48 protein-coding genes and 11 tRNA genes (2 of these 59 cut by a window edge) are annotated in these 56,540 nt (G+C 62.1%); 10 read left to right on the top strand and 49 right to left on the bottom strand.

From position 1 onward, the window contains the following. Positions 1-950, top strand: the 3' portion of a protein-coding gene (locus tag ACSSU5_RS18170; RefSeq protein ID WP_492559432.1) for a nitrilase-related carbon-nitrogen hydrolase. It extends 169 nt beyond the left edge of the window; 950 of the gene's 1,119 nt are visible here — the last part of the coding sequence; its start codon lies beyond the left edge, outside the window; its stop codon occupies positions 948-950. A 4-nt stretch (positions 951-954) separates the two neighbouring features. Further along, positions 955-1,995, top strand: a complete 1,041-nt coding sequence (locus ACSSU5_RS18165; protein ID WP_264309673.1) for an AraC family transcriptional regulator — start codon at positions 955-957, stop codon at positions 1,993-1,995. A gap of 230 nt (positions 1,996-2,225) precedes the next feature. On the opposite strand, the gene ACSSU5_RS18160 is transcribed toward ACSSU5_RS18165, so the two are convergent. From ACSSU5_RS18160 to leuC, 21 genes are all read right to left on the bottom strand, one after another. After that, a complete protein-coding gene (locus tag ACSSU5_RS18160; RefSeq protein ID WP_492559431.1) occupies positions 2,226-3,056 on the bottom strand; it encodes a DUF2242 domain-containing protein in 831 nt (276 codons plus the stop codon). 188 nt (positions 3,057-3,244) lie between these two features. Beyond that, positions 3,245-3,321 (bottom strand) — tRNA-Asp (locus ACSSU5_RS18155). 141 nt (positions 3,322-3,462) lie between these two features. Further along, a tRNA-Asp gene (locus ACSSU5_RS18150) sits at positions 3,463-3,539 on the bottom strand. A 101-nt stretch (positions 3,540-3,640) separates the two neighbouring features. After that, a tRNA-Asp gene (locus ACSSU5_RS18145) sits at positions 3,641-3,717 on the bottom strand. A gap of 92 nt (positions 3,718-3,809) precedes the next feature. Continuing rightward, positions 3,810-3,885: transfer RNA gene (locus ACSSU5_RS18140), tRNA-Val, on the bottom strand. A gap of 226 nt (positions 3,886-4,111) precedes the next feature. Continuing rightward, complete coding sequence (locus ACSSU5_RS18135) at positions 4,112-4,885, bottom strand: SDR family oxidoreductase (RefSeq protein ID WP_264309675.1); 774 nt, start codon at positions 4,883-4,885, stop codon at positions 4,112-4,114. After that, the gene (locus ACSSU5_RS18130) at positions 4,882-6,093 is read right to left on the bottom strand and encodes an O-succinylhomoserine sulfhydrylase (RefSeq protein ID WP_264309676.1); all 1,212 of its coding nucleotides are present in this window, start codon (positions 6,091-6,093) and stop codon (positions 4,882-4,884) included. The genes ACSSU5_RS18135 and ACSSU5_RS18130 overlap by 4 nt, the downstream gene beginning before the upstream one ends. A gap of 15 nt (positions 6,094-6,108) precedes the next feature. Next, positions 6,109-7,614, bottom strand: coding sequence for an amidophosphoribosyltransferase (purF, locus tag ACSSU5_RS18125; protein ID WP_264309677.1), 1,506 nt, complete (start codon positions 7,612-7,614; stop codon positions 6,109-6,111). 42 nt (positions 7,615-7,656) lie between these two features. Further along, positions 7,657-8,214, bottom strand: coding sequence for a CvpA family protein (locus tag ACSSU5_RS18120; protein ID WP_264309678.1), 558 nt, complete (start codon positions 8,212-8,214; stop codon positions 7,657-7,659). 163 nt (positions 8,215-8,377) lie between these two features. Continuing rightward, positions 8,378-9,043 carry an SPOR domain-containing protein gene (locus ACSSU5_RS18115; RefSeq protein ID WP_492559430.1) on the bottom strand — a complete coding sequence of 222 codons (666 nt, stop codon included), beginning with the start codon at positions 9,041-9,043 and terminating at the stop codon, positions 8,378-8,380. 4 nt (positions 9,044-9,047) lie between these two features. Next, a complete protein-coding gene (gene folC, locus ACSSU5_RS18110) occupies positions 9,048-10,334 on the bottom strand; it encodes a bifunctional tetrahydrofolate synthase/dihydrofolate synthase (RefSeq protein WP_492559429.1) in 1,287 nt (428 codons plus the stop codon). Beyond that, on the bottom strand, positions 10,334-11,227 hold the full coding sequence (accD, locus tag ACSSU5_RS18105; protein WP_264309681.1) for an acetyl-CoA carboxylase, carboxyltransferase subunit beta: 894 nt from the start codon (positions 11,225-11,227) through the stop codon (positions 10,334-10,336). The genes folC and accD overlap by 1 nt, the downstream gene beginning before the upstream one ends. Before the next feature lie 218 nt (positions 11,228-11,445). Next, positions 11,446-12,066, bottom strand: a complete 621-nt coding sequence (locus tag ACSSU5_RS18100; RefSeq protein WP_264309682.1) for a phosphoribosylanthranilate isomerase — start codon at positions 12,064-12,066, stop codon at positions 11,446-11,448. Between the two features lie 60 nt (positions 12,067-12,126). Next, positions 12,127-12,984, bottom strand: a complete 858-nt coding sequence (gene truA, locus ACSSU5_RS18095; RefSeq protein WP_492559428.1) for a tRNA pseudouridine(38-40) synthase TruA — start codon at positions 12,982-12,984, stop codon at positions 12,127-12,129. A gap of 128 nt (positions 12,985-13,112) precedes the next feature. Then, positions 13,113-15,968, bottom strand: a complete 2,856-nt coding sequence (locus ACSSU5_RS18090; RefSeq protein ID WP_492559427.1) for a motility hub landmark protein FimV — start codon at positions 15,966-15,968, stop codon at positions 13,113-13,115. 70 nt (positions 15,969-16,038) lie between these two features. Continuing rightward, on the bottom strand, positions 16,039-17,043 hold the full coding sequence (locus ACSSU5_RS18085) for an aspartate-semialdehyde dehydrogenase (RefSeq protein WP_264309685.1): 1,005 nt from the start codon (positions 17,041-17,043) through the stop codon (positions 16,039-16,041). A gap of 187 nt (positions 17,044-17,230) precedes the next feature. After that, positions 17,231-18,343, bottom strand: coding sequence for an aspartate-semialdehyde dehydrogenase (gene asd, locus ACSSU5_RS18080; protein WP_264309686.1), 1,113 nt, complete (start codon positions 18,341-18,343; stop codon positions 17,231-17,233). Positions 18,344-18,406: 63 nt separating this feature from the next. Further along, complete coding sequence (gene leuB / locus ACSSU5_RS18075; protein WP_264309687.1) at positions 18,407-19,489, bottom strand: 3-isopropylmalate dehydrogenase; 1,083 nt, start codon at positions 19,487-19,489, stop codon at positions 18,407-18,409. 54 nt (positions 19,490-19,543) lie between these two features. Continuing rightward, positions 19,544-20,308 carry a class I SAM-dependent methyltransferase gene (locus tag ACSSU5_RS18070; RefSeq protein ID WP_264309688.1) on the bottom strand — a complete coding sequence of 255 codons (765 nt, stop codon included), beginning with the start codon at positions 20,306-20,308 and terminating at the stop codon, positions 19,544-19,546. 149 nt (positions 20,309-20,457) lie between these two features. Then, the gene (leuD, locus tag ACSSU5_RS18065; RefSeq protein WP_264309689.1) at positions 20,458-21,102 is read right to left on the bottom strand and encodes a 3-isopropylmalate dehydratase small subunit; all 645 of its coding nucleotides are present in this window, start codon (positions 21,100-21,102) and stop codon (positions 20,458-20,460) included. Then, positions 21,099-22,532: a 3-isopropylmalate dehydratase large subunit gene (gene leuC / locus ACSSU5_RS18060; protein WP_492559426.1), complete on the bottom strand. Its 1,434-nt coding sequence runs from the start codon at positions 22,530-22,532 to the stop codon at positions 21,099-21,101. The genes leuD and leuC overlap by 4 nt, the downstream gene beginning before the upstream one ends. A 130-nt stretch (positions 22,533-22,662) precedes the next feature. Here leuC and ACSSU5_RS18055 point away from each other — a divergent pair, with 130 nt between their 5' ends. Then, on the top strand, positions 22,663-23,541 hold the full coding sequence (locus ACSSU5_RS18055) for a LysR family transcriptional regulator (protein WP_264309691.1): 879 nt from the start codon (positions 22,663-22,665) through the stop codon (positions 23,539-23,541). Positions 23,542-23,602: 61 nt separating this feature from the next. Next, positions 23,603-26,899: a bifunctional diguanylate cyclase/phosphodiesterase gene (locus ACSSU5_RS18050; protein WP_264309692.1), complete on the top strand. Its 3,297-nt coding sequence runs from the start codon at positions 23,603-23,605 to the stop codon at positions 26,897-26,899. Between the two features lie 55 nt (positions 26,900-26,954). Here the strand turns inward: ACSSU5_RS18050 and ACSSU5_RS18045 are convergent, their stop codons facing one another. The 12 genes from ACSSU5_RS18045 to gltX form a co-directional block, all read right to left on the bottom strand. Then, positions 26,955-27,398 carry an Hsp20 family protein gene (locus tag ACSSU5_RS18045; protein WP_264309693.1) on the bottom strand — a complete coding sequence of 148 codons (444 nt, stop codon included), beginning with the start codon at positions 27,396-27,398 and terminating at the stop codon, positions 26,955-26,957. A gap of 183 nt (positions 27,399-27,581) precedes the next feature. After that, positions 27,582-28,553, bottom strand: coding sequence for a tRNA dihydrouridine synthase (locus ACSSU5_RS18040; protein ID WP_264309694.1), 972 nt, complete (start codon positions 28,551-28,553; stop codon positions 27,582-27,584). 51 nt (positions 28,554-28,604) lie between these two features. Beyond that, positions 28,605-29,039 carry an acyl-CoA thioesterase gene (locus ACSSU5_RS18035; RefSeq protein WP_264309695.1) on the bottom strand — a complete coding sequence of 145 codons (435 nt, stop codon included), beginning with the start codon at positions 29,037-29,039 and terminating at the stop codon, positions 28,605-28,607. Positions 29,040-29,165: 126 nt separating this feature from the next. Continuing rightward, positions 29,166-29,999 (bottom strand): alpha/beta fold hydrolase, encoded by an 834-nt coding sequence (locus tag ACSSU5_RS18030; RefSeq protein ID WP_492559425.1) that lies wholly within the window; start codon positions 29,997-29,999, stop codon positions 29,166-29,168. Positions 30,000-30,022: 23 nt separating this feature from the next. Then, positions 30,023-30,562 (bottom strand): TetR/AcrR family transcriptional regulator, encoded by a 540-nt coding sequence (locus ACSSU5_RS18025; RefSeq protein ID WP_264309697.1) that lies wholly within the window; start codon positions 30,560-30,562, stop codon positions 30,023-30,025. Positions 30,563-30,725: 163 nt separating this feature from the next. Next, positions 30,726-30,801 (bottom strand) — tRNA-Glu (locus ACSSU5_RS18020). A 42-nt stretch (positions 30,802-30,843) separates the two neighbouring features. Beyond that, positions 30,844-30,919: transfer RNA gene (locus tag ACSSU5_RS18015), tRNA-Ala, on the bottom strand. A gap of 65 nt (positions 30,920-30,984) precedes the next feature. Beyond that, positions 30,985-31,060, bottom strand: a tRNA-Glu gene (locus ACSSU5_RS18010). Between the two features lie 42 nt (positions 31,061-31,102). Beyond that, positions 31,103-31,178 (bottom strand) — tRNA-Ala (locus ACSSU5_RS18005). A gap of 53 nt (positions 31,179-31,231) precedes the next feature. Then, positions 31,232-31,307 (bottom strand) — tRNA-Glu (locus tag ACSSU5_RS18000). Between the two features lie 72 nt (positions 31,308-31,379). Next, a tRNA-Ala gene (locus ACSSU5_RS17995) sits at positions 31,380-31,455 on the bottom strand. 213 nt (positions 31,456-31,668) lie between these two features. Next, positions 31,669-33,150, bottom strand: a complete 1,482-nt coding sequence (gltX, locus tag ACSSU5_RS17990) for a glutamate--tRNA ligase (protein WP_264309698.1) — start codon at positions 33,148-33,150, stop codon at positions 31,669-31,671. Positions 33,151-33,293: 143 nt separating this feature from the next. On the opposite strand from gltX, the gene ACSSU5_RS17985 reads away from it, so the two are divergent. Then, positions 33,294-34,349, top strand: a complete 1,056-nt coding sequence (locus ACSSU5_RS17985; protein WP_264309699.1) for an HlyD family secretion protein — start codon at positions 33,294-33,296, stop codon at positions 34,347-34,349. Continuing rightward, positions 34,339-35,889, top strand: a complete 1,551-nt coding sequence (locus ACSSU5_RS17980; RefSeq protein ID WP_492559424.1) for an MDR family MFS transporter — start codon at positions 34,339-34,341, stop codon at positions 35,887-35,889. The genes ACSSU5_RS17985 and ACSSU5_RS17980 overlap by 11 nt, the downstream gene beginning before the upstream one ends. 136 nt (positions 35,890-36,025) lie before the next feature. Here the strand turns inward: ACSSU5_RS17980 and uvrB are convergent, their stop codons facing one another. Beyond that, on the bottom strand, positions 36,026-38,041 hold the full coding sequence (gene uvrB, locus ACSSU5_RS17975; protein WP_264309700.1) for an excinuclease ABC subunit UvrB: 2,016 nt from the start codon (positions 38,039-38,041) through the stop codon (positions 36,026-36,028). Between the two features lie 287 nt (positions 38,042-38,328). On the opposite strand from uvrB, the gene ACSSU5_RS17970 reads away from it, so the two are divergent. Beyond that, positions 38,329-39,525, top strand: a complete 1,197-nt coding sequence (locus tag ACSSU5_RS17970) for an amino acid aminotransferase (protein WP_264309701.1) — start codon at positions 38,329-38,331, stop codon at positions 39,523-39,525. Positions 39,526-39,598: 73 nt separating this feature from the next. Next, a tRNA-Asn gene (locus ACSSU5_RS17965) sits at positions 39,599-39,674 on the top strand. A gap of 100 nt (positions 39,675-39,774) precedes the next feature. Here the strand turns inward: ACSSU5_RS17965 and ACSSU5_RS17960 are convergent. From ACSSU5_RS17960 to gbcB, 7 genes are all read right to left on the bottom strand, one after another. Beyond that, positions 39,775-41,106: an OprD family porin gene (locus ACSSU5_RS17960; protein ID WP_492559423.1), complete on the bottom strand. Its 1,332-nt coding sequence runs from the start codon at positions 41,104-41,106 to the stop codon at positions 39,775-39,777. 125 nt (positions 41,107-41,231) lie between these two features. After that, entirely contained in the window at positions 41,232-42,188 is a 957-nt protein-coding gene (locus tag ACSSU5_RS17955) for a LysR substrate-binding domain-containing protein (protein WP_264309703.1), read from the bottom strand. A gap of 25 nt (positions 42,189-42,213) precedes the next feature. Beyond that, a complete protein-coding gene (locus ACSSU5_RS17950) occupies positions 42,214-43,545 on the bottom strand; it encodes an NAD(P)/FAD-dependent oxidoreductase (RefSeq protein WP_492559422.1) in 1,332 nt (443 codons plus the stop codon). Between the two features lie 6 nt (positions 43,546-43,551). Continuing rightward, entirely contained in the window at positions 43,552-43,893 is a 342-nt protein-coding gene (locus tag ACSSU5_RS17945) for a cupin domain-containing protein (protein WP_264309705.1), read from the bottom strand. Next, positions 43,890-45,203 carry a spinster family MFS transporter gene (locus tag ACSSU5_RS17940; protein ID WP_492559421.1) on the bottom strand — a complete coding sequence of 438 codons (1,314 nt, stop codon included), beginning with the start codon at positions 45,201-45,203 and terminating at the stop codon, positions 43,890-43,892. Before ACSSU5_RS17940 ends, ACSSU5_RS17945 begins: the two co-directional genes overlap by 4 nt. Positions 45,204-45,544: 341 nt before the next feature. Then, a complete protein-coding gene (locus ACSSU5_RS17935; protein WP_492559420.1) occupies positions 45,545-46,435 on the bottom strand; it encodes a LysR substrate-binding domain-containing protein in 891 nt (296 codons plus the stop codon). Positions 46,436-46,519: 84 nt separating this feature from the next. Next, entirely contained in the window at positions 46,520-47,590 is a 1,071-nt protein-coding gene (gene gbcB, locus ACSSU5_RS17930) for a glycine betaine monooxygenase reductase subunit (RefSeq protein WP_492561333.1), read from the bottom strand. 286 nt (positions 47,591-47,876) lie between these two features. On the opposite strand from gbcB, the gene ACSSU5_RS17925 reads away from it, so the two are divergent. Continuing rightward, a complete protein-coding gene (locus ACSSU5_RS17925) occupies positions 47,877-49,112 on the top strand; it encodes an aromatic ring-hydroxylating oxygenase subunit alpha (RefSeq protein WP_492559419.1) in 1,236 nt (411 codons plus the stop codon). 20 nt (positions 49,113-49,132) lie between these two features. Here the strand turns inward: ACSSU5_RS17925 and ACSSU5_RS17920 are convergent, their stop codons facing one another. The 4 genes from ACSSU5_RS17920 to ACSSU5_RS17905 form a co-directional block, all read right to left on the bottom strand. Further along, positions 49,133-49,693, bottom strand: a complete 561-nt coding sequence (locus tag ACSSU5_RS17920; protein ID WP_264309709.1) for a DUF1285 domain-containing protein — start codon at positions 49,691-49,693, stop codon at positions 49,133-49,135. A gap of 10 nt (positions 49,694-49,703) precedes the next feature. Next, positions 49,704-50,309: a DUF4823 domain-containing protein gene (locus ACSSU5_RS17915; protein ID WP_492559418.1), complete on the bottom strand. Its 606-nt coding sequence runs from the start codon at positions 50,307-50,309 to the stop codon at positions 49,704-49,706. A gap of 66 nt (positions 50,310-50,375) precedes the next feature. Beyond that, a complete protein-coding gene (locus ACSSU5_RS17910; RefSeq protein ID WP_492559417.1) occupies positions 50,376-51,344 on the bottom strand; it encodes a GTP 3',8-cyclase MoaA in 969 nt (322 codons plus the stop codon). Between the two features lie 117 nt (positions 51,345-51,461). Beyond that, entirely contained in the window at positions 51,462-52,097 is a 636-nt protein-coding gene (locus ACSSU5_RS17905) for a TetR/AcrR family transcriptional regulator (RefSeq protein ID WP_019473685.1), read from the bottom strand. Between the two features lie 72 nt (positions 52,098-52,169). Here ACSSU5_RS17905 and ACSSU5_RS17900 point away from each other — a divergent pair, with 72 nt between their 5' ends. Continuing rightward, on the top strand, positions 52,170-53,303 hold the full coding sequence (locus ACSSU5_RS17900; RefSeq protein ID WP_492559416.1) for an aminotransferase class V-fold PLP-dependent enzyme: 1,134 nt from the start codon (positions 52,170-52,172) through the stop codon (positions 53,301-53,303). Positions 53,304-53,548: 245 nt separating this feature from the next. Here ACSSU5_RS17900 and ACSSU5_RS17895 read toward each other — a convergent pair whose 3' ends face one another. The 4 genes in view from ACSSU5_RS17895 to mltG are tightly spaced (at most 32 nt apart) and all read right to left on the bottom strand, a layout consistent with a single transcriptional unit that may run on beyond the window. Then, entirely contained in the window at positions 53,549-54,331 is a 783-nt protein-coding gene (locus ACSSU5_RS17895; protein ID WP_492559415.1) for a TatD family hydrolase, read from the bottom strand. Positions 54,332-54,363: 32 nt separating this feature from the next. Next, the gene (locus tag ACSSU5_RS17890; RefSeq protein ID WP_492559414.1) at positions 54,364-55,350 is read right to left on the bottom strand and encodes a DNA polymerase III subunit delta'; all 987 of its coding nucleotides are present in this window, start codon (positions 55,348-55,350) and stop codon (positions 54,364-54,366) included. After that, on the bottom strand, positions 55,343-55,975 hold the full coding sequence (tmk, locus tag ACSSU5_RS17885; protein ID WP_492559413.1) for a dTMP kinase: 633 nt from the start codon (positions 55,973-55,975) through the stop codon (positions 55,343-55,345). The genes ACSSU5_RS17890 and tmk overlap by 8 nt, the downstream gene beginning before the upstream one ends. 9 nt (positions 55,976-55,984) lie before the next feature. Then, positions 55,985-56,540, bottom strand: the 3' end of a protein-coding gene (gene mltG / locus ACSSU5_RS17880; protein WP_492559412.1) for an endolytic transglycosylase MltG. Its footprint extends 623 nt past the window's final position; only the last 556 of its 1,179 coding nucleotides appear in the window; its start codon lies off the right edge, out of view — the gene reads right to left on this strand; it ends in the stop codon at positions 55,985-55,987.

The following is a 56,540-nucleotide window of genomic DNA, read 5'->3' as shown; positions in this document are numbered from 1 at the left end:
AACCCCTGCTCTACCCAAGTGACTACCAAAACCTTCAGCGCCTGCACCGCAAGCTCTCGGCCTATCTGCAGCAGGCTCGTGTGCAGGGGCTGGTTGGCCCGCGCACGGTGGTGGTGCTGCCCGAGCACATCGGCACCTGGCTGTGGGCACGTGGCGAAAAGAACGAGCTGTACCAGGTCACGCAGAGCCGCGAGGCCCTGCAATGGCTGGAGCTGAGCAACCCACTGCGCTATGGCCTGGCAATGCTGAGCGCCGATGCCGACGACTGGCGTGCCGACGCGCACCTGCGCATGAAGGCCGAGCAGATGGCCGCCGACTACCAGCAGCTGTTCGGTGGCTTGGCCAAGGAGTTTGGTGTCACCCTGGTGGCCGGCTCCATCGTGCTCCCGGCCCCTTATGTCAAACACGGCGTGCTGCACGCGGGCAGTGGCCCGCTGTACAACAGCAGCGTGGTGTTTGCCGGCGACGGCTCGCTGCTGGGCCAGCCCCAGCGTCAGCAATTTCCGGACAGCGAAATGCGCCGCTACATCCATGATGGCCGCGAGCACCCGCTCCAGGTACTGCAAACCCCTGCCGGACGCCTGGGCGTGCTGGTCGGCAGTGACAGCTGGTACCCGGAGAACCAACAGCAGCTGGCACAGCAGTCGGTACAGCTGATCGCCAACCCGGTGTTTCTCAGCGGCAAAGGCAGCTGGGAGGCGCCGTGGCGTGGCAATCGCCATCAGGATGCGGCGGCCGAGCTTGCCCTGCAGCGTGGCGAAGTCAGCGAACGAACCGCCTGGCAACGCCTGACCCAGACGGCCGGCGCGGGTGTCAGCAGCATGAGCGTGTTCATGCGCGGGCAGTTCTGGGAGCAAGCCAGCGACGGCCAGGGCTTCGCCCATCAGTCGGGTGAACTGCTGGCGGGCAACCCCAGCCATGGCGCCCGCCTGCTGAACCTGTGGTTGTGACCTGATGGCCCGCCCCCGCGTGCGCCTGGGTGATCTGTCGGTAGGTTTCGTCCAGCCACTGGCCGGGGCTTTGCGCGCGCTGGGCCACGACCCTGCGCCCCTGTTGCAGCGCTATGGCCTTGATGCGGCGCGCCTGGCCGAAGCGGGCGCACGCTTGTCGATCCCTCGCTACATGCACCTTGGGCATGCCGCCATCGCGCTGTCCGCCGAGCCGGCCCTGGGCCTGCACATGGGCCGCCTCAGCCGCCTGGCCCATGCAGGCCTTGCGGGTATCACGGCGGCCCAGGCGCCGACCCTGGGCGAAGCGGCGCGCACCTTGTTGCGCTTCGAGCCGCTGTACGCTGCCAACTACCGGGGCCACTCACGCTTTCAGGAAGATGCCCAAGGCGCCTGGCTGCGCTTCTACTCCATCAGCCCCTACAACACCTACAACCGCTTCGTGGTCGATTCACTGCTCGCCGGCTGGCTGGCACAACTGGGCGACCTGGCGGGTACTGTGCTGCAGGCAGAACGGCTGGAGATCGAATTTGCCGCACCCCCTTATGCCGCCCAGTATCAGGCACTGTGCAGCACGCCCGTGCAGTTCGCCGCCGAGGGCAATCAACTGCGCCTGAGCCGCGCCACGCTGCAAACGGCCAACCCGCAGCATTGCCCGAGCACCTGGCAACACCTGCTGCAACTGTGCGAAGCAGAGTTGCTCCAGCGCACGCGGGTGCGCAGCCTGGGTGAACGCATCACGCACCTGCTCGGCCCGCTGCTCAATGGTGGCCGCGAACCGGACCTGGACGAAGTGGCGCTGCGCCTGCAACTGCCGACCTGGACATTGCGGCGCAAGCTCGCTGAAGAAGGCACGCGTTTTCGCGATGTGTTGAACGAGACACGGCGCGACCTGGCCGAAACCTACATCCGTGACACGGAGCTGGCTTTCGGCGAGATCGCCTATTTGCTGGGGTTTGCTTCGGCAGAGGCTTTCCAGCGCGCATTCAAGCGCTGGACCGGCCTCACGCCGGGGGAATTTCGCCGCAGCCAGCGGCAGGCCGGCTAAAGCTCGGTAGCGTCATCGGCGGGTTCCGGTGGGTCCAGTTCGTATGCCTGGAATTCGAGCAGCTCTTCCTGATATTCATCCATTGCCCTGCGTCCTCTTTTCTCATATGTCTTCGTAGGTGTCGCCTTCAACCTAAGCAGGTTGGGTGAAGGAATGATGACAATTTCATGAGAAGTAAACGTAGCAGGTATCGAGCGCGTTATCGCCGCCCGTCTGTAACAGGGAATGTGTCAGAGCGCCGCAGGTACGGCCTCTGCAGGCTGCGCTTGCTGCTGCACCTGTATCGGCGCAGGCTCTGCAGGCGGTGCTACAGGCTGCGATCCGTGGCTGTCATTCACCACGGGCGCAGCCGGCACCTCGCTGGCAGGGGCAGCCACAGCAGGCGCTGGCGCAGTTTCGGCCACAGGGGCCAGAGGCGCCGCCACCGGGGCTACAGCCGTCTGCTCTGGCAGCCCCAGGTCAACCGCTGGCTTTTCAGGCTTGGGTGCAGCCACCTCGGGCTCGACCTTGGGCTTGGCCTTGCTGACCTTCTTGGGCTTCGGCAGATAGCTCTGCACCAGCGCGAAATAGCGGTCGTAGAACTGCGCCGCAGTCACCGTCTCGCTGGCGACTTTGACCATCGAGTCATCACTCGAGCCGATCGGCATCGACACCGACCCCAGCACGCCCACACCAAGGCTGGCGGAGGTGTTGGATTTCTTCAGGCTGTAGCGATCTTGTAGGGCGTTGGCGAACATGGTCGAACGCTGGTCGTCGCTCACGTCCGGTGCGCAGGTGACGTTGAAGCTGATCTGCAGGTGGTTTTCGCTGTTTTGCTGAAAGCTCTTGTTGCCCGTCACCTGGTTGGCGCCGCTGCTGGTGATGATGTAGCCCTGGCTGAGCAAGGCACGGCGAGCCGCCTCGCAGGAGCCGGCATCGGTCACCGGGAAGCTGCGCGAGAAGGTCCCCGAGTCATCGAAGTTCTCGTGTTCGTAGATGGCGGCTTTTTTCGAGGAACAACCGGTCACGCCCGCCAGCACCAGGGCCAGCCCGAGCGCGCCAAAGACGGATGATCGGGTCATTGCAAATTCCGGGTAAGTCGAGAGGTGTCTATTGTGCATCACTGCGCACGGGCACTGAAACCGTTCATCCGTGAAGAGTCTGTCAGCTTCGTGTAAATGTGGCCGCGGGGGGGGCGAAAACGAAAAAAGCGACCCTAAGGTCGCTTTCTACGTTGCTTCGAGGCGTTCAAGGGGCCTCGAGGCGAAGATGGCGCAGCGGACGGGACTCGAACCCGCGACCCCCGGCGTGACAGGCCGGTATTCTAACCGACTGAACTACCGCTGCGTATCGCTTGGGCTTGCGCCCGGTTGAAACCTTTTGCTCTACTTACCGGCCATGGGCACAGTTAAGAGAGGCACAAAAAAAGCGACACGTTGATCGCTCTTTTTGTTGCTTCGAGGCGTTCAAGGGGCCTCGAAACGAAGATGGCGCAGCGGACGGGACTCGAACCCGCGACCCCCGGCGTGACAGGCCGGTATTCTAACCGACTGAACTACCGCTGCGTATCGTTCAGGCTTGCGCCCGATTGAAACTGGGATCGACCTTAGGCATATTTGCCGTTTGGTCTCAGACCGGTGCTAGGCACCCATCTGTTACTAAAAAGTGGCGCAGCGGACGGGACTCGAACCCGCGACCCCCGGCGTGACAGGCCGGTATTCTAACCGACTGAACTACCGCTGCGCATAGTGACTTACGTCATGGCTTATCAGGCCTTGTCCCTCTCTGGCTATCCGCTTCTTTCGAAGCTTCCTGCACCAGGAACGCTCAGGAAGTGGTGGGTGATGACGGGATCGAACCGCCGACCCTCTGCTTGTAAGGCAGATGCTCTCCCGGCTGAGCTAATCACCCCCGCGATGTTGCTTGTTGCGTTTGCTTCGCTGAGGCCGCGAAATTTACGCAGGTACCGATGCTAAGTCAATACCCCCATTGAATTTTTTTTCAAAAAGGGCAAAAAAGAGGTTTGCCTGTACGAGGGCACTGGATCGATGCTGTTCCTACACTAAGCGGTCGCGTGACGAATAATCACCAGAAACAAGAAAGGGACCTTTCGGTCCCCTTCTTGGTATCTGACAGCTCAGGTGTAGATCATCTTGCGCGTCATGCCGCCATCGACCACAAACTCTTGGCCAGTGACAAACGCCGCTTGGCGCGACAGCAACCAGGCCACCATGGCCGCCACGTCCTCCACCGTCCCTACCCTGCCGGTCGGATGCTGGGCATGGTCGGCTTCGGTCAACGGTTCGGCACGGCGCTGGGAAGGGTCACGCGCATCGATCCAACCCGGGCTCACCGCATTGACGCGGATCTCCGGGCCCAGGCTCATGGCCAGGGCATGGGTCAATGCCACCAGGCCGCCTTTGCTTGCCGCATAGGCCTCGGTGTCCGGTTCGGACTGCCGTGCCCGGGTCGAGGTCAGGTTGACGATCGCCCCATTGTGCGCACGCAGGTACGGCGCGCAATGCTTGGCCAGTAACATCGGGCCATTGAGGTTGACCGCCAGCACCCGGTTCCATTGCGCCAGGCTCAGGCTTTCCAGCGTCTGGTTGTGCGGGTTGGCGATTGCCGCGTTGCACACCAGCGCGTCCAAGCGCCCGAACTGCCCCAGCACTTCGGAAACCCCAGCACTGACCTGGGCTTCGTCGGCCACATCCATGGTCACGAACCAGGCGTTGTCGCCCAGCGCTTTGGCTACCTTGGACCCGCGGGGGCGGTCAAGGTCGGTGAGCACCACCTGCCAGCCTTCGCAGATCAACCAGGCGGCGATACCTAGGCCGATGCCGCGCGCGGCACCGGTTACCAGGGCTACCCGGCCATTATGGCCTGGCTTACCGCCGCTGATTTCGATCACAGTGCCGCCAACCCACGTGCAAGGTCTGCCTGCAAGTCAGCCACGTCTTCCAGGCCCACGGCAACGCGAACCAGGCTGTCACGGATACCCGCAGCCTCGCGCTCCTGCGGCGACAAACGGCCGTGGGAGGTGGTGGCCGGGTGCGCGATGGTCGTCTTGCTGTCACCCAGGTTGGTGGTGATCGAGATGACCCGCGTGGCATCGATGAAGCGCCAAGCGCCTTCCTTGCCACCCTTGACCTCGAAGCTGACCACCGCACCAAAGCCGCTCATCTGGCGCTTGGCCAGTTCGTGCTGCGGGTGGCTTGGCAGGCCGGCGTAATGCACCTTCTCGATGCCGTCCTGCTGTTCCAGCCACTGCGCCAGTTGCTGGGCACTCTCGCAGTGCGCACGCATGCGCAGCTTGAGCGTTTCCAGGCCTTTGGTGAAGATCCAGGCATTGAACGGGCTGAGCGTCGGGCCTGCGGTACGCAGGAAGCCCACCACTTCTTTCATCTGCTCACTGCGCCCGGCCACCACGCCGCCCATGCAACGGCCCTGGCCGTCGATGAACTTGGTTGCCGAGTGGAACACGATGTCGGCACCCAGCTTGAGCGGCTGTTGCAGTGCCGGGGTGCTGAAGCAGTTGTCCACCACCAGCATGGCGCCACGCGCGTGAGCGACCTCGCTGAGGGCGGTGATATCCACCAACTCGGCCAGCGGGTTGGACGGCGACTCGACGATCAGCAGCTTGGTGTTGGCTTTGATGGCCTTTTCCCAACCCGACAGGTCGACGAGCGGCACATAGTCCACCTCGACGCCGAAGCGCTTGAAGTATTTCTCGAACAGGCTGATGGTCGAGCCGAACACGCTCTGCGACACCAGCACATGGTCACCGGCGCTGCACAGCGACATGACCACGGCGAGGATCGCCGCCATGCCAGTGGACGTCGCCACGGCCTGCTCGGCGCCCTCCATGGCCGCCAGGCGCTCCTCGAAGGCACGCACGGTCGGGTTGGTGTAGCGCGAGTAGACGTTGCCCGGGGTTTCACCGGCAAAGCGTGCGGCCGCATCGGCGGCCGTGCGGAAGACATAGCTGGAGGTCAGAAACAGCGCTTCGCTGTGCTCGGCCTCCGGTGTACGGTTTTGCCCGGCGCGCACCGCCAGGGTGTCGAAACCGACACCCTCGAGGTCACTGTCCAGTCGTCCGGCATCCCATTGATCCGTCATGCCGTCGCTCCCTAATCAGTTGTTGTAGAGGTCGATGATCGCGCTGACCGCCTGGGTCTTCACCTTCGCCAGGTCATTACGTGCCTGCTCGATACGCTCGAGGTAGGCTTCGTCGATGTCGCCGGTGACGTATTCACCATTGAACACCGCGCAATCGAAGTGCTCGATCTTGATCTTGCCGCCACCGACCGATTCGATCAGGTCCGGCAGGTCCTGGTAGATCAGCCAGTCGGCGCCGATCAACTCGGCCACCTGTTCGGTGGTACGGTTGTGGGCGATCAGTTCGTGAGCGCTCGGCATGTCGATGCCGTAGACGTTGGGGTAACGCACCGCAGGGGCCGCGGAGCAGAAGTAGACGTTTTTCGCGCCAGCTTCGCGGGCCATCTGGATGATTTGCTTGCAGGTGGTACCGCGCACGATCGAGTCGTCCACCAGCATCACGTTCTTGCCGCGGAATTCCAGCTCGATGGCGTTGAGCTTCTGGCGTACCGACTTCTTGCGTGCAGCCTGGCCGGGCATGATGAAGGTACGGCCGATGTAGCGGTTCTTGACGAAGCCCTCGCGGAACTTCACGCCCAGGCGGTTGGCCAGCTCAAGCGCAGCGGTGCGGCTGGTGTCCGGGATCGGGATGACCACATCGATGTCGTGCTCCGGGCGCTCGCGCATGATCTTTTCGGCGAGCTTCTCACCCATGCGCAGACGCGCCTTGTACACCGAGACGCCGTCGATGATCGAGTCAGGGCGGGCCAGGTAGACGTGCTCGAAGATGCACGGCTGCAGCTTCGGGTTTTGTGCACACTGCTTGGTGTACAGCTGGCCTTCTTCGGTGATGTACACCGCTTCACCCGGTGCCAGGTCGCGGATCAGGGTGAAGCCGAGCACGTCCAGGGCCACGCTTTCGGAGGCGATCATGTATTCCACGCCTTCGTCAGTGTGACGCTGGCCGAACACCACCGGGCGAATACCGTTCGGGTCACGGAAACCGACGATGCCGTAGCCGGTGACCATCGCCACCACCGCATAACCCCCGACACAACGGCTGTGCACGTGAGAAACCGCGGCGAACACGTCTTCTTCGGTCGGCTGCAGCTTGCCGCGTACAGCCAGTTCGTGGGCGAACACGTTCAGCAGCACTTCCGAATCGGAATTGGTGTTGACGTGGCGCAGGTCGGATTCGTAGATTTCCTTGGCCAACTGCTCGACGTTGGTCAGGTTGCCGTTGTGCGCCAGGGTGATGCCGTAAGGCGAGTTGACGTAGAACGGCTGGGCTTCGGCCGAGGTCGAACTGCCCGCAGTCGGGTAGCGCACGTGACCAATGCCCATGTGGCCAACCAGGCGCTGCATGTGGCGCTGCTGGAACACATCGCGCACCAGGCCATTATCCTTGCGCAGGAACAACCGGCCGTCATGGCTGGTCACGATACCGGCAGCGTCCTGGCCGCGGTGCTGGAGGACCGTAAGCGCGTCATACAGCGCCTGATTGACGTTCGACTTACCGACGATACCGACGATGCCACACATGCGACGCAACCCCTACTTTGACGAAACTTGAGTGAATAGCGCTCAGGGCTTTGCGGGCCCGAGCAACTGTTCCTTGAACGGGAGATCAGCCGGTGTGCTGATCACCCCACTGGACATCCACTGGCTGGAGAAACCCAGAATCAGGTTTTTCGACCAGTCAGCGACCAAGAGAAATTGTGGTATCAGGCGTGATTCCTGCCACCAGGTGTCTTGTTGAACCGGCCCCAGGCTAAGCAGCCCGACGGCCACCACCACCAGCAAGGCCCCACGCGCGGCGCCGAAGGCCATGCCGAGAAAACGATCAGTGCCGGACAGCCCGGTCACGCGGATCAGCTCACCGACAAGGAAATTGACCATGGCCCCCACCAGCAGGGTGGCGACGAACAGAATGGCGCAACCGGCGATGGTACGCATCGACGGTGTCTGGATATAGCTTTCAAGATACACCGAGAGCGAGCCACCGAACATCCAGGCAACCGCACCGGCAATGATCCAGATGAGCAAGGACAAGGCTTCCTTGACGAAGCCGCGCTTGAGACTGATCAGTGTGGAGACGGCGATGATCGCGATGATCGCCCAATCAACCCAGGTAAATGCCACGGTGCTGCCTGCAGACGTTTGAGGCGGCGCATTTTACCAGAGCAGCGGGCTGGGGGTAAGCGGAATGTCGGGGGGATTAGCAACTGCGCGATACCTGTAGGAGCGGCCCTTTCCGACCGGTCCGGCGCCCCGGCAAGGCCGTTCCTACACAAAGGCAGCGCTATTAGCCGCGTTCGGGCTGGAAGCGCACCACAAAGCCCTTGAGGCTGTGCTTGCGATTGATCGCATCACGCACACGCTCGGCCTCGGCGCGCTCGATCAACGGCCCGACGTACACCCGGTTCATACCGCCCGCAGAGCGGATATAGGCGTTGTAGCCCTGGCTACGCAAGGTCTGCTGCAGGCTTTCTGCCCCAGCCCGGTTGGACAGACTGGCCAGCTGGATGGACCAACTGACCGGTAGCCCATTGACGTCGATCTTCGACGGCGCCACGGGTTTGGCAGCCGCGACAGCAGGCGTGGGGGCAGCGGCGGGCTTGGTTTCAACCTTTGCCGCCGGGGCGGGTGCTGGCGACTTGGCAGCCTGGGGCTGGGTCTGCGGGGATGGCGTAATCGGCTGGCTAGGCGTGCTGGCTGGCGCGGTAGACTCGTCAATCACCACCGGTGGCTGCTGAGGCTCCTCCGGGATAACCTGGGGTTCCGGCACGGCAACCGGCTCTACCTGCACCTCAGGCAGGGTCGGCATGGCCGGCGCCTGCGGAGCTTCGACCTGTACCTGGCGCATCTCGTCCTCGCGGGTGAACAGCATCGGCAGAAAAATCACCGCCAGCGCCACCAGCACCAACGCACCCACCATGCGCTGTTTCATCCCTTTATCCAGCACTGCCATCTACTCAACCCTCCGGGGCCTGCCGCGCCAACCACTCCAGGGCCTGGGCGACACAGAAAAACGAACCGAACAGCAGGATCTGGTCATCCGCCGTCGCCTGCGCGCATTGCCCTTCGAGGGCGGCGTCGACACTGGCATAAGACTTCACCGAGGCGCCGAGGTTCGTCAAGGCATCAGCCAATTCTGCGGCCGGACGGCTGCGTGGGGTATCCAGCGGGGCTACTGCCCAGTCATCGACCAGCCCCTGCAACGGCGCGACAACACCCTCCAGGTCTTTGTCGGCGAGCAGGCCGAACACGGCCAGACGACGCCCCTTGAGCGGCCGGGCCGCCAGGCGCCGGGCCAGGTACTGCGCCGCATGCGGGTTGTGCCCCACATCCAGCAGCAGTTCAACGGGCTTGCCCTGCCAGTGCAGCAGGCGGCGGTCAAGGCGGCCAGTGATGTGGGTAGCGAGCAGCGCCTGACGAATTTGCCCGGCATCCCAGGGCAGGCCCGACAACAGGTAGGCCTGCAACGCCAGGGTGGCGTTTTCCATGGGCAGGTCGAGCAACGGCAGATCGCGCAGCTCCACTGGCCTACCCTCGGCTGTGGTCCCACGCCAGTGCCAGGCTTCACCCGTGCTTTCCAGGTCGAAGTCACGCCCACGCAAGAACAACGGCGCCGCCAGTTCTTGCGCCTTGTCGAGCAAAGGCTGCGGCGGGTCGAGGTCGCCACACAGCGCCGGCTTGCCGGCGCGGAAGATGCCAGCCTTCTCGAAGGCGACCAGTTCACGGGTATCACCTAGATAATCGACATGGTCGACGCCGATGCTGGTCACCAGGGCCAGGTCGGCATCCACCACGTTCACGGTGTCCAGACGGCCACCGAGCCCCACTTCGAGCACCACCGCATCCAGCTTCGACTGGTAGAACAACCAGAACGCCGCCAGGGTGCCCATCTCGAAATAGGTCAGAGAAATGTCGCCCCGTGCCGCCTCGACGGCGGCGAAGGCTTCGCACAGGCGCTCATCACTGGCCTCATGGCCGTCGATGAGCACCCGCTCGTTGTAACGCAACAGGTGCGGCGAGCTGTACACGCCAACCTTGAGCCCCTGGGCTCGCAGCATCGCCGCGACGAAGGCGCAGGTGGACCCTTTGCCGTTAGTGCCGGTGACGGTCACCACGCGCGGTGCCAGCTTGCCCAGCGCCAGGCGGGCAAGCACGTTCTGCGAACGCTCCAGGCCCATGTCGATGGCCGATGGGTGCAACTGCTCGAGGTAGGCGAGCCATTCGCCCAGGGATCGTTGTTTCATCACGCGACCGCAGCCGCCTCAAGCGCCTGCTCTGGGGTGTCCTGGCCGGTCATCTGCGCCAGCAGGCGGGCCAGACGTGGGCGCAGCTCGCCACGGGAGATGATCAGGTCGATGGCGCCATGCTCCAGCAGGAACTCGCTGCGCTGGAAGCCTTCTGGCAGCTTCTCGCGTACGGTCTGCTCGATCACGCGTGGGCCGGCAAAGCCAATCAGCGCCTTGGGCTCGCCGACGATGACGTCGCCCAGCATCGCCAGGCTGGCAGAAACGCCGCCGTAGACCGGGTCGGTCAGCACCGAGATGAACGGGATGCCTTCTTCACGCAGGCGCGCCAGCACGGCCGACGTCTTCGCCATCTGCATCAGCGAGATCAGCGCTTCCTGCATGCGCGCACCGCCGGAGGCCGAGAAACAGACCATCGGGCAGCGGTTTTCCAGGGCGTAGTTGGCGGCGCGAACGAAACGCTCACCGACGATGGCACCCATGGAACCGCCCATGAAGGAGAACTCGAACGCGCTGACCACGATCGGCATGCCCATCAGGGTACCGCTCATGGAAATCAGTGCGTCTTTCTCGCCGGTCTGCTTCTGCGCACCGGTGAGGCGGTCCTTGTACTTCTTGCCATCGCGGAACTTCAGGCGGTCGACCGGCTCCAGCTCGGCGCCCAGTTCGGCACGGCCTTCGGCGTCGAGGAAGATGTCGATACGCGCACGTGCGCCGATGCGCATGTGGTGGTTGCACTTGGGGCAGACATCCAGGGTTTTTTCCAGCTCCGGACGATACAGCACGGCCTCGCAAGCCGGGCACTTGTGCCACAGGCCTTCAGGCACCGAGCTCTTTTTCACCTCGGAACGCATGATCGAAGGGATCAGTTTGTCGACTAACCAGTTGCTCATGCTTTCTTTCTCCAGTATCGGCGAGCGGGGGCCAGCGTGACCGGCCTGCCCTGCCCTTGAGCTCAAAATCTTTTATGAAACGATGATGGACCGGCCGCCGGGGCTTCCTGCGCGCCGCTCCACCGTTAATGTGTTGTTCGCCCACCGCATCGACGGGCGCCCCGCAGGGGCTGCGATAGCTATGGACGATGGTGCGCCGCCAACCGTCACATCCACCGTCACGCCTGCTTCACCGCACGCATGAAGGCCTCGATTTTCGCCGCATCCTTGATGCCCTTGGCCTGCTCCACACCGCCGCTGACATCCACCGCATAAGGCCGCACCTGGGCGATGGCCTGGCCGACATTTTGCGCATTCAGCCCACCGGCAAGGATGATCGGCTTGCTCAGACGGGCCGGCACCAGTGACCAGTCAAAGGCCTCACCCGTGCCCCCGGGCACGCCGGGTACGTAGGTGTCCAGCAAAATACCCCGGGCGCCGGCATAAAGCCTGCAGGCCGCTTCCAGGTCGTCGCCGGGGCGCACTCGCAGGGCCTTGATCCAGGGGCGATGGTAACCTTCACAGTCTTGCGGGGTTTCGTCGCCGTGGAACTGTAGCAGGTCCAGTGGAACCACTTCGAGGATCTCGTTCAGCTCGCACCGCGAAGCGTTGACGAACAGCCCGACGGTGGTCACGAACGGCGGCAGCTGGGCAATGATCGCGCGGGCCTGGTGCACGTCCACGGCACGCGGGCTCTTGGCATAGAAAACCAAGCCGATGGCATCGGCCCCCGCCTCGGCGGCAGCCAGCGCGTCTTCGATGCGGGTAATCCCGCAGATCTTGCTGCGAACGTTGCTCATGGACTGCGTACCCTGCTGTTTCGGTGAAAGGCCGGATGTTAGCAAATGACTTTTCGTCCGTCAGTCAGCCAATGCCTCATAGCCGGTCAAAAAGTGTGGGCCGATGTAACGCTGGGGCAGTTGGAAGGCGTCGGGGTATTCCACCTGCACCAGGTACAAGCCATACGGGTGCGCGGTCACTCCGCCTTCGCGACGGTTACGCCCCTCCAGCACTTCCCGCGCCCAGCTCGCTGGGCGCTCGCCAGCGCCGATGGTCATCAATACACCGGCGATGTTACGCACCATGTGGTGCAGGAACGCCGTGGCACGTACGTCCAGCACGATCATCTGGCCATGGCGGGTGACGCGCAGGTGATGGATGTGCTTGATCGGCGACTTGGCCTGGCACTGGCTGGCGCGGAAGGCGCTGAAATCGTGGGTACCCAGCAGAAACCCGGCCGCTTCGGCCATGCGCTCGACATCCAGCGGACGGTGGTTCCAGGTCACTTCCTCGGCCAGATGCGCAGGGCGGATCGGGTCGTTGTAGATAACGTAGCGGTAACGCCGGGCCGTGGCCTTGAAGCGGGCATGGAAGTCCGCCGGCATCGGGCGCGACCAGACCACGCTGATGTCGTGAGGCAGGTTGAAATTGGTACCCAGGGTCCAGGCGCGCTCGTCGCGTATGGCGCGGGTATCGAAGTGCACGATCTGCCCGCAGCCGTGCACCCCGGCATCGGTGCGCCCGGCGCAGATCACGGTGATGGGCTCGTTCGCCACCTTCGACAACGCCTGCTCGAGGGCTTGCTGGACACTGGGCACACCGCTGGCCTGGCGCTGCCAGCCGCGATAGCGCGAGCCTTTGTATTCCACGCCCAGGGCGATGCGAGAGTAGCCTTCAGCCGCAGATTCGGCGGCGATGTCGATGATGTCCAAGAGCATGAAACCTGTGATGAATACGCAATGGCGGGATTATAACGACAACGGCAGCCCTGTTGGGCTGCCGTTGTGGGTACTGCGGTATGGGGCCTATCGCCGGCAAGCCGGCGACAACGCGTTGTGAACCCGGATCAGATCAGCCGCGACAGCATCGTCTCGGCTTCCTGACGCTGGGCCCCGTCACCGTCCTTGACCACTTCATCAAGGATGTCCCGCGCCCCCTGGTGATCACCCATGTCAATGTAGGCACGCGCCAGATCGAGCTTGGTGGCCACTTCATCACTGCCAGAGAAGAAGTCGAAGTCCAGGTCGTCCAGAGGCTCGGGTTCGGGCTGCGCAACTGCATCTTCAGTGGTGAAGTGCGGTTCCAGCGAAGGCGATTCGAGGTTCTGCGACAGCTTGTCCAGTTCCGCGTTGACGTCCTCCAGCTCCGAAGCGAAGCTCTTGGCAGCCGGCGAATCGTCTTCCAGCGACAGCGACAGATCGAAATCCGACGGCAGGTCGAGCTCGGTGATCGGCTCGAACTCCGGCACGCTGTCGAAGGCTGCCAGTTCAGCGGCGACATCTACCGGCGCCTCTTCGGCGACAGCCGGGGCAACCGGCTCGCTGACATCAAGGTCGAAATCGTCCAGGCCCGCCACCGGCTGTGGCTCAGCCTGCGCCAGCATCGCCTCGAAATCGGCATCTGCTTCTGCTTCTGCTTCTGCTTCTGCTTCTGCTTCTGCTTCTGCTTCTGCTTCTGCTTCTGCTTCTGCTTCTGCTTCTGCTTCTGCTTCTGCTTCTGCTTCTGCTTCGACTTCAGCTTCGGCTTGCAGCTCAGCCTCCACGGCTGCCGGCTGTTCCTCTACCTGCACATCGTCCAGTACGGGTTCATCCAGTACCGGTTCATCCAGCACAGCCTCGTCCAATACTGGCTCGACTGGCTCGTCCAGCAGCGGTGCTGCCAGCGGATCTTCGCCGGGCAGGTCTTCACCCAGGCTCAGATCGAAGGCGTTGTCCAAGTCCGACTCATCAAGCGACGGAACCTCGGTGAAGGCGTCGATTTCAGACTCGGGGATGTCATCCAGCTCGGGTTCTGCCTCTGCGACAGTGTCGGGCTCATCCTGCAACTCTGGTTCAACTTCTGGCTCGGCCTCAGGCGCTTGCTCTGCCACTTCCTCGGCAACGATGTCTTCAACCACCGGTGCCTCAGGCTGATCCTGCAGCAGGCCCTGCACGTACTGCTCATCCATCTGAGCAGCCAGCGCTGCCGCGCCCACACCGGCGGCGGCCACACCCAGCATGGCTGGGTAGCGCCCTTTGAGCTCCTCGACCTGCGTGGCGTTGTGCTCGGTGGCCGGCAGGACGCGCTCCTGCTCGACGAAAGCACTGTGATCACCCTGGCGGGCATACACTTCCATCAGCTTCAGGCGCAGCGCGTCACGACCGGGTTCTGCAGCGAGCGCTGTTTCGAGCAACTCGGCGGCATGATTCAGACGACCACTCTCCAGGCTCTGCTCGACTTCCGCCAACAGCGCGGCGGTGGCATCTGGCTGAGGCTCTGTGTCGCCGACCGGCGCTGCGGTTTTTTCCGCGGCAGCGGCGGCGGCGGCAGAGGCCGCGACTACTGCTGGCGACAGCGTTACGCTCGGCGCCGAGACCTCCAGCCCTTCAAAGCTGTCGGAGGCCATCTCCAGCCCCTCGACCGGCTCTTCTTCAGCCAAGGCCCGCGCCATGCGCAGGTGTTTCTCTGCCTCTTCCTGGGCCTTGCGCTTGCGCATCAGCAACACCAGCAAAAGCAGTAGCACGAGGAACGTAGACCCTGCGATCAGCCACAGCAGCCAGGGGTTGCCGAGCACATCGTCAAAGGTGCCACGCGGCTGGGCGGCGGGTGCCGCCTTGGCGGCCGGCGCAGGCTTCACCACAGGCTGAGCATTTGCCGCAGGTTTAGCCGGCGCAGGCTCGCCTGGCAGTGCAGCGGCGACCGCTGCCTTGCCGGCTGCGCCCTGGGCTTCAAGCCGGGCCAGTTGGTCGTTTTTCAACGCGATCAGACGCTGCAGCTTATCCAGCTGGCTCTGCAGGTCGGCCATGCGGCTCTTGAGCTCATCGTTGTCGCGGCGGCTGGTGTCGAGGCTTTCCTGGGCCACGGCCAGCTTGTCGTTGAGCGCCTTGGCCTGCCCAGCACCCGCCCGGTTGCCGGGGCTGACCAGGCGCAGGTTGTCACCTTGGGCAATGCGCTCCGGCGCCGCCTCGGCGGCACCGCGGCGGGTGGCGTCGAGCTGGCGGGCACGCGGCCCCAGGCGCCGGCCTTCACGCCAGGCCGCATACTGCTCGGCCACGTCGCGAACCGCCTCGCCCTGGGCAATGTTCTGGATCTGTTGCTGATCGGGCAGGCGCAGTACCTGGCCAACCTTCAACTGGTTGATGTTGTTGCCAATGAAAGCGTCCGGGTTCAACGCCTGGATCGCGATCATGGTTTGCTGAATCGAGCCGCCCTGGCTGTTGCGCGCAGCAATTTGCCACAAGGTGTCGCGACGCTGGGTGGTGTAGTTGCTCGCGCCCGTCACAGCCGGTGCGACATTGGCCGCCGCAGGTTGCTTGCCCTGAGCCTTGGCCTGGTCAAGCAGCACGCTGTAGTCACGCAGCAGCCGCCCCTGCGGCCACATCACCTGCACCAGGAACTTGACTACGGACCCCGGCAGCGGTTGGCTGGACGTGACGCGCAGCACGCTCTTGCCGTTGGGGTTGATCACCGGCGTGAACGTCAGGTCTTCGAGGTAAGTTGGAAAGGCTACCCCCGCCTTGCTGAACTCTTCCGGCGGCGCCAGGCTCGGCGCCACTTCGGCGGCAGTGAGGTCGCGTACGTCGAGCAATTCGATCTCGGCGTCCAGCGGCTGATTCTGTGCCGACTTAAGGGTCAGCTCCCCCAAGCCCAACGCATTGGCCATGCCCGACGACAGCGCCGAGGCAGCCGCCATGGCCAGAACCAGTTTGCGAATTCGAAGCATGACCTCTTCCCTTGTATGAATCGTCCCGAAACCTGCATGCAGAGCAGGACAAAAGTGCTCGCAGTATCTTTTACGGCATGTGTTTAATCAACAATTGCGCCACCTGCACAGCATTGAGCGCGGCGCCTTTGCGCAGGTTGTCGGTGGTCAGCCAGAGGTTGAGCTGCTGGTCTTCATCGACACCATGGCGTACACGACCAACATAGACCACGTCTTGGCCCACTGCGTCACCAACCGGCGTCGGATAATCGTCGCGTTCCACCAGTTCGACACTGTCGGCAGACTCAAGGGCCTGATTGACCGCTGCCAGGTCGACCGGGCGACGGCTTTGCACAGCCACACTGAAGCTATCGCCGAAAAACACTGGTACTTGAACGCAGCTCACGGAAATCTTCAGTTCAGGCTGGCCAAGCAGCACCCGCAACTCGCTGACCAGGCGCCGCTCCAGCGCGGTATGGCCCTGTTCGTCGGCGGCGCCGACCTGGGCCAGCAGGTTGAAGGCTACCTGGCGGTCAAAGAAGCGCGGCTCAAGTGGGCGGGCGTTGAGCAGCTCGGCGGTCTGGCGGGCCAGCTCGCTGACCGCTTCGCGCCCCTGCGCCGAAACCGCCAGCGAGGCCATCACCTGGACCCGTTCGATGTCCAGCAGGCCTTTGAGCGGCGCCAGCGCAACGGCCAGCGCGACGGCGGCGGAACTGGGGCTGGCAATGCGCGCGGGCAGCGCCAGGCCGGCAAGGCGTTCGGCGTTGGCCTCAGGGACCAGGGCAAGGGCATCGTCCAGGCCGGCGGACAGGTCGATGACCGTGCAGCCAGCCTGCAGGGCCTTGCTGGCGAAGCTGCGGCTGACCGCGGCGCCAGCGGCGAAGAACGCCAGTTTGACCTGGGCGAAATCGAAGCTGTCCACTTCGCGAACCTTGAGCTTCTTGCCGGCAAACATCACGCTGCTGCCCGCAGATTCCATGCTGGCCAAAAGGTGCAAGGTGGCGACCGGGAACGCCAGTTCTTCGAGAATCTGTACAAGGGTTTCACCGACGCTGCCGGTGGCGCCGACGACGGCGATATCGATAGAAGGGTTCATGCTGCGGGCTGCCTCAGGCGAAACGGGAGCGGCACTTTACTCGCATTGCTCAGGCGTGGCCAACGCAGCCGACGCAAAGGCCGTCAGAACGGCTTCTCACGCGTGAGGCTAATGCTGCTCTGAAGATTGGCAGGCATAAAAAAACCCGCGCAGTCACCCGCGCGGGTTTTCGATTAAACCAGAGCGATCAACGCTCCAGCAGAATCCGTAGCATGCGGCGCAGCGGCTCGGCGGCACCCCACAGCAGCTGGTCACCCACGGTGAACGCGCCCAGGTAGTGCGAACCCATGTTCAGCTTGCGCAGACGGCCCACCGGAATGTTCAAGGTGCCGGTAACCTTGGTCGGGGTCAGCTCTTGCATGCTGATCTCACGCTGGTTCGGCACCAGTTTCACCCACGGGTTGTGCTGGCTGATCATGCCTTCGATGTCGGCGAGCGGCACATCCTTGTTCAGCTTGATGGTCAGCGCCTGGCTGTGGCAACGCATGGCGCCAATGCGCACGCAGATACCGTCGACCGGGATCGGGCTCTTGAAACGACCGAGGATCTTGTTGGTCTCGGCCTGGGCCTTCCACTCTTCACGGCTCTGCCCGTTCGGCAGCTCCTTGTCGATCCACGGAATCAGGCTGCCGGCCAGCGGCACGCCGAAGTTCTCGGTGGGGAAGGCTTCGCCACGCATGGCCTCGGCAACCTTGCGGTCGATGTCGAGAATGGCGCTGGCCGGGTTGGCCAGGTCATCGGCCACGGCCGCGTGGGTAGCGCCCATCTGCTTGATCAGCTCACGCATGTTCTGCGCGCCGGCACCGGAGGCCGCCTGATAGGTCATGGCACTCATCCACTCAACCAGGCCGGCTTCGAACAGACCGCCCAGGCCCATCAGCATCAGGCTGACCGTGCAGTTGCCGCCAATGTAGTTCTTGGTACCGGCATCGAGCTGCTGGTCGATGACCTTGCGGTTGACCGGATCGAGGATGATCACTGCGTCATCCTGCATGCGCAGGGACGAGGCGGCATCGATCCAGTAACCCTGCCAGCCGGCTTCGCGCAGCTTGGGGAAGACCTCGTTGGTGTAGTCGCCGCCCTGGCAGGTCAGGATCACGTCGAGGGTCTTGAGTTCTTCAATCGAATAAGCGTCCTTGAGCGGACCCGTATCCTTGCCCACGTTCGGGCCTTGGCCACCGACATTGGAGGTGGTGAAGAACACCGGCTCGATAAGGTCGAAATCCTGCTCCTCCAGCATCCGCTGCATGAGCACGGAACCGACCATACCGCGCCAACCGATCAGACCTACACGTTTCATCGCAACTACACCTTTGCTAAAAGTGGGCCGCCACCGACCAAAAACGGTGGCGGGCCAGAGAGATTACAGATTCCGCAGCGCTGCGACTACTGCGTCGCCCATTTCCTGCGTGCCTACTTTGTCGCAGCCAGCCGACCAGATGTCACCGGTGCGCAACCCTTGGTCCAGCACCAGGCTGACGGCTTGCTCGATGGCCTCGGCGGCAGCGTGCTGGTTGAAGCTGTAACGCAGCATCATCGACACCGACAAGATGGTCGCCAGCGGGTTGGCGATGCCCTTGCCTGCGATGTCCGGTGCCGAGCCGTGGCACGGCTCGTACATGCCCTTGTTGTTGGCATCCAGCGACGCCGAAGGCAGCATGCCGATGGAACCGGTCAGCATGGAAGCTTCATCCGACAGGATGTCACCAAACATGTTGTCGGTCACGACCACGTCGAACTGCTTGGGCGCGCGCACCAGCTGCATGGCGGCGTTGTCGACGTACATGTGGCTCAGTTCGACGTCCGGGTAGTCCTTGGCCACGTCTTCGACCACTTCGCGCCACAGCTGGCTGGAAGCCAGGACGTTGGCCTTGTCCACCGAGCACAGCTTCTTGCCGCGCACACGGGCCATGTCGAAACCGACGCGGGCGATGCGGCGCACTTCGCTTTCGCTGTAGGGCAGTGTGTCGTAGGCCTGGCGCTCGCCACCTTCGAGTTCACGCTGGCCACGTGGTGCACCGAAATAGATACCACCGGTCAGCTCGCGGACGATGAGGATATCCAGGCCCGAGACGATCTCTGGCTTGAGCGAGGAGGCATCGGCCAATTGCGGGTAGAGGATGGCCGGGCGCAGGTTAGCGAACAGGCCCAGTTGCGAGCGGATTTTCAGCAGGCCGCGCTCAGGGCGGATGTCACGCTCGATCTTGTCCCATTTCGGGCCACCCACGGCGCCGAGCAGCACGGCATCGGCCTGACGCGCACGTTCCAGGGTCTCGTCGGCCAGCGGCACGCCGTGCTTGTCGATGGCCGCGCCACCGATCACATCGTGCGCCAGGCTGAAGCCGAGCTGGAACTTGTCGTTGGCCAGCTCCAGCACCTTGACCGCCTCGGCCATGATTTCCGGGCCGATGCCATCACCTGGGAGAATCAGAATCTGCTTGCTCATGCTTTCCTCTATCCATTCAAGCGGTGCGGCCAGCTCGGCCACACCGAACAAAACTCAGCGCTCGGCCCACAGTACCAACACATCGGTGCTGAACGAACCATCGGCTTCAATCTGGTAATACTGCCGCACTTCCTCGCCCATGGCTTGCTGCAATTGGCGAATGGCCACGCGCATCGGTTCGGGGGTACGCATACGCTCGACCCAGGTGCCAAACTCCAGGCGCAGCGGCTGCCGGGTGTGGCTGCGCACATGCAGGCCGGCTTCGCTGACCTGGCGCTGCCATTCGGCGGCAGAATAGTCACGCACGTGGCTCGTGTCGCGCAGCACCTCGACGGTTTGCAGGTAGGTGTCGAGCAACGGGCTGCCCGGCGACATGACATCGATGAAGGCCGCCACCCCACCCGGCTTCAGTACGCGGCGCACTTCGCGCAGGGCCAGGCCCAGGTCGCTCCAGTGGTGCGCCGAGTAGCGGCTGAAGACGAAGTCGAACGAGGCGTCGGCGAACGGCAGGCGTTCGGCGGCGCCTCGTTGCGTGGTGATATTGCCCAGGCCGCGCTCGGCGGCGGCGCTGGCAACCACATCGAGCATGGATTGCGACAGGTCGTAGGCGACCACTTCGGCAACCAGTGGCGCAACGTGGAAACTGACGTGACCGGCACCACAGCCCAGGTCCAGCACGCGGGCCTCGGCCTTGCCTGCCAGTTCGGCTTGCAGCAGGGCGAACTCGGTGCCCTGGGCGTGTACGGCGCTGCTGAGGTAGGCGCTGGCCTGTTCGCCGAACTGGCGTTGGACCACGTCGGTGTGGGTGGTGCTGGTCATGGGGCAATCCTTTTGGTTTTTTTGCCTGCGCCGGCCTCTTCGCGGGGCAAGCCCACTCCCACAGCTACTGCACAAGGCCTTTAGGGCAGAGGAGTTCCTGTGGGAGCGGGCTTGCCCCGCGAAGGGGCCAGCCCTGTCACCTACACCTATCAGGCGTCGCGAAACAGCCAAGGCTGGCTGGCGCGGTGCTTGCCTTCGAAGGCTTTGATCGAATCGCTGTCCTGCAAGGTCAGGCCGATGTCGTCGAGGCCGTTGAGCAGGCAGTGCTTGCGAAACGCGTCGATCTCGAAGTGCAGCACCTTGCCATCAGGACGGGTAACGGCCTGCGCTTGCAGGTCGATGGTCAGCTGATAGCCAGGGTTGGCTTCGACCTGCTTGAACAATTCGTCGACTTCTTCATCGCTCAGGATGATCGGCAGCAAGCCGTTCTTGAAGCTGTTGTTGAAGAAAATGTCGGCAAAGCTTGGCGCGATCACGCTGCGGAAGCCGTATTCGTCCAGCGCCCATGGCGCGTGCTCGCGGCTCGAACCGCAACCGAAGTTCTCTCGCGCCAGCAACACGCTGGCACCCTGGTAGCGCGCGTGGTTGAGCACGAACTCCTGGTTCAGCGGGCGCTTGCTGTTGTCCTGGTAGGGCTGGCCCACGTCCAGGTAGCGCCACTCGTCGAACAGGTTGGGGCCAAAGCCGGTACGCTTGATCGACTTGAGAAACTGCTTGGGAATGATCTGGTCGGTGTCGACGTTGGCACGGTCCAATGGCGCGACAAGGCCAGTGTGCTGGGTAAAGGCTTTCATGCTGCGCTCCCTTGGATCAACTCGCGGACATCGATGAAGTGGCCCGTCACCGCAGCGGCGGCGGCCATGGCCGGGCTGACCAGGTGGGTACGACCACCGGCACCCTGGCGGCCTTCGAAGTTACGGTTGGACGTGGAGGCACAGTGCTCGCCGCTTTCCAGGCGGTCCGGGTTCATCGCCAGGCACATCGAGCAACCCGGTTCACGCCACTCGAAACCGGCTTCGAGGAAAATCTTGTCGAGGCCTTCACGTTCGGCCTGCGCCTTCACCAGGCCCGAACCCGGGACGACGATGGCCTGCTTGACCGTGGCGGCGACTTTGCGGCCCTTGGCGATTTCTGCTGCGGCGCGCAGGTCTTCGATCCGCGAGTTGGTGCAGGAGCCAATGAATACGCGGTCGAGCTGGATATCGGTGATCGCCTGATTGGCGGTCAGGCCCATGTACTTCAAGGCACGTTCGATCGAACCACGCTTGACCAGGTCGGCCTCGGCAGCCGGGTCCGGCACACGCTGGTCTACCGCCAGTACCATCTCGGGCGAAGTGCCCCAGCTGACTTGCGGCTTGATCTGCGCGGCGTCCAGTTCGACCACAGTGTCGAACACGGCATCAGCATCGGAAACCAGGTCTTTCCACGACTCGACGGCCTGCTCCCACTGCTCGCCCTTCGGCGCATAGGGGCGGCCTTCAACGTAGGCGACGGTGGTGGCATCGGTCGCCACCAGGCCCACACGGGCACCGGCCTCGATCGACATGTTGCAGATGGTCATGCGGCCTTCCATGGACAAGCCACGGATAGCGCTGCCGGCGAATTCCATGGCGTGGCCGTTGCCACCGGCGGTGCCGATCTTGCCGATGACGGCGAGGACGATGTCCTTGGCGGTGACACCGGCAGGCAGTTCGCCTTCGACGCGCACCAGCATGTTCTTCATCTTTTTGGCGACCAGGCACTGGGTGGCGAGCACGTGCTCGACCTCGGAGGTGCCGATGCCGTGGGCCAAGGCGCCGAATGCGCCGTGGGTGGAGGTGTGCGAGTCGCCGCAGACCACGGTCATGCCAGGCAAGGTGGCGCCCTGCTCCGGGCTGATGACGTGGACGATGCCCTGGCGTTCGTCATTCATCTTGAATTCGACGATGCCGTACTCGTCACAGTTCTCATCGAGGGTCTGCACCTGCAGGCGCGACACCTGGTCGACGATGGCTTCGATACCGCCCTTGCGCTCTGGCGTGGTCGGCACGTTGTGATCGGGGGTGGCGATGTTGGTGTCGATGCGCCATGGCTTGCGCTGCGCCAGGCGCAGGCCTTCGAAGGCCTGGGGCGACGTCACTTCGTGGATGATGTGGCGGTCGATGTAGATCAAGGACGAGCCGTCATCACGGCGCTTGACCTCATGGGCTTCCCAGAGTTTGTCGTAGAGCGTTTTGCCAGCCATCAGACTGTTCCTCATCAGCGTCTTTCTATGCCAAAGACCCCTTGGCTTGTACGGACGATGCTATGGCGATAGATTGAATAACTCAAATTCATATTTTTCATGCTTTGCATAACCATCAGGAATCAGAGAGATGGACCTGGCCAACCTCAGTGCTTTTATCGCCATCGCCGAAACCGGCAGCTTTTCCGGCGCCGGCGAACGGCTGCACCTGACACAGCCCGCTATCAGCAAACGCATCGCCGGCCTTGAGCAGCAACTGGACGTGCGCCTGTTCGACCGCCTGGGCCGTGAAGTGACCCTGACCGAAGCTGGGCGGGCGTTGCTGCCAAGGGCTTATCAGATTCTCAACGTGCTCGATGATACCCGCCGCGCGCTGACCAATTTGACGGGGGAAGTGAGTGGTCGGCTGACCCTGGCCACCAGCCACCATATCGGTTTGCACCGTTTGCCCCCGCTGTTACGGGCGTTCACCCGGCAGTACCCTTCGGTTGCGTTGGATATTCAGTTCATGGACTCAGAGGCGGCCTACGACGAGATTCTCCATGGCCGCGCCGAAATTGCCGTCATTACCCTGGCTCCAGAGCCCCATCACCTGGTCAAGGCGATCCCGGTCTGGGACGACGCCCTGGACTTCGTCGCCGCCCCGGAACACCCGCTGGCCAACAACCACGCGGTCAGCCTGGCCGATGTCGCCCGCCACCCGGCGGTATTCCCGGGTGGCAACACCTTCACCCACCACATCGTCCAGCGCCTGTTCGAAAGCCAGGGCCTGACGCCGAACATCGCCATGAGCACCAACTACCTGGAAACCATCAAGATGATGGTTTCCATTGGCCTGGCCTGGAGCGTGCTGCCGCGCACCATGCTCGATGATCAGGTTGCACCCATCGCTTTACCCGGCATACAGCTGTCGCGCCAGCTAGGCTACATTCTGCACACGGAGCGAACGCTATCGAATGCGGCGAGGGCCTTCATGGCCCTGCTCGACAGCCATGCAGGGTCCGCCTGACCGGTCGTCAGTTCGGCATTTCCAACTCAAGGACGCGTCAAACGCCAAAGGTCTGGTACCAATGCCCAAATCAGCTAACCGCTTTCCGCGCCTGCCGCGTATCCCTGCGGCCGACCCACAGGAGTCCGAACAGGCCTGGCAGAGCGCCCCGCAATTGCTCGCCGCGCTCAACGGTGCCCGCCTGGGCGCCTGGCTGTGGGACATCGAAACCGGCCGGGTCAGCTGGTCACGTGGTACCCAGGCACTGTTCGGCTTCGACCCGCAACGCCCGCTGCCCAACGACATCGACTACCTAGACCTGCTGCCCGAAGAAGACCGCGCGCGCACCCGCCAGCTGTTCCAGGCAGTCGTCAACGGCGAGCCCGTGGAGCAAGCCATGCGCCACCGCATCCGCTGGCCAGATGGCAGCCTGCACTGGCTGGAGATAAACGGCAGCCTGACCCACGACCGCCACGGCCGACCGCAGATGATCGGGGTGATCCGTGAGATCACCCGCCAACGCGAGCGCGAAACGGCGCTGATCAACTCGGAAAAACGCTTTGCCACGCTGTTTCACCTGAGCCCCAATGCCATCCTCCTGACCCGGCGCCACGACGGCATGATCTTCGAGGTCAACCAGCACTTCGAAGACATGTTCGGCTGGCCCGGCAGCCAGGTGATTGGCAAGACCAGCCTGGAGCTGGGCCTGTGGGTGCACCCCGAGCAACGCCACCAGATACTGGACGCCACCCGCGCCAGCGGTGGCCCGCTGACCATGGAAGTGCAGTTCCGGGCCAGCAACGACAAGGTGCACGACGGCATCCTCTGTACCCAGGGCATCGAGATGGACGGTGTGACGTTCCTGCTCAGCACCTTCGTCGACACCACCGAGCGCAAGCGCGCCGAGCAGGCCCTCAAGGACAGCCAGGAGCGCCTCGACCTGGCCCTGGATTCAGCGCAGTTGGGCACCTGGGACTGGCACATCCCCAGTGGCATGCTCTACGGCTCGGCCCGCGCCGCACAATTGCATGGCCTTGACCCGATCCCCTTCCACGAATCATTCGATGCCTTTTTCGAAGGCGTGCCGGAGCAAGAGCGCAATGTCATGCGCCAGGCCTACCGCAGCCTGCGCGAAGGGCCTGCCGGCAATTACCAGATCACTTACCGGGTGCAACTGGAGAACGGCGCATCGCGCTATATCGAAAGCCGTGCACGGCTGTACCGGGACGACCAGGGCACCCCCCTGCGCATGGCCGGCACCCTGCTGGACATCACCGACCAGGTCGAGCGCGAGCAACGCCTGAGTGCCTCGGAAGAGAAATTTGCCAGCCTGTTCCAGGTCAGCCCCGACCCCATCTGCGTGACCCGCCAGGACACCGGCCAGTTCATCGAGATCAACCCGGCCTTTACCCAGACCTTCGGCTGGAGCGCCGACCAGGTGATCGGCCGCACCGCCGAAGAAATCGGCCTGTGGGCCGAGTCCATCGAACGTGCGCAACGCATCGAGCGGGTGATCCGTGAACAGGCCTTGAGCAACGTGGCGGTGGTGGTCAATCACCGCAACGGCGCCCCCTTGACCTGCGTGATTTCCAGCCGCCTGATCAGTGTCGATGACCAACCCTGCAGCGTCACCACCCTGCGCGACATCACCCAGCAGCAACGGGCCGAGGCGGCACTGAAATCCAGCGAAGAAAAATTCGCCAAGGCCTTCCACTCCAGCCCCGACGCCATCACCATCACCGAGCGCTACAGCGGTCGCTACCTGGAAATCAACGACGGTTTCTGCCGGCTGACCGGCTACAGCGCAGCCGAAGTGGTCGGGCGCAGCGTATATGAGCTGGGCATCTGGGCCGACGACAAACAACGCAGCGCGCTGCTCGCTGAGCTCAAGGAGCGTGGCCGGGTGCACCATCGGGAGATGCTCGGGCGCAACAAGCGCGGCGATATCCTCACCGTCGAAGTGTCGGTGGAGCCCATCACCCTCAACGAAACGGACTGCCTGCTGCTGACCGCCCGCGATGTCAGCCAGTTGAAGAATGCCCAGGCGCAGATCCGCCACCTGGCGTACCACGACCCCCTGACCAACCTGCCCAACCGCGCCCTGCTGATGGATCGCCTGAGCCAGCAGATCGCCCTGCTCAAGCGCCACAACCTGCGTGGCGCGCTGCTGTTCCTCGACCTCGACCACTTCAAGCACATCAACGATTCGCTTGGCCACCCGGTGGGCGATACCGTGCTGAAGATCATCACCGCGCGCCTGGAGGCCAGCGTGCGCCTGGAAGACACCGTGGCGCGCCTGGGCGGCGACGAATTCGTGGTGCTGCTCAGTGGCCTGGAAGGCAGCCGCGAACTGGTCGAAAGCAAGGTACGCGAATTGGCCGACACCCTGCGCGAACTGCTGGCCGAACCGATGTCGCTGGATGGCCAACGCCTGCAGGTGACCCCCAGCATCGGCGTGGCGCTGATCCCCGACCACGGCACCACCCCCGCCGACCTGCTCAAACGCGCCGATATCGCCCTGTACCGGGCCAAGGACTCCGGGCGCAATACCACTCAATTGTTCCACACCACCATGCAGAAGGCCGCCAGCGAGCGCTTGCGCATGGAAAACGACCTGCGCCTGGCGCTCGCACGGGGTGAGCTGGCCTTGCACTTCCAGCCCCAGGTGGATGCCCGCGACAACCGTATCGTCGGCGCCGAGGTGCTGCTGCGCTGGCACCACCCGCAACTCGGCCAGCAGCCACCGGCGCAATTCATCCAGGTGCTGGAAGAAAGCGGGCTGATCCTGGAAGTGGGCAGCTGGATTCTCGATGAAGCCTGCGATGCCTGCGCGCGCATGCTCATGGATGGGTTGATTGACGCGGATGACTTCAGCCTGTGCGTGAACATCAGCCCGCGGCAATTTCGCCAGAACGATTTTGTCGGGCGGGTCCTGCGTAGCCTGGACGACTACCGCTTGCCACGGCGCATGCTGAAGCTTGAGATCACCGAAGGCATCGTCATCCAGAACCTGGAAGACACCATCAGCAAGATGCGCGAGCTCAAGCGCTACGGGGTGAGCTTTGCCATGGACGACTTTGGCACAGGCTATTCGTCGCTGACCTACCTCAAGCGGTTGCCGGTGGATGCACTGAAGATCGACCAGACCTTTGTGCGCGATGCACCGATAGACCCCAATGACGCCGAGATCGTCCGCGCCATCGTCGCCATGGCCCACAGCCTTGACCTGACGGTGATCGCCGAAGGTGTAGAGCTCACCGAGCAGCTGGAGTTTCTTGAAAAACTGGGCTGCCACTTGTACCAGGGCTACCTGCACAGCCGGCCGCTGCCATTGCCGGAGTTCCGCCAGATGTTGCTGGAAGCACCTGCGGATTACTGAGGCCAGAGACGCAAAAAGGGCACCCGAAGGTGCCCTTCTCGTTACAGCCTTACACTCAGTTCAGCGCTGGCTTGTCGCCATTGATCGGGATGCGCTTGGCCTTGGCTTCTTCAGGCACGATGCGCAGCAGGTCGATGCTGAGCAGGCCATTGGCCAGGCCCGCAGCCTTGACCTCGATATGGTCGGCCAGGCGGAACGACAGTTTGAAAGCGCGCTGGGCAATACCCTGGTGCAGATAGGTCACCTCAGCGGCGCCGCCGTCGCGCTTGCCACCGGAGACGGTCAGGACGCCTTTTTCGACCTGCAGGTCGAGGTCTTGCTCCTGGAAACCCGCTGCGGCAACCACGATGCGATAGTGGTCTTCGCCATGTTTTTCCACGTTGTAGGGCGGGTAGCTGCTACCGGCCTCGTTGCGTGCTGCGGATTCGAACAGGTCGTTGAAACGGTCGAAACCAACAGAATGACGGAACAGTGGAGCGAGGGAGAAAGCGGTAGTCATGGTCATAAACTCCTGAGATTCAGCAAGTAAGTCACTCCGCGACCCGACTTCGGCATCGCGTACTCAAAAGATATGGCCGGTGAAATGGCTTTCAAGAGGGACCACGAATTTTTTTTGAAGCCGCTTAATGATCCCTGTGGGAGCGGCGGTGCGGCGGTCCGACTTGCCCGCGAAGACGCCACCTCAGGCAACACAAACCTCGAACGCCTGTACCTCAACCCCCAGCAAGCGACTGATCCGCCCGCAATCATCCTCGCGACGCAGTTCGGCAAACAGCACCACCGCCTCCGGGTAGCTCCGGGTCAGCATCGCCAGCCACTGTTTCATCCGCCCTGGGGCATAGCGCGGCGACAGCTTGGCCTGTGCCTGGCGCCAGAACTCGCGCAGCAACGGCAGCAGATCGTCCCAGCTCATGGGCTGATACGCGCGGCCATCGCGGGCAGCGGCAATCTGCAGGCCCAGATCGGGCCGCGACACCAGCCCACGGCCCAACATGATGTGCTCGGCACCACTGACCTCGCGGCAGCGCCGCCAGTCGTCCACGGTCCAGATCTCGCCATTGGCGAACACCGGGACCTTGACCACATCCTGCACCCGCGCCACCCACTCCCAATGCGCTGGTGGCTTGTACCCCTCGACCTTGGTCCGGGCGTGCACCACCAGATGCGCAGAACCCCCTTCGGCCAAGGCCGTGGCGCACTCCAGCGCACCATCGGGGCTGTCGAAGCCCAGGCGCATCTTCGCGGTCACCGGGATGTCCGCAGGCACCGCACGGCGCACTTCCCGGACGATGGCATGCAACAACTCAGGCTCTTTGAGCAGCACCGCGCCGCCGCGCGACTTGTTCACGGTCTTGGCCGGGCAACCAAAGTTCAGATCAATCACAGGGGCACCCAGCTCACAGGCCAGCGCTGCGTTTTCGGCCAGGCAGACCGGGTCGGAGCCCAGCAGTTGCACACGCATCGGTACGCCCGCCGCGGTTCGCGCCCCTTGGCGCAACTCAGGCGCCAGCTTGTCGAACGAGGAAGGCGGCAGCAGCCGGTCGCACACGCGGATGAACTCGGTGACGCACCAATCGATGCCACCCACTCGGGTCAGGACGTCGCGCAGGATGTTGTCGACCAGCCCCTCCATGGGGGCCAGGGCAATTTGCATGTGTGGGTCTCGGCGGGAAAAGGCGGCAGTCTAACAAAAAACCACACCCATTCAGGCACCGATCAGCGCTTGGCCGTACCCCTCGATGAACTCCGCAGGCATGCGCTTGGGCTTGCCGCTGGACAATTCGATACAGGCGAAGGTGGTCTGCGCGCGCAGCAGCGTCACGCCATCGCGCGGACGCTTGAGCTGGAAGCGGCGGGTCATGCGCAGGCGTTGATCCCAGTCGATGATCCAGGTCGCCAGTTGCAGCTCGTCATCTTCATAGCCTGCGGCCAGGTAGTCGATTTCGTGGCGCACCACGGCCATGGCCCGGTCCAGGCGCCGGTACTCGGCGAGGTCCAGGCCCAGGCGCTGAGAATGGCGCCAGGCGCAGCGTTCGAGCCACGTGACGTAGGTGGCGTTGTTGGCATGGCCGAGGCCGTCGATGTCCTCGCTGCCGACGCGCAGATCGATGACGAAGGGTGTTGCCAGGTCCCAGCTCATGCACGCTCCTGTAAACATTGGGCATTATTCAAGATTGCTGGGGGCGCTTTGCGCCCCTTTCGCGACGCGAGGCCGCTCCTACAGAGACCGCGCAAGGCTGTAGGTTCTAGCGAGTGTAACGGATGCTCAGGCGCTTTGCCGGGCCGGCGCACTGGCGCGGCTCAACAGTTCGAGCACCGCCTCGCTCAGGCGCGGGTCGGCCAGCACCCGCTGGTGCCCGCCCTCCTCCAGCAGCATCAAACGGCTATCGAACCAGGCCTTGTGGATGACATGAGCCTCATCGGCAGCCACCAGGCCATCGTCAGCAGCATGCACCACCAAGCCTGGCAGCTCCAGTTGGTACCCACTGACATCCAGGCGCGTGATCTGCATGCCGACATCCCGCTCCACCTGGCGAATGAACGCTGCCCGCGCCCGCGCCGGCAGGCCCAGGTGATGGGCAAAGCCGCGCAACACGCCGAGCAAGCGGGCAGGTGCGGCGATGCTCACCGCCGCCTCGGCGCGCAAGCCCATCTGCAACGCCAGCAACACACTCGCCCCACCCATGGAATGGCCTATCACCGCACGCAACGGCGGCAGTTCGGCAGCCGCTTCCAGCAGTGCCCGGGCGAACAGCACCACATGCGCCTGATGCCCTGGCGAGCGGCCATGCCCCGGCCCCTCCAGCGACACCACCGTATGCCCTGCCTGCACCAGCGTCTCGATCAACGCGGCAAACTGGGTGGGGCGCCCTTCCCAACCGTGCATCAGCAATACCGTCGGCCCCTTGCCCCAGCGCAATGCCGAAAGCCCAAAACGCAGGGTGATGCGCTCGGCCTTGGCCAGCAGCGGCAACTCCCACGCTTTGGGGGGCAGTGTGCGCGGGGTCATGAAGGCGCGGCGCATCTTGCCCGCCACATGCTCAGGGGCCAGGTGGCCCAGGGTGCCATTGACGCCACGAATCCAGCTCAGGGTAGTCATCGCCTTGCTCCAGGGGTGGGGACTCAGATAACCGCCGACTTGGCGGCACGCAACACACGGTCGGACAGCTCACCGGTACCCAAGGCACGCGCCAAGGCCAGGCCGCCAACCATCAGCGCAAGGTCGGCCAGGGCCTTGTCGATGTCTTCGGGGCGATCGACCATTTTCGCGGTCATCAGCTCGATGTGCTCGGCTAACACTTCGCGGAACACCTCAGGCAGGCGCTGCATTTCGCCAAGGGCATTGGGCAGCGGGCAGGCATGCACTTCAGCGTCGCGGTGCTTACGCGAAAGATAGAACGCCGAAACCAAGGCTCGGCGCGCCTCGCCATCCAGGCTAGGGTCTACCTGGGCCAGCAAGGCCCGCCGCTCGCCCAGCAACTGGCGGAACGCCTCCAGCATGAGTTCGTCCTTGCTCTCGAAGTGGGCATAGAACCCCCCCACGGTCAGCCCCGCCGCCCCCATGACCTGGCTGACGCTCGGCTCAGCCGGCCCCTGCTGGATCAAGGCATTGCGCGCAGCCTCAAGAATCCGTTCGCGGGTTTTGCTCTTTTTGTCGTTCATGGCCACCTCGAATATGATGCTTGTAATATTATAAGCATAATATTTTTTGGCAAGCGAAATTCGCGACCACCTGTCGGCGCCGAAAAATGAGAAAGGGAGAAAAACAAAAGGCCCATTCAATAAGCGAATGAGCCTTTAAAGTCCCGCAAAACGCGGGTAAACATGGCGTCCCCTAGGGGACTCGAACCCCTGTTACCGCCGTGAAAGGGCGGTGTCCTAGGCCACTAGACGAAGGGGACGTAACCTTCGTGCCGGTTCATTTTCACAAACCGCGGCAAAATTGGTGGAGCTAAGCGGGATCGAACCGCTGACCTCCTGCATGCCATGCAGGCGCTCTCCCAGCTGAGCTATAGCCCCGAAAACAAAAGGCTCATCCAATATACGAATGAGCCTCTTTAAGCCCCGCAAAACGCGGGTAAAAGTGGCGTCCCCTAGGGGACTCGAACCCCTGTTACCGCCGTGAAAGGGCGGTGTCCTAGGCCACTAGACGAAGGGGACGTAACCTTCGTGCCGGTCCGTTTTCACGTACCGCGGCAAAATTGGTGGAGCTAAGCGGGATCGAACCGCTGACCTCCTGCATGCCATGCAGGCGCTCTCCCAGCTGAGCTATAGCCCCAGATTTTTAGCCTCGCGGCCCAGCGATATCGTGAAACATCGCTTCTGTAAAACTGGCGTCCCCTAGGGGACTCGAACCCCTGTTACCGCCGTGAAAGGGCGGTGTCCTAGGCCACTAGACGAAGGGGACGAACCTTCTTACCTTCAAGACCCGGTTGCTGGACCCGGTCTTGCTTACCAGCCTTGGCTGTTAAGCGGAATTTGGTGGAGCTAAGCGGGATCGAACCGCTGACCTCCTGCATGCCATGCAGGCGCTCTCCCAGCTGAGCTATAGCCCCACAATGTCGCTCAAAGCAGAATCGCTGGCTGGGTGCCTGGCGTTTCATTTCGCTCATCGCTGTGGACGGGGCGCATATTAAGATCGGATTGCACGGCTGTCAAACGAATTTTTGAAAATATTCAAAAGTTTTTTCACAGATAACAATCACTTACCGCCCTACCCCTTGCAGGAGCAGCACAAGACTGCCCCTACACCGCTATGGGTTGCTGTGTCAGGCGATGTTCGCCAGCAGCTTTTCCCACTCTTTGTTTTCTTTCTTCGACACACCACCCAGCAGGTCCAGGGCCTGGCGCAAGCGATAGCGGGTCAGGTCCGGGCCGAGGATTTCCATGGCATCGAGCACCGATACCGAGCTCGCCTGGCCAGTAATGGCGGCGAACATCAGCGGCATGGCGTCACGCAGCTTCAGCTCCAGCGATTCGACTACCGCCTGGATGCAACCGGTGATGCGGTCCTTCTCCCACTGACGCAGGCTTTCGAGCTTCCACAGGATCAGCTGAATGACCTGGCGCACTTGGTCGCCAGACAGCTTCTTGCTCTCGAACAGCTTGGCATCGAGCTTCAGCGCGCCTTCGAAGAAGAAGCCACCCAGAGGTGCAACCTGGCTGAAGGTTTCGACCCGGCCCTGAACGTGCGGGGCGATCTTCATCATGTAGTCGCTGTTGAACGCCCATTTCTGCAGGCGAGCGGCGAATTCTTCGACCGGCAGCTCACGCAGCCACTGGCCATTGAGCCAGGACAGTTTCTCGATGTCGAAAATCGGCCCACCCAGGGAGATGCGCGACAGGTCGAAGTGCTCGACCATTTCGGCCAGGGAGAACTTCTCGCGCTCGTCCGGCATCGACCAGCCCATGCGGCCGAGGTAGTTGAGCATCGCCTCGGGCATGAAACCCATGCGCTCATAGAACGTCACCGAGGTCGGGTTCTTGCGCTTGGACAGCTTGGACTTGTCGGGGTTACGCAGCAGCGGCATGTAGCACAGCTTGGGCTGCTCCCAGCCGAAGTACTCGTACAGCTTGATCAGCTTGGGCGCCGACGGCAGCCACTCTTCGCCACGCAGGACGTGGGTGATACCCATCAGATGGTCATCAACCACGTTGGCCAGGAAGTAGGTCGGCAGGCCGTCGTTCTTCATCAGCACCTGCATGTCCATGCGGTCCCACGGGATCTCGACATCGCCGCGCAGCATGTCCGGCACTACGCAGATGCCTTCGCTCGGCACTTTCATGCGGATCACGTGGGGCTCGCCGGCGTCCAGGCGGCGCTGCACTTCTTCGGCGCTCAGCAACAGCGCACGGCCGTCGTAGCGCGGGGTCTCGCCACGGGCCATCTGCTCGGCGCGCATTTGCTCCAGCTCTTCGGCGGTGCAGAAGCAGTAGAACGCATGGCCGGCATCCACCAGCTGCTTGGCGTACTTGGCGTAGATCTCGCCACGCTCGCTCTGCCGGTAAGGGCCGTGCGGGCCGCCGACGTCCGGGCCTTCGTTCCATTCGATGCCAAGCCAGCGCAGGGCGTCGAAGATCTGCTGTTCCGACTCGCGGGTCGAGCGCAGCTGGTCGGTATCTTCGATGCGCAGGATGAACTCACCGCCGTGCTGCTTGGCAAAGCAGTAGTTGAACAGGGCGATGTAGGCGGTGCCAACATGGGGGTCGCCCGTGGGCGATGGCGCGATACGCGTGCGTACGGTGGTCATGGAAGGTCTCGAACGAAAGATGAAACAAAGGCGGGATGTTAGCAGGGAGCAGGCACCCGGCTCCAGCAATGGCGCGAACGACACTTGTCGAACTGCCGTCGGTCACTGTTAAATTTGCTTACACTTCTGGAACCATAGTCCTCATGCCTGCTCAACTCAAACGCCGCCTGCTGATCTTCTTTGTCGTGGTCGCGGCCATCGCCCTCGCCTTCCTGGCCCACTGGTATTTCAAAGGGCGCTTTTACGAAAGCACCGACAACGCCTACGTTCAAGGCGAAATCACCCGCATTTCGAGCCAACTTGGCGCCCGCATCGATGATGTACGGGTCCAGGACAACCAGCACGTCGTCAAAGGCGAACTGCTGGTGCGCCTGGAAGCCGCCGACTTCCAACTTGCCGTCGAACGCGCCCGAGCAACCCTGGCCACCCGTGAAGCCGAACACGTGCAGGCCGAAAGCCGCCTGACGCAACAGGGCAGCCTGATCGCAGCGGGCCAGGCCCAGGTCGCTGCCAACCAAGCCACGCTCAACCGCTCACGCCTGGACTTGAACCGCGCAGAGGCCCTGCGCAAGCCTGGCTTCGTGTCCGAGGAGCGGGTGACTACCCTTTCGGCGGAAAGCCACGTAGCCAGCTCCCAGGTCGACAAGGCCCGTGCCGACCTGCAAAGCCAGCGCCAGCAGGTCAATGCGCTTGCCGCCGAGCTCAAGCGCCTCGATGCGCAGATCGCCAATGCCCGTGCGGACCTTGCCCAGGCCGAACTGAACCTGACCCGCTGCGAGATCCGCGCGCCGATCAGCGGCACCATCGGCCAGCGCAATGCGCGCAATGGCCAAGTGGTGCAGGCCGGCGCCTACCTGCTGTCGATCGTGCCCGACGAAGACATCTGGGTGCAGGCCAACTTCAAAGAAACACAGATTGGCCGCATGCAACCCGGTCAGCGCGCCGAGCTGCTGTTCGACAGCTACCCGGACACCCCCATCGAAGGCAGGGTCAACAGCTTGTTCGCAGCCTCCGGCGCCCAGTTCAGCCTGCTGCCACCGGACAACGCCACGGGCAACTTCACCAAGGTGGTGCAGCGCATCCCAGTGAAGCTGACCTTCAGCGCCGACAACCCGTTGCGTGGCCGCATACGCCCCGGCATGTCGGTCACCGCCACCGTCGATATCCGCGCCGAAGATGATGGCCGCAATGGCCGGTGATCAACTGCTCAGGCCCATCGCCGAGCCGAGCCGTCGCGACTGGATTGCGGTGATGAGCGTGATGCTCGGCGCCTTCATGGCCGTGCTGGACATCCAGATCACCAACTCCTCGCTCAAGGACATCCAGGGCGCGCTTTCCGCGACCCTGGAAGAAGGCTCGTGGATCTCCACGTCCTATCTGGTTGCGGAAATCATCATGATCCCGCTGACCGCCTGGCTGGTGCAGCTGCTGTCGGCTCGACGCCTGGCCGTTTGGGTTTCGGCCGGTTTCCTGCTGTCGTCGCTGCTTTGCTCGATGGCCTGGAACCTGGAGAGCATGATCATGTTCCGCGCCTTGCAGGGCTTTACCGGCGGCGCCCTTATCCCTCTGGCCTTCACCCTGACCTTGATCAAACTGCCCGAACACCACCGCGCCAAGGGCATGGCCATGTTCGCCATGACCGCCACCTTCGCGCCTTCGATCGGCCCCACCTTGGGTGGCTGGCTGACCGAGAACTGGGGCTGGGAATACATCTTCTACATCAACATCCCGCCAGGCTTGGTGATGATTGCGGGCCTGCTGTACGGGCTGGAAAAAAAGCAAGCGCACTGGGAACTGCTGAAGAGCACCGACTATGCTGGCATCGTCACGCTCGGCCTGGGCCTGGGCTGCCTGCAGGTCTTTCTCGAAGAGGGCCATCGCAAGGATTGGCTGGAATCGAACCTGATCGTCAGCCTGGGCACGGTCGCCCTGATCAGCTTGATCACCTTCGTCATCCTGCAGTTTTCCAAGCCGCACCCTTTGATCAACCTGCGCATCCTGGGCAATCGCAACTTCGGGCTGTCGAGCATCGCCAGCCTGGGCATGGGGGTCGGGTTGTACGGTTCGATCTACTTGTTGCCGCTGTACCTGGCGCAGATCCAGGGCTACAACGCCTTGCAGATCGGCGAAGTGATCATGTGGATGGGCGTGCCGCAGCTGTTTCTGATTCCGTTGGTGCCACAACTGATGAAGGTAGTCTCGCCGAAGATACTGTGCGCCGTCGGTTTCTGCCTGTTCGGTGCCGCCAGCTTTGGATCGGGGGTGCTTAACCCGGACTTTGCGGGGCCGCAGTTCAACCACATCCAGATCATTCGGGCGCTGGGGCAACCAATGATCATGGTGACCATTTCACTGATCGCCACCGCCTACATTCAGCAGCAGGATGCCGGGTCGGCGTCAAGCCTGTTCAACATCCTGCGCAACCTGGGGGGTGCAATCGGCATTGCCTTGCTTGCCACCTTGCTGGACGCCCGCACCAAGGTGTACTTCGACTACCTGCGCGAATCAGTGGTACCCAGCAATCCACAAGTGGCAGAGCGCCTGGCGCAGTTGGCGGAGCGACTGGGCAGCGAGACTGCGGCGCTTGGCAAGCTAAGCGAGATTACCCATCAACAGGCGCAGATCATGGCGTACAACGATGCCTTCCATTTTGTCGGGATTGGGTTGGCGGTGAGCATGGTGGCGGTGCTGTTGACGCGCAAGCTGCCAGAGGGGTTGAAGGCTGGGGAGGCTCATTGAGCTGATTGTTTGTTGCCTGTACCGGCCTCTTCGCGGGGCAAGCCCGCTCCCACAGGAATACCACCGCTCAGAGGCCAGTGGTATTCCTGTGGGAGCGGGCTTGCCCCGCGAAGAGGCCGGTACAGGCAGTAACGGATCAACTGGTAATCAGCCGCTCGCGCAACTGGGTAATCTCGTCGCGCATCTGCGCCGCCGCCTCGAACTCCAGGTCCCGGGCAAACTGCATCATCTTCTCCTCCAGCTGCTTGATACGCTTGGTGATCTCGCCCGGCGTGCGCAGCTCCGCTTCGTAACGGGCGCTCTCTTCTGCAGCCTTGGCCATGCCTTTGCGCTTCTTGCTACGCGAGCCAGGCACAGTGGCGCCTTCCATGATGTCGGTGATGTCCTTGACCACGCCTTTAGGCACGATACCGTTGGCCAGGTTGAAGGCAATCTGCTTCTCCCGGCGCCGCTCGGTCTCGTCGATGGCCCGCTGCATGGAACCGGTCATCTGATCGGCGTACAGGATGGCGCGGCCATTGAGGTTACGCGCCGCCCGGCCAATGGTCTGGATCAGCGAGCGCTCGGAACGCAGGAAGCCTTCCTTGTCGGCATCGAGAATCGCCACCAGCGACACCTCGGGCATGTCCAACCCCTCACGCAGCAGGTTGATGCCTACCAGCACATCGAAGGTACCCAAACGCAGGTCGCGGATGATTTCCACCCGTTCGACCGTGTCGATGTCCGAGTGCAGGTAACGCACCCGCACATCGTGATCGGCCAGGTAATCGCTAAGGTCCTCGGCCATGCGCTTGGTCAGCGTGGTAGCCAATACCCGCTCGCCGGCATCGACACGCTTGCGGATTTCCGACAGCAAATCGTCGACCTGGGTCAGCGCGGGGCGGATCTCCACTTGCGGGTCGACCAGGCCGGTCGGCCGCACCACCTGCTCGACCACCCGCCCGGCATGCTCGGCTTCATACGGGCCGGGGGTTGCAGAAACGAATATGGTCTGCGGGCTGACTGACTCCCACTCATCGAAACGCATCGGCCGGTTGTCCAGCGCCGAGGGCATGCGGAAGCCATATTCGACCAGCGTTTCCTTGCGCGAGCGGTCGCCCTTGTACATGGCGCCAACCTGGGGAACGCTGACGTGCGACTCGTCAATCACCAGCAGCGCATTTGCCGGCAGGTAATCGTAGAGGGTGGGCGGCGGTGCGCCAGCCGGGCGCCCGGACAAATAACGAGAGTAGTTTTCGATGCCGTTGCAGTAACCCAGCTCGAGGATCATCTCCAGGTCGAAGCGGGTACGTTGCTCAAGCCGCTGTGCCTCCACCAGCTTGTTGTTCTTGTGCAGGTATTCGAGGCGGTCTTTAAGTTCTTCCTTGATGCCTTCGACGGCCTCGAGCAGCGTCTCGCGCGGGGTGACGTAGTGGCTCTTGGGGTAGAAGGTGAAACGCGGCAGCTTGCGAAAGACCTCGCCGGTGAGCGGGTCGAAGGCGGCGATGTTCTCCACTTCGTCATCGAAGAGCTCGATACGGATGGCTTCAAGGTCGGATTCAGCCGGGAACACGTCGATCACGTCACCCCGCACGCGGAAGGTGGCGCGGGCGAAATCCATCTCGTTGCGGGTGTACTGCAGGTCGGCCAGACGGCGCAGCAAGGCACGCTGGTCGAGTTTGTCGCCGCGGTCGACGTGCAGGACCATCTTCAGGTAGGTCTCGGGGCTGCCCAGGCCGTAGATGCATGACACCGTGGTGACGATGATCGCGTCGCGCCGCTCCAGCAAGGCCTTGGTTGCCGACAGGCGCATCTGCTCGATGTGGTCGTTGATCGACGCGTCCTTCTCGATGAAGGTGTCGGACGACGGCACATAGGCCTCGGGCTGGTAGTAGTCGTAGTAGGAAACGAAGTACTCGACCGCGTTGTTGGGGAAAAACGCCTTGAACTCGCCATACAACTGCGCAGCCAGGGTCTTGTTCGGCGCCAGCACCAGGGTCGGGCGCTGCACCTGCTGGATGACGTTGGCGATGCTGAAGGTCTTGCCCGACCCGGTCACCCCGAGCAGCGTCTGGTGCGACAACCCCGCCTCGATGCCTTCGACCAGTTGGCGAATGGCTTCGGGCTGATCGCCGGCCGGCTGGAAACGGGTGACGAGCTGGAACTCGGACATGAGGAACCTCGCGGTGTCGCAGCAACTGTAAATTTAGCCAGTAGTCTATACCCAAATGCGCGCATTCGGGGCCGGTTTCAAGCCCCAGGTGTGAACGCTTATTGCTGTGGACCCGGCAAAAAGACCAATGGTCAAAAAATATTTGCGCAAATGGCGGGAAAAGCTGCGCCAGAGTGTCGCAGTGACCGGTCGGTATCACTATACTGACTCCCCGTTTGTGCACCGCTTCAGTGCATTCGGCTGGAGCGTGTACGTCCTATCACTCTCCATTCAGAGCCAAGGTAACAATGAGCCTGTTTTCCGCTGTCGAGCTGGCACCCCGCGACCCTATTCTGGGCCTCAACGAAGCATTCAACGCCGATCCACGTACCGACAAGGTCAACCTGGGCGTGGGCGTCTACTGCAATGAGGATGGCCGCATTCCGCTGCTGCGCGCCGTGATCGAAGCCGAGACCCAGCGTGCCGCACAGCACGCCTCGCGCGGCTACTTGCCGATCGACGGCATCGCCACCTACGACCAGGCCGTGCAAAAACTGCTGTTCGGCGCCGAGTCGCCACTGCTGGCCGCTGGCCGTGTTGTCACCGTGCAAGCCGTAGGCGGCACCGGCGCGCTGAAGATTGGCGCCGACTTCCTCAAGCGCCTGTCGCCCAACGCCGTGGTGGCCATCAGCGACCCAAGCTGGGAAAACCATCGCGCCCTGTTCGAGACCGCTGGCTTCCCGGTACAGAACTACCGCTACTACGACGCACCAAGCAACGGCGTAAACCGCGCCGGCATGCTCGAAGACCTGAACGCCCTGCCGTCCGGTTCCATCGTCGTGCTGCACGCCTGCTGCCACAACCCGACCGGTGTCGACCTGACCCTGGACGACTGGAAAAACGTCCTGGAAGTGGTCAAGGCCAAAGGCCACGTGCCATTCCTCGACATGGCTTACCAGGGCTTTGGTGACGGCATCGCCGAAGACGCCTTCGCCGTGCGCCTGTTCGCCGAATCGGGCCTGGACTTCTTCGTCTCCAGCTCGTTCTCCAAGTCGTTCTCGCTGTATGGCGAGCGCGTTGGCGCACTGTCGATCGTGACCGGCTCCAAGGACGAAAGCACCCGCGTGCTGTCCCAGGTCAAGCGCGTGATCCGCACCACCTACTCCAACCCGCCGACCCATGGCGCGACCATCGTCGCCACCGTGCTCAACAACGACGAGCTGCGCCAGATGTGGGAAGCCGAGCTTGGCGAAATGCGCCAGCGCATCCATGGCATGCGCAAGCAGATGGTCGAGCTGCTGGCAACCTATGGTGCCAAGCGCGACTTCAGCTTCGTTGGCCGCCAGGTTGGCATGTTCTCTTACTCGGGCCTGACCGTTGAGCAAGTGGCACGCCTGAAGAACGAGTTCGGCATCTATGCGCTGGACACTGGCCGCATCGCGGTTGCCGCGCTGAACCAGAGCAACATCCACGTGGTCACCAAGGCCATCGTGGAAGTGCTGTAACTGCTTGATTCGATTCTGATTTATCAGGGGGCGGGTTGACTTCCCCCTGGTGATCAGTAAGATACGTGCAGATTCCGCGATAGCTCAGTCGGTAGAGCAAATGACTGTTAATCATTGGGTCCCTGGTTCGAGTCCAGGTCGCGGAGCCAAATAAGGTTCCAGAGAAGGCTTTCAAAATCTCTGCCCCCCGAAAACCCGCCTTCTGGCGGGTTTTTTCGTTGCGCCAGTTCATATCCCTTCCTGCCCTGATCAGAAGAGCTCTAACGGGTAATTAGTAATGATCCGCACTTGATCCACATCGCCATCAGCCTGAGCAGAATTTGCGCGGTGGATGGTTTGTTGAACCGTAAAGGAAAGGTTCTTGGCCGGACCGCTCTGGATCAAATACTGCAACTGGATATCGCGCTCCCAGTGCTTGCCCCCATCACCCAACGGTGCGTAGTAGGCATAGGCCCCCGTGGGGTCGACCTTAGTGTTGTCGATGCCGGAGCCACGCACGTAACGGGTCATGAAGTTTAAGCCTGGGAAGCCGAAGGCGGCGAGGTCGAAGTCGTATCGCAGTTGCCAGGAGCGCTCGTTAGGTGAGTTGAAATCGGAATAGAGCACCGAGTTGGCGAGGTAAATGGAATCGCCATCGCCAAGGTAATCGAAGGGCTGGCCACCCTTGATACGCTGGTGCGCCAGCATCATCGAATGCGCGCCGACACGCAGGCGGGCAAAGCTGCTCCAACTGTCGGTATGGATCTCCCCCGCCCGGGCACTGCCCTGATCGCGGGTGCTATAAAGATTGGCACCCAGCGCCAGGGACTTGTCTTCATCGAGGCTAAAGGTCTTGCCAAGATTGATATAGGTCTGGTCCCAGACATCCTCGAAACGAGCCTGGTACACACTCAGCAGCGTGCCGCCAGCGAAGCTGTAATCGCCGCCCAAGTAGCTGGCGGAACCGTAGCGGGTACCGCCGTATTCCGTGGTCATCTCGTCGTCATGATTACTGCTGGCTTTGTTGCGCGCCGCATGCAGATGGCCGCCTTGCAGGGTCAGGCCATCGATGGACGTGTTCTGCAGCGAGACGCCACGAAAACTCTGTGGCAGCAGACGCCCATCACCGCGCTGGAACACCGGTGTAATGGGAAACAGATCGCCCACTTTCAACTCGGTATCGAACGCTCGCAGCTTCAGCGCCCCGCCACCTGCGGAGTAGTCATCCTCGGCGCGGCGCTGGCTGTCCAAAGGCAGCAGATTGGTACCTGAGGTTCCCCCGCCACTGTCGAGCTTCAGCCCTAGCAAGGCGTGGGCATCAAAGCCGATACCAACGGTCCCCGAGGTGTAGCCGGAGTTGAAAAAAGCCTGGAAACCCTGTGCCCACTCTTCGCGATAGCTCTGCTGGCGCGCGTTGAAAACGCCATCGCCGCGGCTGCGAAAATCCCGGTTGAAGTAGAAGTTGCGGTTGATCAGTTGCAGCGAACTGCCGTCAAAAAAACCCTGCTGCCGCGCGGTATCGGCGGCGGCCATCAGGGGCAGGCTGAACAGCATCAGGGTGCATGCATGAAGCAGGCGTGGAGTACGAACAGGATGGGACACGTTGGCCAACCTCTAATTGTTTTTGTATGAGGAGGCGCAAGTGTTGCTTTGTCGGCCAAAGCCGGACAAACGATCATTTTCAGTGCATTGCATGCGCTATCTGCATGCTGGAGTAAGCGCGACAATCAGCTGCCCGAAGCCAGCCCCAGAAGGCTTTGGGTCGCCTCGTTGGTGCGCTTTGCGTAGCCGAGGATCCAGTCCTTGAACACCATGTGCGGGCGAGAATTCTCCAACGCCCTGGCATAAACGAGATGCTCGACGTGCCCGGTATTGACCACGTCAGCGACCGGTCGCAACAGCGTACCGTTGCTGAACTCCACCAACGGCGCAACGTAGGCCCACATCAGCACCACGCCCTGCCCGGCCAGGGCCGCACGACAGGCGAGGTCATAGTTGGACACCGAGATGGTGTAATTGATGCCGCCGGTTTCGCAACCCGCGCGGCTGAACCAGTCCGGCCAGCCCTTGACTGTTCGCAGGTGCTTGACCTCGAAATCGATCAGCTTTTCCCGGGAAAGGTCTTCGATACTGCCGATGCTGCGGCCTTTCAGATAGTGCGGAGTACAGGCGGGAAAGATCACTTCCTCGAACAGGCCAGCGGACACATAACCGCTCCGCTGTCCCTGGTCGTAGAGTATCGTGAAGTCCGTTTCATTGTTTTGGACCGCGGCATAATCCTCACCGTCACCGGCAATCACCCGGACCCGAATATCCGGATGCTGGTCCTTGAACTCAGCGATCCCAGGCAGCAACCAGAAACTGGCGATCGCCATACTGGAACTGATGGTGACGGTGGGGCTTCTGTCGTTCTCGATGGTATCCAGCGTGCGGCGCAGCTCCGACAGGCTTCGCTCAATACCGCCCAGCAACGTCCTGCCGGCCTTGGTCAGGTTGAGGGTCTTGTGCGTGCGAGTGAACAACTGCACGTCCATGCACTCTTCCAGATGCTTGATCTGACGGCTGACCGCACTTTGCGACAGGTTTACCTCCTCCGCCGCCTTGGTAAAACTCAGATGCCTCGCGGAGGATTCGAACGCTTCAAGGTTCTGCAGCGGAGGAAGTCGTTTTCGTGAATTGCCCATGGCCATCCTGAGGAAAATCGCCTGTCTAGTATTCGTGCCTCCCGACCCATCGCTCCTTGGCCAGGTACGCTTTAACGCCGATATCCAGCAAGGGTCTGGGCGGCAATTTTTGCGGTTCGCCCAGGTCCTGCATATCGGCTATCAACGCGTTCTCCACGCCGCAGGCGAGGTCGGCCAGCGTTAGGCCAGCAATGGTCTGCTTGGCAATACCGACGCCGTTGCACCCCACCGCCGCAAAAACATTATCGTCAATTTTGCCCCACCGCGGCGCGCCATTGCGCGTAATGCTGAAAAAGCCCATCCAGAAGTGCTCCGCAGCCACGTCCATGAGGTCAGGGAAACGCGTCAGGAACACCGCCCTGTGTTGTTCGCGTACCCGCGAGCGCGTGCTCTCATTGACTGCCAGGGTCGGGGTGAAATCGAACTGCTGACGGATCAGGATGCGGTGATCGCGGGTATAGCGCATGGTCGCGCCGCTGACCGCATTCGCGGGTGTCACGCCCCACTCTTCGACATCGCCTATTCGCGCACGCTGCTCCGGCGTCAATGGCCGGGTCAGGGTGCCATAGGAGGCGACGTTGAACATTTGCCGTTCGAAGCCTGGGAACTGCGAGGCACTCCCATTGTTGGCAAGGATCAGCTTGCGTGCGCTGACCGAACCTTGGTCGGTGCTGGCATAAATCATCCGGCCACAGTCCAAACGAGTGACTGCACTGTTCTCGAAGACCGAGACATTTTCCGGCAAGCAATCCGCCAGCCCGCGGGTCAACGCCGAAGGGTTGAGCAAGATGCAGCCCGGCGTGTAGATCGCGGCATGGAAAAATAAAGTACCCAGGCGCTTGGCAAGGGCCGGCTGCTCCAGCCATTCGTAAGGTTCACCAAGCGACTGCAGTTCGTGGGCATGATGCCTGAGCAACGTCTCGGCCAACTGCGGCGCGGCGGCGCAGTGATACTTGCCCTTCACGCTCCAGTCGCACTGGATGTTGTGCGCCTTGACGATCTCGTCGAGGCTGGCGATACCCGCTTTCATCAGGCGCTTGTAGTTGCCAGCCTTTTCCAGTTCGGCAACGGAGCTCCCGACGTTGTGCGGCACATCGATGGCGAATCCGGAGTTACGTCCGGACGCATTATCCCCCGCCTCGCCCGCCTCAAGCACCACGATGCTGTCGTTCGGTCGGTTGTGCGCCAGCCGCCGGGCAGCGGCGAGCCCGGCGTAACCGGCGCCAATGATCAGCCAGTCGGCGTCCACCCGCTGACGCAGGGTCGCATGCGCACGCCGCGCTGGAAGAATCGCCGACCAGCCGTTGGTGCGGTCATCCTGAGGCCTGAGTTTTATGTCCATCTGCACTGCATCCATGATTCGTCACTCGCTTGGCGGTGTGATGACGAAGAAGACTTTTGCCTTCGATCCGAAATACTTCACCGCTGTTTTTTTTGGGATCCGCAGGGTGGTCTCAGGTCCGCCTTCAAAACGCTCACCGGACTCCAGCTCGAAGCCGAAAGTCCCCTCGAGCACGATGAGCACCTCGTCGTAGTTCAGCGTCTTGTACGGCGACTCATCCCCGTCCCACTTCGCAAACCCGGCGAGCAGCGGCCCATCATCACCTTGAGGAATCGACCAACCCATTTCGACACGAGCGTTGCCGGAAAGCGGTCGCTGGCTATAGAGCACCTTCGCTTCGTTGACACTTAGTGGCTGGTTCATAGTGATTTCCTTTTCATGTGCCGGGCACAGGCCCAATAGTGGTAAGTCGCCCAGAGGCCAGTGAACGCACAGCCCAGCAGCACGTAGCGCAACGACTCGGCCGGATTACTGATGCGTGGCGCGACGAAGTCAGACATCAGGCCAACGAGCTGTGGCGCAATCGCGAGGTTGGCGATGTTGGCGGTGAACAGCAGGATTGCCGAGCCTTTGGCGCGCATGCCCGCAGGGTAGAGGTTTTGCAAAAGACCGATGGAGGGGCCGATGTAAATGTAAGTGATCGGTATGAAGAGCCAGAGCAGGACGTGCGCGATCTGCATCTGTTTGGTGGCGAACAGGCCGATGGAAAAAAGCGTACCGAGCAGCGTCGTCCAGGCCACGAAGCTCGATTGCTGGTACATCGGCTTGCTGCGCAATAGCAGCATCACCAGCACGGTGATCACCATCATCGCGGTACCGGCAATCCCATGGATCGGCCCGAGCATGGCGCCCGCCTCGCCCACCGACATCGAGTAGGTGCGCACCAGAAAGGAGGTCGCCCACCAGAGAATACCCCACCCCCAGAAGGTCACGACCGTAGCCCCGGCGATCAGGTGGAACAGGGCCCGGCTCTGAAGTGTGAAATGTAAGGTCTCCTTGAAACTGATGCTGTCGCGGTGGATGTCGCGGCTATCGCCCTCATCGTGAACCCGCTTCGGTTCGCGGATAAACGCCCATACCAACAGGGCGAACGGCAGCCCGCACAGCCCGAAGACCAGCAACGTGGTACGCCAGCCATAGGCGTCATTCAGGTAACCGGCGCCCGACGCACCGAACCAGGCCCCGACACTCGCACCGATGCCGTAAACCGACAGGGCGAAGGCACGCAGTTTGGGGCGAAACTTGTCGGCGATGATCGAATGACTGGGCGGGGTGCCACCCGCCTCGCCGACGCCAACCCCGATACGGGCCAGTAGCAGTTGCCAGAAGCTGCTGCTCAGACCACAGAACACGGTCATGGTCGACCAGACCGCAACCGCCGTGCCGATCATGCGCTTGCGGTTGGTCCTGTCTGCCAGCGCGCCCAGCGGCAGGCCAGCGGCGACATAGAAGAGTGCCAGCGACACACCGGTGAGAAAGCCGACCGAGGCGTCACTAAGCTGAAACTCGTGTTTGATCGGCTCGATCAGCGTGGAAAGGACATAACGGTCGGCGATATTGATCGCGTACACCGCAGTGAGGATGAAAAGCGTGGTCCAGGCGCCGGAACTGGCGACCACGGACGAAGCACTGGGCGAAAAGGCGCCGCTGATGCTGTTCGACGGTATGGACATGTCTACCTCCAGCCGCTCGCCGCGCTGGGTAGCGCGCCGAGCTCTATTATTGTTTTTAGGTGCGATGGGGTATCTGTGAAGGCAACGGCGTCAGCCTGATCGCTTGCTGCGTTCGGCTGCAGCCTGGCTGCAAGGAGGGTGCGCTTTCATGGTGTTCCCTCGGACGTTATTCTTGTTGGAAGGGATGGACGACAGCGTCCGTGTGCAGGTCCAAACTACCCGCGCCAGAGGATTGGCAAAAGCGCATTTTCCTTTTGCAGTGCATGCGTTTGGCGCATGCAAAACCCGTCAGGGTGCAATGGTTTTCGAGCTAAATAGGGCTATCCGTCGCGCAAAAGCCGTCACGTTGAGCTGGCGACAACCCAGTCCCACAGCGTCTGCGCCATTGGCGTTAGCTCACGCGACGCCGGACAGGTGATGTATTCACCCAGCCCGGTCTTCAATGTTTCGTCGCAAACCCGGCACAGCTGCTGGGTGCGCAATTCGTCGGGAAGCGCTTCGGCCCAGGCAAGTGCCACACCTTCGCCGGCGAGCGCCGCCTTGATCGCCAGGTCATAGCTGGATACGCGGATGATCGAGCCCTTGTGCTGCCCCTGATAACCCACCAGACGCATCCACTGGCGCGTGGAGAGGGTTGCCGGGTCATTGACCTCTAATTCGATCAAGTCGCTGTGGGACAGGTCGGCCAGGCAACGAATACCGTTGTTGTCTCGGTATTGCGGCGTGCAAATGGCAAAAATTTCTTCCTCGGCTACACGGTGCGCCCGCAGGTCCTTCCAGTTGCCATCGCCGTATAAGATGGTGAAATCGGTGTCGGCAACATTCATGTTCAAGCGGTCTTGCGCGCCAACCACCCGCACATCGATCTGAGCATGAGATTTGCGGAAACGCGAAATCATAGGAATGACCAAATAACTGGCGATGCCTGAGCTGGCACTGATGGACAGGCTCGGCGCCTGGGCGTCATCGATCTGCTGTACCGCTTCCTTGATGCACTGAAGACTCTGGGTCACCGCCCGATAAAGCACGGCGCCACTGGCGGTGAGCATTACATCGTTGCCCTTGCGTTCGAAAAGGGGCGTACCGAGGCTCAGTTCCAGGCGTTTTATCTGCTTGCTGACAGCGCTTTGGGTGAGATGGAGTTCGCTGGCAGCCCGGGTGAACGTTCCGAGCCGTACGACTGCATCGAAGGCCACGATGGCACTCAAGGGCGGTAACTTCTTCGAGCTCATGGACAGATCCCTATCGATCAGGCGCTTTATCGCAAGCGTGCGAGGGTACTGCCAAACATTCACCCGGGCAATTTGTTGCAGGGTTCAATAATCGATAGTCACATCGCCTTTGGGACTGCTGCAGCAGGACAGGACATAGCCCTGCGCCAACTCTTCGTCACTGATGCCACCCTTATGCTCTAACACCACCTCACCCGAGCTTTTCAGTACCCGGCAGGTGCCGCAAATGCCCATGCCACAGGCTTTTGGAATATGCAGCCCCAGCCTGCCCGCCGCCGCGTGCAACGTTTCGCCCGGCGTCACACGCACGCTTTTTCCAGTGCGGGAAAATTCCACCAAGTGCGTCACCTGGTCCGGGACTTCTGCGATCAGCTTGCACACCTTGGCGGGGGGGGCTGCGAACGCTTCTTCGTGATAGCGAAGCCTATCAAAACCGGCCATTTCCAGAAGTTGCCTGACCGCCGCCATGTAGGGCGTCGGGCCACAGCAGAAGATCTCCCGCTCAAAAAAATCTGGCGCCATCAAGTCGAGCATCGCTCGCCCAAAGTAGCCGCGATAACCGGCCCAGGCCTCGCCAGTCTCGTACCTTTCGCAGACCAGATGCAGTTTGAACTTTTCGCTGCGCGATGCCATATGGCGCAGTTCGTGGTGATAGATGATGTCCTTCGGCGTGCGTGCGCTGTGCACAAAAATCATGTCCACCGCGTCATTGGTATCGAAGAACCACCGCGCCATGGACATTACCGGGGTGATGCCGACACCACCGGAGAGCAACAACACCTTGCCCGCCGGAAAGTCGATGGCATTGAACTGACCCAACGGGCCGTGCACCGCCAATTGATCGCCTTCCCCGAAGTTATCGTGCAACCAGTTGGAAACCTTGCCACCCGGCACGCGCTTGATGGTCAGAGAGAAGCTATAGGGCAGCGATGGCGAACTGGATAGCGTGTAGGAGCGCATGACGCGTTCGCCGTCGATCTCGAGCTCCAGGGTGACAAACTGGCCCGGTTTAAAAAAGAACATCAGCGGCTGTTCGGCTATGAAGCAGAACGTGCGGACGTCATGTGTTTCTTGAACAGTCCTGACACAACGGACGATATGCCGGCCATTGCTCCAAGCCTGCGTCGTAGTAGTGGATTGCACGAAGGTATTCATATCGATTCCGCTCATCATTGTTGTTCTTCTGATCACGCTGCACATCCAGTATTGAATGCCCGCACGCTCACCGCAAAGGAAGGTTCGACATGTGCCGATGCCTTCGTGGAATAACCTGGCGAACCCATGAAAAAAGGAATGATCGCCATGCCGTATTTTCGTTGGGCGTCGGCAGGTGTATGCCTTATAAAAAGCGAGCGTCGAACTAAGCCGGGCGCTCAAACAGACAACCGGCGGAATAAAAACAACGAACGCCTGCGCGGGCGATACATGATGAGGAATGGAGATGACAGGCAGCAGCCACAACAGCACTAAAAGCACTTTTTCAAACCAGGCAATGGCCGATCTATTGGGTCAATGCGAACGTGGTTACACCCTGCCACAACAACTTTACACGTCCGGGGCTGTGTTCGATTTCGAGATGAAAGCGGTCTTCGCACGTTCTTGGCTACAGGCCGGGCACCTGGCAGAAGTGGTCAAAGTCGGCGACTACATAACCGTACAACTGGGAAAAACATCCGTTGTCATCATCCGCGAATCAGAAAGTTCGGTGCGCGCCTATTTCAATGCCTGCCGGCATCGCGGATCCATGATTTGTACCAGCGAAAAAGGCTCGGCACGACGGCTGGTCTGCCCTTATCACCAGTGGACCTACGACCTTAAAGGCGACCTGATTTTCGCCAAAAACATGCCGGCCGATTTCGAGCCACATCGGCACAACCTTATCCCGCTTCGTTGCGAAGTGGTGGCGGGAGTGATCTTTATCGCACTGTCTGATGACGTGCCTGACTTCGGCGAATTCCGCCGACATCTCGAACCGATGCTGGCACCCCATGATCTAGAAAACGCCAAGATCGCTCACGCCGCGGTACTTCCAGAATATGCAAACTGGAAACTGGTGATGGAGAACGGTCGGGAGTGCTATCACTGCAGCGCACGGCACCCCGAACTGCTGTCGTCATTCCGCGACCCTACCGAGGATGACTACTTTGAAGGCCAGCCAGAATGGATGAAGCACTTTGAGGCCGTCTGCCGCGACAACGGACTGATCAATGGGCCGGCCGAAGGTGCGTGGTACGACATCCTGCGCTTCCCGATCAAGGACGACGTCCAATCCCTCACGCTGGATGGACGCTACGCCTGCTCGAATCTGCTGATTCCTTCCGGGGAAGGCAATATTGGCACGTTGCGATGGGCCACCGAGCCGAGCGCGTTCAGCCACGCGCTGCGAGACCACGCCTTCACCTTCGAGGCCTGGCCAATCGACGTCGGCACCACGCACGTGCGAGCAAAGTGGCTGGTGCACAAGGACGCGGTGGAAGGCCGTGACTACGAACTGGCGCATCTAACCGCGCTGTGGAGTGCTACCAACGATCAAGACAAATGGCTGGCGGAGAACAACTTCCGTGGCGTGCAGGGAGCGGGCTACGTTCCGGGTCCGTATTCTTCGAATGATGAGAAAAAGGTCATCGACTTCGTCAACTGGTATCTGGATACCCTTCAAAGTTACCTGGACAAGTAACGAGGTCGCGGCCTCTGTTTTCAGCAGGTACGCCCGATCGGATAGAACTCGCCCCGGCTCCATACCCCCAGCCACTCTTCACCGTCGATAATGCGCGGTACCGCCAGCTCGACCAGTTGGTAGAAGACATTGCGATGGATCAGCGCTTCGAGGTTGCTGCGCATCAGCACGTACGGGGATGGCTCTTGCGTGACAGGGTCGAGCTCGACCCGCAATGGGTTGTCCGGGCCCGCCTCAACCTGGTCATCGACATTGCTGGTGAAGCGCAACACCTGTTGCTCACCCTCGCCCTGTACCTCCAGGGCAACCGCGACAAAGGGCGCATCGTCGACACGGATGCCGACCTTTTCCACCGGGGTTATCAGGAAGTAGTCATCCCCGTCGCGGCGAATGATCGTGGAAAACAGCCGCACCATCGGCTTGCGCCCGATTGGCGTGCCCAGGTAGTACCAGGTGCCATCACGGGCGATGCGCATGTCGATGTCGCCGCAGAAATCTGGGTTCCACAGGTGCACGGGCGGCAGGCCCTTCGCCTTGGGGATCTGCGCCAGAAGGTCATTGGCCTTGCCGGAATCGGTCATCACACGTGCCTCATTCGCTCATGCCCAGAAGGCTACGAGCGTACTCGCGCATCGGCGCTGCAAGCAAATCTTCCGGCGTGTTGTCGTGGAACGTCAACAAACCGCCACGGCTTTTGATGCGTGCCGTGTCGATCAGGTAGCGGGTATTGGTTTCGATGAGCATCATCTGTACCACCCCGGTGTCCCAACCCAGGCGGTCGACGGCCTGTTCGTCGTACCATTCATCGCCATTGCCGATGCGGTCGTCGGTACGCGCGAAACGGGTGTACAGCACGTAGTCCGCGCCCACCGAGCGCGCCTGTGCGATTGCCTCCTCCAGGCCGAGCGGGCCTTGGGCGCGGCGCACCAGCGGGAAATACTCGACGAAGCTCTTGAAGGCTTGGTCGGCAACCACATTCTGGCGCGGCACAGGGCCTTTACCGGGCGGCACGAACGCGCCCTGGCCAATGAAAATGAACGAGTCGGGTTGCAGGCGGATAGACAGGGTCCGGCGGGTGTCGCTGTGATCGAGCAGACCCGCGTCGCTCATGTGGTAACGGACGCCTTCGCCCATATCGCTGACATTCATGCAGCCGCCCAGCGCCATCAGCGCCAGCAGCAAGACCAGGCTACGCATCTTTCCTCCAGTGGCCGGCGACGAAAAACCGGCGAATAGCCGGCGGATGCAGCTTTTGCGCCAGACTCAGCCGCCGATCACCTTCATCACCATGACGCCGCCGGAAAACGCCACATCCTGCTTGTCCGCCAGGGCTTTGACCAGCAGTCGCTGCAAGGCGGGAAGCGCTTGATGACGCGGCTTTTCCAGCAGGTCGCCGACATAGTGACGGTTGCTCGACGACAGGCAGCCATGCAGCCACCCCGTGGATGACAGGCGCAACCGCGAGCAACTGCGGCAAAACGGCACGCTCTCGTTGGCAATCACGCCGAAATGGCCGGCACCCGGAATCTGGTAACGCAGGGCTGTGGCATCCACCGCCGCGTCTACCTGCTCAAACGCATGCTTGCCACCAATCAGGCCGAGCACGTGATCTAGGCCAACAAACTGTTGCAGGAATGCATTTTGATCACGGGCCAGATGGCCCATGCGCATGAGCTCGATGAAGCGCAGTTCAAAGCCCCGCTCCAGGCAGTATTCCAGCATCGGCAAGACCTGGTCGAGGTTCTGGCCACGCATTGGCACCATGTTCACCTTGATTCGCATACCCTGCGCACTGGCCTGCTGCATGCCAGCCAGCACACTGGCAAGGTCGCCACCACGCGCGATGCGGCGAAACGCCTGCGGGTCGAGGGTATCGAGGGAAATATTCAGGCGGCGGATGCCCGCTGCGTGAAGCTGTGGCAACTTGCGCGCAAGCAACTGGCCATTGGTGGTCAGCGAGATATCGTCGAGGGGCAGCTTGGCCACCGCGGCCAGAAAACCCTCCAGGCGAGGGCTTACGAGCGGCTCGCCACCGGTAATGCGCAAGCGCTCGATGCCAGCGGCTTCAATCAGATAGGCAACGCCCCGGGCCAGGGCCTCAGCCGACAACTCGTCCTGCGCTGCCACCAGGCGTTTGCCATCGGGCACGCAGTAGGTACACGCGTAGTTACAGGCAGCCGTCAGGCTGACACGCAGGTTGCGAAAACGCCTGCCTTGACGATCGACGATCATGAATGACTCCGGCATGGATGAAGCGGGGCTGGCAAAACCTGACTCATAAATCAGGTTTTTGCAAGCACCTTGTTCATGCCGGGCCAACTGCAAGGGCCGCACCGCAGCCCCGACGTGTCAGTTGGCGGGTTCCGGGTCGCGTTTGCGCTTGTTGCCCATGCGCACGCCGATATCCATGAGGAACTGGAAGAAACCTTCCTGATCTTCAAGCACATTGCTCCAGAACGGCGAGTGGTACAGGGCCACGGCGCCGTGCACCAGCGCCCAAGCCGCGCAGTAGTGGAAGTACGGCGGTACGTCTTCGAGTTTGCCTTCGCTGATACGGCCCTTGATCAACTGGGTCAGGCGATCGAAGTTGGAGGCGCGGATGCTGTGCAACTGCTCGACCATCTCCGGCACCTGGTTACCCTTGACCACCTTTTCTTCCAGGCGGTCGAACAGGCGGTAGCGCTGCGGATCGCGCATGCGGAACTCGAAGTAGGCGCGCGACAGGGCTTCCTTGTCACGATCGACGTCGGCCGAATGCAACAGCTCGTTCAAATCGCGCTCGTAGTCGAGCATCAGGCGCAGATAGATCTCCGCCTTGGACTTGAAGTGCTTGTAGATCGTGCCTTTGCCGATACCTACCGCGTCAGCGATCATCTCGACGGTGACACTGTCTTCACCCTGTTCGAGAAACAGCTTGAGCGCCGTATCGAGGATTTCCTGTTCGCGACGGCGAAACTCACGGACCTTACGAGGTTCTTTCTGCATAGGAAGGACTGGATGACAATCGAAGCGGTTTATTATGCCTAACTTGCGGGAAATTGCACGGATCATCCAACCATGTCTATGTTTCACGATGAGTTCGATCAAACCCCAGGGCTGCGCTACCTGAACCACGCCGCCATCGCTCCTTGGCCACGCCGGGCTGCCGAGGCGGTGGCACGCTTCGCCCGCGACAACGTTTGCCACGGCGCCAGCGAGTACCCGACATGGCTCGCTACCGAGCGGCGCCTGCGCGAGCGGCTGGCGCGGTTGATCCACGCACCCTCGGCGGGTGACATCGCCCTGGTCAAGAACACCTCCGAAGGGCTGTCACTGGTGGCCTTCGGCCTGGACTGGGCACACGGCGACCAGGTGGTGATCAGCGATGAGGAGTTCCCCTCCAACCGCGTCGTATGGGAGGCCCTGGCCAACCGTGGTGTGCAGGTGATCCAGGCCAGCCTGGCCGGGCCGGACCCCGAAGCTACGCTGCTCGCGGCCTGCGGCCCCCGCACGCGTTTGCTGGCCGTCAGCGCCGTGCAGTTTGGCAGCGGCCTGCGCCTTGACCTGGTGCGCCTGGGTGAAGGCTGCCGGGTGCGTAATGTGCTGTTTTGCATCGACGCTATCCAGCAGATCGGCGCCCTGCCCTTCGATGTGCAGCGTTTTCAATGTGATTTCGCCGTGGCCGATGGCCACAAGTGGATGCTCGGCCCCGAGGGCCTTGGGATGTTCTATTGTCGCGCCGCGATGCGCCCGCAGCTTGAGCTCAATGCCTATGGCTGGCACATGCTGGAACACCTGGGCGACTTCGAGCGACGCCAATGGCAGCCGGCACACAGCGCGCGGCGCTTCGAATGCGGCAGCCCGAACATGCTCGGTGCCTGCGCACTGGAGGCGAGCCTTTCGCTGCTGGAGGAAATCGGGATCAAAACAGTCGCGCAGCGATTGCAGCAACGTGTCACGCAGATGTATCAGGGCTTGGCATCGATACCCGGCATTTCACTGCTAACACCCGCCGATCCCGACAAACGGGCAGGCATCGTCACATTCAGTATCAAAGGGCAGGACAGCGTGCAGATCCACAAGGCGTTGATGGCCGAACGCACGATTTGCGCCTTACGTGGCGGTGGTGTGCGGTTTTCGCCGCATTTCTACACCAACGAACAGATGATCGACGAAACTGTGCAACAGGTCCGGCGCCTGGCCATGCGCTGAGAGTGGGATGGATCCCCGGCGTATTCCAAATCTGTTTAAAAAACGACCAACAGACACTGGCACTGCGCCAAACCTGACCAATACTTGAAGTGTTGGCGCGGCGCATCCCCCCCAAGTGGCGCGCCGATAAAGGTGCTCAGGGACCGCGTACCTTTGTTTTACTCCTAATGGTCTTAACCCGGATTCCCTCCCCCAGAACCCGGGTTTTTTTTGCCTTTCACGCTGCCCGCCAGGGCTGCGCAATATCAGGCCACGCGAGCCAGCGGGAACAACCGCTTGAAGTTGGCTGTGGTCTGCTCGGCCAACTGCTCATAGCTGGCCCCGCGCAACGAGGCCACGTACTCGGCCACCTCACGCACATATTGCGGCAGGTTCGGCTTGCCCCGATACGGAATCGGCGCCAGATACGGTGAATCGGTCTCCACCAGCAGGCGATCAACCGGCACCTGACGCGCCACCTCACGCAAGGCATCGGCATTGCGGAAGGTCACGATGCCCGACAAGGAGATGTAATAGCCCAGGTCCAGCGCCGCCTTGGCCATCTCCCAGTCTTCGGTGAAGCAGTGCAACACACCCGCCTGGGGCAGCTTCGCCTCGCGCAGCAGCGCCAGGGTATCGGCCCGCGCGGCGCGGGTGTGCACGATCACCGGCTTGCCGGTCTGACGCGATGCCTCCAGGTGCAGGCGAAACGATGCCTGCTGCAATTCAGCCGCTTCCGGTTCGTAGTGGTAATCCAGACCGGTTTCGCCGATCGCCACCACATGCGGATGGGCCAATTCACGCAGCAGCCACTCCAGCGCCGGGGTCTCGCCCGGTGCCAGATCGAGCGGGTGCACCCCTACCGAACAATCGACATCGGCGTACCGCTCACTCAGGGCCTTGACCGCCCCGGCGTTCTCGGCACTGACGCCGATGCACAGAAAATGCCCGACCCCGCGCTCCCGCGCAGCCTGCAGGGCAGCATCGAGGGAGCCCTGGTGGGCGCTCAGGTCAAGACGGTCAAGGTGGCAATGGGAATCTACGAGCATGGGATAACGGCACACATGAAGAAAAGGGAGAGTCAGCGGGCGCCTGGCAACTGTTGCCAGTGAGCCAGCAGCGCTTCAAGCAGCAGCGCACGATTGAGGTTGGCCTTGCCCAGCACCTTCTGGCGCTGCTCCAGGATCCACGCCTGAACCGCCAGCACCTTCGCCTGGCGGCTCTTTTGCGCCAGATACTGCACGACCTTGCGCATATCGGCCAAGCCTAACCCTTCTTCGTCCTGGGTCAATTGATAGCGCAGGATCAGGTGCGACCAGTCGCAGAACCAGTCGAACAAGAGCAGCAGTGGCACGCCATTCCAGGCATCCGCCAACTGGCTGGGCGATTGCTGCTGCTTGAGCAGTTTCTTCACCCCTTCAGTGACCAACGCTCGCTGCTCACGAACGCCCTGCGCCTGCAAGCTTACGGCCATGAGGGGCGAACCCGCGGCCAGGGTCAACAGTTCGTCGCGCTCAGCGTCGTCGCTGTCAGCCAGTGCATCGGCCAGCCAGGCCTGGCTCTGGGCCAGGCTGGGCTGCGGGCAGGCAACCTGCTGGCAGCGACTCTTGATGGTCGGCAGCAGACGGCTAGGCTGGTGAGTGACCAACAGCAGGACCGTATCGCCGGAAGGCTCTTCGAGGCTTTTGAGTAGCGCGTTGGAAGCGTTGACGTTCATCGCCTCAACCGGCTCGATCAACACGACCTTACGCCCACCCAACTGTGCAGTCTGCACCACAAAAGCCACCAGCTCGCGCACTTGATCGACCTTGATCGGCTTATCGGCCTCCTCCGGCTCCAGTACGTAGTTGTCCGGGTGGCTACCGGCCTTGAGCAACAGGCAGGACTTGCACACGCCGCAGGCATCCAGGCCCTGGGGCTGCTGACACAGCAGGCGCGCCATCAGCCGCTCGGCGAGGGCCCGCTTGCCAATGCCTTGCGGCCCATGCAGCAGGTAGGCGTGGGCGTGCTGACTGCGACCCGCCAGTTGCTGCCAAATGGCCTGCTGCCAGGGATAGGCCTCAGCCACGGCAACGCTCCAGAATGCCCGGCAGCAGTGCATCGATGGCGCGCTGCACGGCCTCCAGCGGCTGCGCGGCGTCCAGCAGGCTGTAACGCTGCGGCTCGCGACGGGCGCGCTGCAGGTAGGCTTGGCGCACCGCTTCGAAGAACGCCTGGCCTTCCTGTTCGAAACGGTCCAGGCGACCCCGCGCGGCGGCACGGGCAAGGCCCACTTCGACCGGCAGGTCAAAGACCAGGGTCAGGTCAGGGCGCAGGTCGCCCTGGACAAACTGCTCCAATGTGGCGATACGCTCGACAGACAAACCACGCCCCCCTCCCTGATAGGCATAGGTGGCATCGGTAAATCGGTCGCACAACACCACCGCGCCACGGGCCAGGGCGGGACGGATCACCTGCGCCAGGTGCTGGGCACGCGCAGCGAACACCAGCAACAGCTCGGTATCGGCTGCCATGGTTTCATCGCTCGGTGCCAGCAACAACTCGCGTACCTTTTCAGCCAGCGGCGTACCGCCCGGTTCGCGGCTCAGCAGCACGTCCAGGCCTTGCTCGCGCAGGCGCGCCGCCAGGTATTCACGGTTGGTGCTCTTGCCCGCGCCTTCGGGGCCTTCCAGGGTAATAAACAAGCCGCTCACAGGCAGTCCTTAATGTTGTTCGTCGGGCGTCGGCGCATCGGCCGGCGCAGGGTCACTGGCCGGAGCCGACGCCTCGTCTGGCTCTGGCTGCTCAGCCGGCTGCTGCGCCTCGGACGCATCGGGCTCCACCGCTTCGCTCGCAGCCGGTTGGGCCTGCGGTGCCGGGCTGGAGCGGTAATCCGCCCGCCGCTTGAGCTGGAACTCGCGCACAGCCGAGTTGTGATCATCCAGGTCGTCGGAGAACACATGGCTGCCATCGCCGCGCGCGACGAAATACAGGCTGGTGCCATCGGACGGATTGAGCGCGGCGTGAATCGCTTCGCGGCCGACCATGGCAATCGGCGTCGGCGGCAGGCCGGTTATGGTGTAAGTGTTATAGGGCGTTGGCTCACGCAGGTCGGCACGGGTGATTCTGCCGTTGTAGCGCTCGCCCATGCCATAGATCACCGTCGGGTCGGTCTGCAACATCATGCCCAAGCGCAAGCGCCGCACGAACACGCCGGCAATCTGCCCGCGTTCCTGAGGGATGCCGGTTTCTTTCTCGACCAGCGAGGCCATGATCAGC

The sequence above is a fragment of the Pseudomonas sp. E1MeOHC2 genome, from assembly GCF_058745025.1.
This window is presented reverse-complemented; position numbering and strand designations above follow the sequence as displayed.

Coding starts and splice junctions, on each gene's coding strand:
- ACSSU5_RS18165 (WP_264309673.1), top strand. CDS start 955: ATGGCCCGCCCCCGCGTGCGCCTGGGTGATCTGTCGGTAGGTTTCGTC.
- ACSSU5_RS18160 (WP_492559431.1), bottom strand. CDS start 3,056: ATGACCCGATCATCCGTCTTTGGCGCGCTCGGGCTGGCCCTGGTGCTG.
- ACSSU5_RS18130 (WP_264309676.1), bottom strand. CDS start 6,093: ATGACGGATCAATGGGATGCCGGACGACTGGACAGTGACCTCGAGGGT.
- purF (WP_264309677.1), bottom strand. CDS start 7,614: ATGTGTGGCATCGTCGGTATCGTCGGTAAGTCGAACGTCAATCAGGCG.
- ACSSU5_RS18115 (WP_492559430.1), bottom strand. CDS start 9,043: ATGGCAGTGCTGGATAAAGGGATGAAACAGCGCATGGTGGGTGCGTTG.
- folC (WP_492559429.1), bottom strand. CDS start 10,334: ATGAAACAACGATCCCTGGGCGAATGGCTCGCCTACCTCGAGCAGTTG.
- accD (WP_264309681.1), bottom strand. CDS start 11,227: ATGAGCAACTGGTTAGTCGACAAACTGATCCCTTCGATCATGCGTTCC.
- ACSSU5_RS18100 (WP_264309682.1), bottom strand. CDS start 12,066: ATGAGCAACGTTCGCAGCAAGATCTGCGGGATTACCCGCATCGAAGAC.
- truA (WP_492559428.1), bottom strand. CDS start 12,984: ATGCTCTTGGACATCATCGACATCGCCGCCGAATCTGCGGCTGAAGGC.
- ACSSU5_RS18090 (WP_492559427.1), bottom strand. CDS start 15,968: ATGCTTCGAATTCGCAAACTGGTTCTGGCCATGGCGGCTGCCTCGGCG.
- ACSSU5_RS18085 (WP_264309685.1), bottom strand. CDS start 17,043: ATGAACCCTTCTATCGATATCGCCGTCGTCGGCGCCACCGGCAGCGTC.
- asd (WP_264309686.1), bottom strand. CDS start 18,343: ATGAAACGTGTAGGTCTGATCGGTTGGCGCGGTATGGTCGGTTCCGTG.
- leuB (WP_264309687.1), bottom strand. CDS start 19,489: ATGAGCAAGCAGATTCTGATTCTCCCAGGTGATGGCATCGGCCCGGAA.
- ACSSU5_RS18070 (WP_264309688.1), bottom strand. CDS start 20,308: ATGACCAGCACCACCCACACCGACGTGGTCCAACGCCAGTTCGGCGAA.
- leuD (WP_264309689.1), bottom strand. CDS start 21,102: ATGAAAGCCTTTACCCAGCACACTGGCCTTGTCGCGCCATTGGACCGT.
- leuC (WP_492559426.1), bottom strand. CDS start 22,532: ATGGCTGGCAAAACGCTCTACGACAAACTCTGGGAAGCCCATGAGGTC.
- ACSSU5_RS18055 (WP_264309691.1), top strand. CDS start 22,663: ATGGACCTGGCCAACCTCAGTGCTTTTATCGCCATCGCCGAAACCGGC.
- ACSSU5_RS18050 (WP_264309692.1), top strand. CDS start 23,603: ATGCCCAAATCAGCTAACCGCTTTCCGCGCCTGCCGCGTATCCCTGCG.
- ACSSU5_RS18045 (WP_264309693.1), bottom strand. CDS start 27,398: ATGACTACCGCTTTCTCCCTCGCTCCACTGTTCCGTCATTCTGTTGGT.
- ACSSU5_RS18040 (WP_264309694.1), bottom strand. CDS start 28,553: ATGCAAATTGCCCTGGCCCCCATGGAGGGGCTGGTCGACAACATCCTG.
- ACSSU5_RS18035 (WP_264309695.1), bottom strand. CDS start 29,039: ATGAGCTGGGACCTGGCAACACCCTTCGTCATCGATCTGCGCGTCGGC.
- ACSSU5_RS18030 (WP_492559425.1), bottom strand. CDS start 29,999: ATGACTACCCTGAGCTGGATTCGTGGCGTCAATGGCACCCTGGGCCAC.
- ACSSU5_RS18025 (WP_264309697.1), bottom strand. CDS start 30,562: ATGAACGACAAAAAGAGCAAAACCCGCGAACGGATTCTTGAGGCTGCG.
- gltX (WP_264309698.1), bottom strand. CDS start 33,150: ATGACCACCGTACGCACGCGTATCGCGCCATCGCCCACGGGCGACCCC.
- ACSSU5_RS17985 (WP_264309699.1), top strand. CDS start 33,294: ATGCCTGCTCAACTCAAACGCCGCCTGCTGATCTTCTTTGTCGTGGTC.
- ACSSU5_RS17980 (WP_492559424.1), top strand. CDS start 34,339: ATGGCCGGTGATCAACTGCTCAGGCCCATCGCCGAGCCGAGCCGTCGC.
- uvrB (WP_264309700.1), bottom strand. CDS start 38,041: ATGTCCGAGTTCCAGCTCGTCACCCGTTTCCAGCCGGCCGGCGATCAG.
- ACSSU5_RS17970 (WP_264309701.1), top strand. CDS start 38,329: ATGAGCCTGTTTTCCGCTGTCGAGCTGGCACCCCGCGACCCTATTCTG.
- ACSSU5_RS17955 (WP_264309703.1), bottom strand. CDS start 42,188: ATGGGCAATTCACGAAAACGACTTCCTCCGCTGCAGAACCTTGAAGCG.
- ACSSU5_RS17950 (WP_492559422.1), bottom strand. CDS start 43,545: ATGGATGCAGTGCAGATGGACATAAAACTCAGGCCTCAGGATGACCGC.
- ACSSU5_RS17945 (WP_264309705.1), bottom strand. CDS start 43,893: ATGAACCAGCCACTAAGTGTCAACGAAGCGAAGGTGCTCTATAGCCAG.
- ACSSU5_RS17940 (WP_492559421.1), bottom strand. CDS start 45,203: ATGTCCATACCGTCGAACAGCATCAGCGGCGCCTTTTCGCCCAGTGCT.
- ACSSU5_RS17935 (WP_492559420.1), bottom strand. CDS start 46,435: ATGAGCTCGAAGAAGTTACCGCCCTTGAGTGCCATCGTGGCCTTCGAT.
- gbcB (WP_492561333.1), bottom strand. CDS start 47,590: ATGAATACCTTCGTGCAATCCACTACTACGACGCAGGCTTGGAGCAAT.
- ACSSU5_RS17925 (WP_492559419.1), top strand. CDS start 47,877: ATGACAGGCAGCAGCCACAACAGCACTAAAAGCACTTTTTCAAACCAG.
- ACSSU5_RS17920 (WP_264309709.1), bottom strand. CDS start 49,693: ATGACCGATTCCGGCAAGGCCAATGACCTTCTGGCGCAGATCCCCAAG.
- ACSSU5_RS17915 (WP_492559418.1), bottom strand. CDS start 50,309: ATGCGTAGCCTGGTCTTGCTGCTGGCGCTGATGGCGCTGGGCGGCTGC.
- ACSSU5_RS17910 (WP_492559417.1), bottom strand. CDS start 51,344: ATGATCGTCGATCGTCAAGGCAGGCGTTTTCGCAACCTGCGTGTCAGC.
- ACSSU5_RS17905 (WP_019473685.1), bottom strand. CDS start 52,097: ATGCAGAAAGAACCTCGTAAGGTCCGTGAGTTTCGCCGTCGCGAACAG.
- ACSSU5_RS17900 (WP_492559416.1), top strand. CDS start 52,170: ATGTCTATGTTTCACGATGAGTTCGATCAAACCCCAGGGCTGCGCTAC.
- ACSSU5_RS17895 (WP_492559415.1), bottom strand. CDS start 54,331: ATGCTCGTAGATTCCCATTGCCACCTTGACCGTCTTGACCTGAGCGCC.